The organism is Streptomyces sp. NPDC058678 (assembly GCF_042714835.1).
Lineage (GTDB): Bacteria > Actinomycetota > Actinomycetes > Streptomycetales > Streptomycetaceae > Streptomyces.
Window position 1 is genome coordinate 1 of the sequence record NZ_JBHXSG010000061.1, and the last position, 54314, is coordinate 54314.

The 54314-nt window shown below is 70.2% G+C and carries 67 protein-coding genes (1 of these 67 running past the window's edge); 44 read left to right on the plus strand and 23 right to left on the minus strand.

Annotated features, from left to right (window positions below; genetic code table 11):
- The first annotated feature begins 898 nt into the window (after positions 1–898).
- The 5 genes from ACFWWR_RS37915 (at position 899) to ACFWWR_RS37935 (ending at position 3509) form a co-directional block, all read left to right on the plus strand.
- Entirely contained in the window at positions 899–1516 is a 618-nt protein-coding gene (locus ACFWWR_RS37915; RefSeq protein WP_384168992.1) for a replication/maintenance protein RepL, read from the plus strand.
- Complete coding sequence (locus ACFWWR_RS37920; RefSeq protein WP_384168995.1) at positions 1510–1905, plus strand: hypothetical protein; 396 nt, start codon at positions 1510–1512, stop codon at positions 1903–1905. Before ACFWWR_RS37915 ends, ACFWWR_RS37920 begins: the two co-directional genes overlap by 7 nt.
- A gap of 242 nt (positions 1906–2147) precedes the next feature.
- Complete coding sequence (locus ACFWWR_RS37925) at positions 2148–2630, plus strand: hypothetical protein (protein WP_384168998.1); 483 nt, start codon at positions 2148–2150, stop codon at positions 2628–2630.
- Between the two features lie 110 nt (positions 2631–2740).
- Complete coding sequence (locus ACFWWR_RS37930; protein ID WP_384169001.1) at positions 2741–3088, plus strand: hypothetical protein; 348 nt, start codon at positions 2741–2743, stop codon at positions 3086–3088.
- A 46-nt stretch (positions 3089–3134) separates the two neighbouring features.
- Positions 3135–3509 (plus strand): hypothetical protein, encoded by a 375-nt coding sequence (locus ACFWWR_RS37935; protein WP_384169004.1) that lies wholly within the window; start codon positions 3135–3137, stop codon positions 3507–3509.
- Between the two features lie 235 nt (positions 3510–3744).
- Here ACFWWR_RS37935 and ACFWWR_RS37940 read toward each other — a convergent pair whose 3' ends face one another.
- Both ACFWWR_RS37940 and ACFWWR_RS37945 read right to left on the minus strand, forming a co-directional pair.
- A complete protein-coding gene (locus ACFWWR_RS37940) occupies positions 3745–4002 on the minus strand; it encodes a hypothetical protein (protein ID WP_384308238.1) in 258 nt (85 codons plus the stop codon).
- Positions 3992–4222, minus strand: a complete 231-nt coding sequence (locus ACFWWR_RS37945; protein ID WP_384169010.1) for a hypothetical protein — start codon at positions 4220–4222, stop codon at positions 3992–3994. The genes ACFWWR_RS37940 and ACFWWR_RS37945 overlap by 11 nt, the downstream gene beginning before the upstream one ends.
- Before the next feature lie 225 nt (positions 4223–4447).
- Here ACFWWR_RS37945 and ACFWWR_RS37950 point away from each other — a divergent pair, with 225 nt between their 5' ends.
- The gene (locus ACFWWR_RS37950; protein WP_384169013.1) at positions 4448–4864 is read left to right on the plus strand and encodes a hypothetical protein; all 417 of its coding nucleotides are present in this window, start codon (positions 4448–4450) and stop codon (positions 4862–4864) included.
- A 307-nt stretch (positions 4865–5171) separates the two neighbouring features.
- Here ACFWWR_RS37950 and ACFWWR_RS37955 read toward each other — a convergent pair whose 3' ends face one another.
- The 3 genes from ACFWWR_RS37955 to tpg (ACFWWR_RS37965) all read right to left on the minus strand — a co-directional run bounded on the left by ACFWWR_RS37955 (position 5172) and on the right by tpg (ACFWWR_RS37965) (position 6925).
- A complete protein-coding gene (locus ACFWWR_RS37955) occupies positions 5172–5438 on the minus strand; it encodes a hypothetical protein (protein ID WP_384169016.1) in 267 nt (88 codons plus the stop codon).
- Entirely contained in the window at positions 5435–6226 is a 792-nt protein-coding gene (locus ACFWWR_RS37960) for a hypothetical protein (RefSeq protein ID WP_384169019.1), read from the minus strand. The genes ACFWWR_RS37955 and ACFWWR_RS37960 overlap by 4 nt, the downstream gene beginning before the upstream one ends.
- A 102-nt stretch (positions 6227–6328) precedes the next feature.
- The gene (gene tpg / locus ACFWWR_RS37965) at positions 6329–6925 is read right to left on the minus strand and encodes a telomere-protecting terminal protein Tpg (protein ID WP_384169022.1); all 597 of its coding nucleotides are present in this window, start codon (positions 6923–6925) and stop codon (positions 6329–6331) included.
- A 158-nt stretch (positions 6926–7083) separates the two neighbouring features.
- Here tpg (ACFWWR_RS37965) and ACFWWR_RS37970 point away from each other — a divergent pair, with 158 nt between their 5' ends.
- From ACFWWR_RS37970 to ACFWWR_RS37980, 3 genes are all read left to right on the plus strand, one after another.
- On the plus strand, positions 7084–7563 hold the full coding sequence (locus ACFWWR_RS37970; RefSeq protein ID WP_384169025.1) for a hypothetical protein: 480 nt from the start codon (positions 7084–7086) through the stop codon (positions 7561–7563).
- 89 nt (positions 7564–7652) lie between these two features.
- Positions 7653–8144: a hypothetical protein gene (locus ACFWWR_RS37975; protein WP_384169027.1), complete on the plus strand. Its 492-nt coding sequence runs from the start codon at positions 7653–7655 to the stop codon at positions 8142–8144.
- A gap of 449 nt (positions 8145–8593) precedes the next feature.
- Entirely contained in the window at positions 8594–9193 is a 600-nt protein-coding gene (locus ACFWWR_RS37980) for a hypothetical protein (RefSeq protein ID WP_384169030.1), read from the plus strand.
- 69 nt (positions 9194–9262) lie between these two features.
- Here the strand turns inward: ACFWWR_RS37980 and ACFWWR_RS37985 are convergent, their stop codons facing one another.
- The 3 genes from ACFWWR_RS37985 to tap form a co-directional block, all read right to left on the minus strand.
- Positions 9263–9418 carry a hypothetical protein gene (locus ACFWWR_RS37985; RefSeq protein WP_319770710.1) on the minus strand — a complete coding sequence of 52 codons (156 nt, stop codon included), beginning with the start codon at positions 9416–9418 and terminating at the stop codon, positions 9263–9265.
- 565 nt (positions 9419–9983) lie between these two features.
- Positions 9984–10541 carry a telomere-protecting terminal protein Tpg gene (gene tpg / locus ACFWWR_RS37990; protein WP_384169033.1) on the minus strand — a complete coding sequence of 186 codons (558 nt, stop codon included), beginning with the start codon at positions 10539–10541 and terminating at the stop codon, positions 9984–9986.
- A 3-nt stretch (positions 10542–10544) separates the two neighbouring features.
- Positions 10545–12779: a telomere-associated protein Tap gene (gene tap, locus ACFWWR_RS37995; RefSeq protein WP_384169036.1), complete on the minus strand. Its 2235-nt coding sequence runs from the start codon at positions 12777–12779 to the stop codon at positions 10545–10547.
- 288 nt (positions 12780–13067) lie between these two features.
- Between tap and ACFWWR_RS38000 the strand changes: the two genes are divergently transcribed.
- Positions 13068–13508: a hypothetical protein gene (locus ACFWWR_RS38000; protein WP_384169039.1), complete on the plus strand. Its 441-nt coding sequence runs from the start codon at positions 13068–13070 to the stop codon at positions 13506–13508.
- A gap of 29 nt (positions 13509–13537) precedes the next feature.
- On the opposite strand, the gene ACFWWR_RS38005 is transcribed toward ACFWWR_RS38000, so the two are convergent.
- The 9 genes from ACFWWR_RS38005 to ACFWWR_RS38045 form a co-directional block, all read right to left on the minus strand.
- On the minus strand, positions 13538–14614 hold the full coding sequence (locus ACFWWR_RS38005) for a hypothetical protein (protein WP_384169042.1): 1077 nt from the start codon (positions 14612–14614) through the stop codon (positions 13538–13540).
- A 73-nt stretch (positions 14615–14687) separates the two neighbouring features.
- Entirely contained in the window at positions 14688–14915 is a 228-nt protein-coding gene (locus tag ACFWWR_RS38010; RefSeq protein WP_384169045.1) for a hypothetical protein, read from the minus strand.
- A gap of 735 nt (positions 14916–15650) precedes the next feature.
- On the minus strand, positions 15651–15992 hold the full coding sequence (locus tag ACFWWR_RS38015; protein WP_384169047.1) for a hypothetical protein: 342 nt from the start codon (positions 15990–15992) through the stop codon (positions 15651–15653).
- Between the two features lie 118 nt (positions 15993–16110).
- Positions 16111–16989 (minus strand): hypothetical protein, encoded by an 879-nt coding sequence (locus tag ACFWWR_RS38020; protein ID WP_384169050.1) that lies wholly within the window; start codon positions 16987–16989, stop codon positions 16111–16113.
- 106 nt (positions 16990–17095) lie between these two features.
- Entirely contained in the window at positions 17096–17929 is an 834-nt protein-coding gene (locus ACFWWR_RS38025) for a DUF721 domain-containing protein (RefSeq protein WP_384169053.1), read from the minus strand.
- A complete protein-coding gene (locus tag ACFWWR_RS38030; protein ID WP_384169056.1) occupies positions 17926–20160 on the minus strand; it encodes a hypothetical protein in 2235 nt (744 codons plus the stop codon). The genes ACFWWR_RS38025 and ACFWWR_RS38030 overlap by 4 nt, the downstream gene beginning before the upstream one ends.
- Before the next feature lie 838 nt (positions 20161–20998).
- Entirely contained in the window at positions 20999–21472 is a 474-nt protein-coding gene (locus ACFWWR_RS38035) for a helix-turn-helix transcriptional regulator (RefSeq protein ID WP_384169059.1), read from the minus strand.
- Positions 21469–22041, minus strand: coding sequence for a GNAT family N-acetyltransferase (locus ACFWWR_RS38040; protein ID WP_384169062.1), 573 nt, complete (start codon positions 22039–22041; stop codon positions 21469–21471). The genes ACFWWR_RS38035 and ACFWWR_RS38040 overlap by 4 nt, the downstream gene beginning before the upstream one ends.
- 8 nt (positions 22042–22049) lie before the next feature.
- Positions 22050–23372, minus strand: coding sequence for a hypothetical protein (locus ACFWWR_RS38045; RefSeq protein ID WP_384169065.1), 1323 nt, complete (start codon positions 23370–23372; stop codon positions 22050–22052).
- A 221-nt stretch (positions 23373–23593) separates the two neighbouring features.
- Here ACFWWR_RS38045 and ACFWWR_RS38050 point away from each other — a divergent pair, with 221 nt between their 5' ends.
- On the plus strand, positions 23594–23878 hold the full coding sequence (locus ACFWWR_RS38050; RefSeq protein ID WP_384169068.1) for a hypothetical protein: 285 nt from the start codon (positions 23594–23596) through the stop codon (positions 23876–23878).
- A 110-nt stretch (positions 23879–23988) separates the two neighbouring features.
- On the opposite strand, the gene ACFWWR_RS38055 is transcribed toward ACFWWR_RS38050, so the two are convergent.
- Positions 23989–25296 carry a GNAT family N-acetyltransferase gene (locus ACFWWR_RS38055; RefSeq protein WP_384169071.1) on the minus strand — a complete coding sequence of 436 codons (1308 nt, stop codon included), beginning with the start codon at positions 25294–25296 and terminating at the stop codon, positions 23989–23991.
- Positions 25297–25454: 158 nt separating this feature from the next.
- Here ACFWWR_RS38055 and ACFWWR_RS38060 point away from each other — a divergent pair, with 158 nt between their 5' ends.
- The 19 genes from ACFWWR_RS38060 (at position 25455) to ACFWWR_RS38150 (ending at position 38507) form a co-directional block, all read left to right on the plus strand.
- Positions 25455–25859, plus strand: a complete 405-nt coding sequence (locus ACFWWR_RS38060) for a hypothetical protein (RefSeq protein ID WP_384169074.1) — start codon at positions 25455–25457, stop codon at positions 25857–25859.
- Positions 25860–26569: 710 nt separating this feature from the next.
- The gene (locus ACFWWR_RS38065; RefSeq protein WP_384169077.1) at positions 26570–26815 is read left to right on the plus strand and encodes a hypothetical protein; all 246 of its coding nucleotides are present in this window, start codon (positions 26570–26572) and stop codon (positions 26813–26815) included.
- A gap of 471 nt (positions 26816–27286) precedes the next feature.
- The gene (locus tag ACFWWR_RS38070) at positions 27287–27493 is read left to right on the plus strand and encodes a hypothetical protein (protein WP_384169080.1); all 207 of its coding nucleotides are present in this window, start codon (positions 27287–27289) and stop codon (positions 27491–27493) included.
- A gap of 108 nt (positions 27494–27601) precedes the next feature.
- Complete coding sequence (locus tag ACFWWR_RS38075) at positions 27602–28063, plus strand: hypothetical protein (RefSeq protein WP_384169082.1); 462 nt, start codon at positions 27602–27604, stop codon at positions 28061–28063.
- Entirely contained in the window at positions 28063–30204 is a 2142-nt protein-coding gene (locus tag ACFWWR_RS38080; protein WP_384169086.1) for a hypothetical protein, read from the plus strand. Before ACFWWR_RS38075 ends, ACFWWR_RS38080 begins: the two co-directional genes overlap by 1 nt.
- Before the next feature lie 170 nt (positions 30205–30374).
- Positions 30375–31874 (plus strand): hypothetical protein, encoded by a 1500-nt coding sequence (locus ACFWWR_RS38085; protein WP_384169089.1) that lies wholly within the window; start codon positions 30375–30377, stop codon positions 31872–31874.
- Positions 31871–32053: a hypothetical protein gene (locus tag ACFWWR_RS38090; protein ID WP_093780598.1), complete on the plus strand. Its 183-nt coding sequence runs from the start codon at positions 31871–31873 to the stop codon at positions 32051–32053. The genes ACFWWR_RS38085 and ACFWWR_RS38090 overlap by 4 nt, the downstream gene beginning before the upstream one ends.
- A gap of 151 nt (positions 32054–32204) precedes the next feature.
- Positions 32205–32699, plus strand: a complete 495-nt coding sequence (locus tag ACFWWR_RS38095) for a hypothetical protein (RefSeq protein ID WP_384169092.1) — start codon at positions 32205–32207, stop codon at positions 32697–32699.
- Positions 32683–33144 (plus strand): RRQRL motif-containing zinc-binding protein, encoded by a 462-nt coding sequence (locus ACFWWR_RS38100; protein WP_384169095.1) that lies wholly within the window; start codon positions 32683–32685, stop codon positions 33142–33144. Before ACFWWR_RS38095 ends, ACFWWR_RS38100 begins: the two co-directional genes overlap by 17 nt.
- 113 nt (positions 33145–33257) lie before the next feature.
- Entirely contained in the window at positions 33258–33851 is a 594-nt protein-coding gene (locus ACFWWR_RS38105; protein ID WP_384169098.1) for a hypothetical protein, read from the plus strand.
- Positions 33852–33944: 93 nt separating this feature from the next.
- Entirely contained in the window at positions 33945–34409 is a 465-nt protein-coding gene (locus ACFWWR_RS38110; protein ID WP_384169101.1) for a Pycsar system effector family protein, read from the plus strand.
- Positions 34406–34537: a hypothetical protein gene (locus tag ACFWWR_RS38115; RefSeq protein ID WP_384169105.1), complete on the plus strand. Its 132-nt coding sequence runs from the start codon at positions 34406–34408 to the stop codon at positions 34535–34537. The genes ACFWWR_RS38110 and ACFWWR_RS38115 overlap by 4 nt, the downstream gene beginning before the upstream one ends.
- A 3-nt stretch (positions 34538–34540) precedes the next feature.
- Complete coding sequence (locus tag ACFWWR_RS38120) at positions 34541–35116, plus strand: hypothetical protein (RefSeq protein ID WP_384169108.1); 576 nt, start codon at positions 34541–34543, stop codon at positions 35114–35116.
- A 109-nt stretch (positions 35117–35225) separates the two neighbouring features.
- Positions 35226–35609 (plus strand): hypothetical protein, encoded by a 384-nt coding sequence (locus tag ACFWWR_RS38125; RefSeq protein WP_384169110.1) that lies wholly within the window; start codon positions 35226–35228, stop codon positions 35607–35609.
- A 96-nt stretch (positions 35610–35705) separates the two neighbouring features.
- Positions 35706–36392: a hypothetical protein gene (locus ACFWWR_RS38130; protein WP_384169113.1), complete on the plus strand. Its 687-nt coding sequence runs from the start codon at positions 35706–35708 to the stop codon at positions 36390–36392.
- A 95-nt stretch (positions 36393–36487) separates the two neighbouring features.
- Positions 36488–37054 carry a hypothetical protein gene (locus ACFWWR_RS38135; RefSeq protein WP_384169116.1) on the plus strand — a complete coding sequence of 189 codons (567 nt, stop codon included), beginning with the start codon at positions 36488–36490 and terminating at the stop codon, positions 37052–37054.
- A 49-nt stretch (positions 37055–37103) separates the two neighbouring features.
- Complete coding sequence (locus ACFWWR_RS38140; protein ID WP_384169119.1) at positions 37104–37445, plus strand: ParB N-terminal domain-containing protein; 342 nt, start codon at positions 37104–37106, stop codon at positions 37443–37445.
- Between the two features lie 42 nt (positions 37446–37487).
- On the plus strand, positions 37488–38057 hold the full coding sequence (locus tag ACFWWR_RS38145) for a hypothetical protein (protein WP_384169122.1): 570 nt from the start codon (positions 37488–37490) through the stop codon (positions 38055–38057).
- A gap of 36 nt (positions 38058–38093) precedes the next feature.
- On the plus strand, positions 38094–38507 hold the full coding sequence (locus ACFWWR_RS38150) for an NUDIX domain-containing protein (protein ID WP_384169125.1): 414 nt from the start codon (positions 38094–38096) through the stop codon (positions 38505–38507).
- Positions 38508–38749: 242 nt separating this feature from the next.
- On the opposite strand, the gene ACFWWR_RS38155 is transcribed toward ACFWWR_RS38150, so the two are convergent.
- Positions 38750–39292, minus strand: coding sequence for a hypothetical protein (locus tag ACFWWR_RS38155; protein ID WP_384169128.1), 543 nt, complete (start codon positions 39290–39292; stop codon positions 38750–38752).
- A gap of 76 nt (positions 39293–39368) precedes the next feature.
- On the opposite strand from ACFWWR_RS38155, the gene ACFWWR_RS38160 reads away from it, so the two are divergent.
- The 12 genes from ACFWWR_RS38160 to ACFWWR_RS38215 all read left to right on the plus strand — a co-directional run bounded on the left by ACFWWR_RS38160 (position 39369) and on the right by ACFWWR_RS38215 (position 45922).
- Positions 39369–39605 (plus strand): hypothetical protein, encoded by a 237-nt coding sequence (locus ACFWWR_RS38160; protein WP_384169131.1) that lies wholly within the window; start codon positions 39369–39371, stop codon positions 39603–39605.
- An 89-nt stretch (positions 39606–39694) separates the two neighbouring features.
- On the plus strand, positions 39695–40381 hold the full coding sequence (locus ACFWWR_RS38165) for a GGDEF domain-containing protein (protein WP_384169134.1): 687 nt from the start codon (positions 39695–39697) through the stop codon (positions 40379–40381).
- Complete coding sequence (locus ACFWWR_RS38170; RefSeq protein WP_384169137.1) at positions 40378–40824, plus strand: hypothetical protein; 447 nt, start codon at positions 40378–40380, stop codon at positions 40822–40824. The genes ACFWWR_RS38165 and ACFWWR_RS38170 overlap by 4 nt, the downstream gene beginning before the upstream one ends.
- Positions 40821–41378 carry a WhiB family transcriptional regulator gene (locus tag ACFWWR_RS38175; RefSeq protein WP_384169140.1) on the plus strand — a complete coding sequence of 186 codons (558 nt, stop codon included), beginning with the start codon at positions 40821–40823 and terminating at the stop codon, positions 41376–41378. Before ACFWWR_RS38170 ends, ACFWWR_RS38175 begins: the two co-directional genes overlap by 4 nt.
- A gap of 2 nt (positions 41379–41380) precedes the next feature.
- The gene (locus ACFWWR_RS38180) at positions 41381–42220 is read left to right on the plus strand and encodes a histone-like nucleoid-structuring protein Lsr2 (RefSeq protein WP_384169143.1); all 840 of its coding nucleotides are present in this window, start codon (positions 41381–41383) and stop codon (positions 42218–42220) included.
- 3 nt (positions 42221–42223) lie between these two features.
- Positions 42224–42715: a hypothetical protein gene (locus ACFWWR_RS38185; protein WP_384169146.1), complete on the plus strand. Its 492-nt coding sequence runs from the start codon at positions 42224–42226 to the stop codon at positions 42713–42715.
- Between the two features lie 10 nt (positions 42716–42725).
- Positions 42726–43187, plus strand: a complete 462-nt coding sequence (locus ACFWWR_RS38190) for a hypothetical protein (RefSeq protein ID WP_384169149.1) — start codon at positions 42726–42728, stop codon at positions 43185–43187.
- On the plus strand, positions 43187–43363 hold the full coding sequence (locus ACFWWR_RS38195) for a hypothetical protein (RefSeq protein ID WP_384169152.1): 177 nt from the start codon (positions 43187–43189) through the stop codon (positions 43361–43363). The genes ACFWWR_RS38190 and ACFWWR_RS38195 overlap by 1 nt, the downstream gene beginning before the upstream one ends.
- Positions 43360–43734 carry a hypothetical protein gene (locus ACFWWR_RS38200; protein WP_384169155.1) on the plus strand — a complete coding sequence of 125 codons (375 nt, stop codon included), beginning with the start codon at positions 43360–43362 and terminating at the stop codon, positions 43732–43734. The genes ACFWWR_RS38195 and ACFWWR_RS38200 overlap by 4 nt, the downstream gene beginning before the upstream one ends.
- Positions 43735–43738: 4 nt before the next feature.
- On the plus strand, positions 43739–44209 hold the full coding sequence (locus tag ACFWWR_RS38205; RefSeq protein ID WP_384169158.1) for a hypothetical protein: 471 nt from the start codon (positions 43739–43741) through the stop codon (positions 44207–44209).
- A 133-nt stretch (positions 44210–44342) separates the two neighbouring features.
- Positions 44343–44981, plus strand: a complete 639-nt coding sequence (locus ACFWWR_RS38210) for a plasmid partition protein (RefSeq protein WP_384169161.1) — start codon at positions 44343–44345, stop codon at positions 44979–44981.
- Positions 44978–45922 (plus strand): hypothetical protein, encoded by a 945-nt coding sequence (locus ACFWWR_RS38215; RefSeq protein WP_384169163.1) that lies wholly within the window; start codon positions 44978–44980, stop codon positions 45920–45922. Before ACFWWR_RS38210 ends, ACFWWR_RS38215 begins: the two co-directional genes overlap by 4 nt.
- A gap of 103 nt (positions 45923–46025) precedes the next feature.
- Here the strand turns inward: ACFWWR_RS38215 and ACFWWR_RS38220 are convergent, their stop codons facing one another.
- Both ACFWWR_RS38220 and ACFWWR_RS38225 read right to left on the minus strand, forming a co-directional pair.
- The gene (locus ACFWWR_RS38220) at positions 46026–46247 is read right to left on the minus strand and encodes a hypothetical protein (RefSeq protein WP_384169165.1); all 222 of its coding nucleotides are present in this window, start codon (positions 46245–46247) and stop codon (positions 46026–46028) included.
- Positions 46248–46276: 29 nt separating this feature from the next.
- A complete protein-coding gene (locus ACFWWR_RS38225) occupies positions 46277–46618 on the minus strand; it encodes a hypothetical protein (RefSeq protein ID WP_384169168.1) in 342 nt (113 codons plus the stop codon).
- 286 nt (positions 46619–46904) lie between these two features.
- Between ACFWWR_RS38225 and mobF the strand changes: the two genes are divergently transcribed.
- On the plus strand, positions 46905–48872 hold the full coding sequence (mobF, locus tag ACFWWR_RS38230; RefSeq protein ID WP_384169170.1) for a MobF family relaxase: 1968 nt from the start codon (positions 46905–46907) through the stop codon (positions 48870–48872).
- A gap of 410 nt (positions 48873–49282) precedes the next feature.
- On the opposite strand, the gene ACFWWR_RS38235 is transcribed toward mobF, so the two are convergent.
- Complete coding sequence (locus tag ACFWWR_RS38235; protein ID WP_384169173.1) at positions 49283–49717, minus strand: hypothetical protein; 435 nt, start codon at positions 49715–49717, stop codon at positions 49283–49285.
- Positions 49718–50534: 817 nt separating this feature from the next.
- On the opposite strand from ACFWWR_RS38235, the gene ACFWWR_RS38240 reads away from it, so the two are divergent.
- Positions 50535–51896, plus strand: a complete 1362-nt coding sequence (locus ACFWWR_RS38240; protein WP_384169176.1) for a replication-relaxation family protein — start codon at positions 50535–50537, stop codon at positions 51894–51896.
- Positions 51897–52047: 151 nt separating this feature from the next.
- Here the strand turns inward: ACFWWR_RS38240 and ACFWWR_RS38245 are convergent, their stop codons facing one another.
- Positions 52048–54314, minus strand: partial view of a Helicase associated domain protein gene (locus tag ACFWWR_RS38245; RefSeq protein WP_384169178.1) — the 3' portion only. It continues 250 nt past the right edge of the window; only the last 2267 of its 2517 coding nucleotides appear in the window; the start codon falls outside the window, past its right edge; its stop codon occupies positions 52048–52050.

The window sequence follows — 54314 nt, forward strand, 5'->3', positions numbered from 1 at the left end:
GCGCTCCAGCCACTCACGACGACCCGTCAACTCCCAGTGCGGGCAAGGCGTGCCACGCTCCGCGCGGCCCACCCACGGGGCTCACGCCACAAGCAACAGCAAGAGGAGGGGTGGTGACGGGCAGTCGGGAGAGTGAGGAGTCGAACAGAGGTCGGGGAGGGTGGGGATGGGACGACCGGGCGTGTGCTTCAAAGATGGAGGCTAGATTGAGACTGGAATGGTGCTGCACCACCTCCGACCAGGTAAAAGGGCCAGCCGAATGGTTCGGATATACAGTGGGTGATGAATGGAGAAAAGGGCGCGCTATTGATGGATGGCAGCCTCGGAATGCGGGTGAGGAAAACGGTGGGAAATGTGGACGGGTGCGGTCGCGGGTGATTAGCAGAAATGGGCCGGGTGGCGTTCGGGTGCGGGTGGTGATGAGAGATGCGCATGGCGGGGTATTGCCGATCGGAGCCGTCGGTAGCGGGGGGACCTGCGAGACCCCGGCAGATCGTGCCGCACCTCGCGCGCGCGTGCGCGTCTTACTGATAAAAGGGCACCACGCTGAAAGCCGTTCTGACCTGCGGTTTTGCGAGAGGCTATGTGTCAGGGCTAACACATCGACCTGCGGTTTTGTGCCTCCTCCGACACAGCCGCAGCGCATTTGGCCCCGGAAAGAGGTACAAAATGTGTTTGGCCTGGTCAGGCCCGGATTCGGCCGTCAGGCCGTGGAGGGCGGTGTGTCGGCGTCGACACCAGGGGGCCACGCCGACAGGGACAAAGGTCCCTCTGCACGGGGACAATCTCGGCTAGGGTCCTGGGCACCACACGAGATCGAGCAGCAGGAGCCAGAGTGCCCGGGGACGCGAGTCGCTCCACCAACAGGGGCCGGCGGTCGACGGACCGCGGTGAGCCCGTGACGTCGCCGCTGGCGGACAGCTTCGCCCAGGCGCTGGACCGTACGCCGCCGAAGCCTGGCCGGCCCGTGCGGTCCGCGAACGTCGAGTACACGTACCGGGCTCCCCACGACGCGTGGGGGCGCAGCGGGTACAGCATGGTCAGCAATGCCTTCCTCGCCGACGTCCTGGCCGTGCTGATCGCCCGGTACGGGATGTCGCCCGTGCAGTCGGCGGTCCTGCTGTTCTGCATGGGCCGCCAGGTCGAAGGCCGCCTGAAGATCACCCACATCAAGGTTGCCCGGCACCTCGGAGTTGAGCGCGCGAACGTCACCCGGGCGCTGGGCAGCCTGGAGAACTGGCACATGCTCCAGCGCCGCGCCAACTCGGTGATCGTGGTCAACCCGCTGATCTGCTTCAAGGGCAACGGCGACCTCCAGCAGGAGGCCCTGGAGCAGCTGCGGCGGGACACCAGGGCCGCGCTGAAGAAGCACTTCCCGGAGATGCGGGAAGATGTAGTGGCGCTGGAGAAGGCGGCGAGCGAGAGCTTCCCGGAGTTCACAGCCCCGGCCGCGCCGGCGCCGCGCACGCGGCAGCTGGCGTTCGGCGACAACGACGTGGAGGCAGAGGCATGCTGATCCAAGCTCACCTCGGGTTCGCGCAGCTGCACCGCCTGGAGCTCTCCAAGGCCGACTACGACCTGCTGAGCGCGATGATGGAGGTCCAGCGCCCCGGCGGCGAGGTGAACGCCTCACAGGCCGAACTGAGGGCGCGCGTGGGGCTCAGCAAGAACCGCACGTCCATCGCGATGAACCACCTGGTGGAGCGGAACGTCGTCCTGCGGCCTGAGGGCCGCTACCGCAGCTACTTCATCCACCCGTACTTCGCCGGGTACGCCTCCCAGGAGGAGATGGAGGACGCGCTGCGCGAGGCGACCGAGGCCATCAAGACCGGCGCCCTGGCCCCTCCGGCGCTCCCCGCCCCGCAGCGGCATCTGTCCGCCGTGCCCACACGTCGCAGCGCTTGACCGGCCGCCCGGCCGCCCGCCCGGCCGGGTGACACGACATCAGCGGCGCCGCACCCCTGTGAGAGGGGCGCGGCGCCGCTTTCGTGTGCGGGCCGCGTGTGTCAGATCCGGACGCACGGTTCCCACAGGCGGGAAACGCGCAGGTCACAGGCGCGAGAAAAGAATCATGAGCGGCCTCCTTCCCTGCGCTGTATGGATTCCAATACAGTATGGGAATCCATACAGCTCCGGGAGGATCCGCCGTGTTACCCACCCTCGTCACCGCCGCCCTCGCCATCGTCGCCACGCTGCTGGGCGCGATCGTCAGCGGCCGCTTCCAGGAGCGCGCCGCCGAACGCGGCGTCCGCGCCAGCCACGGCGAGGCGATCCGCCGTGACCGCCTGGAGGCCGTCACCTCCCTCGCCTGTGCCATCAGCGATCACCGCCGGGCGATGTGGATGCGCGGCGACGCCGTCCTCAAGCAGGCGGGCACCGAGCGGATCGAGGCCCTGCGCGGCGAGAGCCACATGACCCGGTCCGCCATCACCCGCCCGCTGGTCGCACTGCGAGTGCTCATCGAGGACCAGGCGGTGCGCGCCGCGGCTGACGAGATGGTCACCCTGACCTACGCGATGCGTGACGCGTACGCCACCGGCGAGCAGCTGACCGCCGCCCGCGAGGCCGCGAAGGTCGCCCACGACCAGTTCGTCGACGCCGCCGCCGGCTACCTCGCCCGGACCGCCTGACCACGCCGCACCCGCGTGCTCGGGGCCGTCGACTCGGAATGTCATCGCTCTCCGGCGGCCCCGGTCACCACAGCCTCTCCCTCGCATCCACGCACCAGATCGGAGTCCCCATGGAGCAGCAGTCGAAGGCCCTCGTCCGGATCAGCAGTGTCGAGACGTCGGCCGAACGGTCCGCCGGCACTTCCGGCGGCGAGGACCTGGCCGTGCTCGCCCCGGCCGCGGCCGCCGCGCTCAACCTGCTCGCCGACGCAGTCCGGCGCGGCGGTGCCGACCACGACGACATCGTCCAGGCCCTCAAGGCCGCCCGCGTCCACGAGGCGTTCGCCAGCGTCTTCGACGCCGCCTCCGAGCGCGTCATGGATGCCGTCGACGACCCGTACGACTTCGACGAGCGGCTCCACGCCGACAACCTCGCCGGGGCCGCGGGCGACGTCCGGCGCGCCTTCGACTGGCTCTAGACCCCGCCCCGCACCCGTCCCCGCCCGCCCTTGGGAAGGCCCACCGATGACCACCGAGCACACCGACCCCGTCCCCGACCTCACGATCCCGCTCGCCGTCGCCGACGCCCAGGCGCTGGGTGACGACCTCGGGCTGCTCTCCACGCAGCTCGGTGTCGCACTGCGCTGCCTCGCGCAGCTGCGCGCCGACGGAGCAAGCACTGAACACCTGGAGAGGGCCATCGTGGTCGTCACCGGCCTGATTGAGCGGCTGGAGGGCGTCCGGGACGCCGCAGTGCGCCAGCACGCCGCGCAGGGCGGCTCGTACGGCGCGCTGGCGAGCTCCATGGGCGTCACCCGGGCCACCGCGCAGTACCGCCGCGACGCCCTGGTGAAGAAGGACCCGAGCGCGATGGAGAAGTGGGCCACCGGCAGCAGCTGATCCCTTGCGGCGGCGCCGTGCAGCAGACCGACGACAGGTCGCTGCACGGCGCCGCCGCGTTGCAGCACGTGACCTGCTGCACGGGCAGCACCCGTGTGCCGCCTGGGCGCCGGCCTCGCAGGCCACCACCGTGCAGCCGCCGCCCACCGCCCTCGCGCTGCACCGTGCAGCGGGATGCAGCAGCGCCCCGGACCACTTGGTGGTCCGGGGCGCTGCATGGGTGCTCGGGAGGCTCCTACGCCTCAACGTACGCGACGATGGTGATCTGCCGAAGGGCCGTGACGTAGTAGATGACGCGGACCCCGTCGACGTCGTCGACGTAGTCGCGCAGCAGGGTGTCGGGCACCGGGGTGCCCAGCTCGGGGTTGACGCTGATCGCGACGATCGCGCGGTCCAGGCGGTGCGTCTCGCTCGCCGTGAGCTTCGCCAGCTGGCTCAGCGCGGGCTCCACCAGGACGACCTGGGACCGGCGGCGTGCGTGCTCAGGCGACACGGGGCTGCTCACCGGCAAGGCGCTCCAGGTGGGCGTCGCGGGCGTCCTCCCACAGCACGCCCGTCTCCGGGGACGGGTAGCCGTGGGCGGCGATGTCCTCCAGCACCGAGGCGAGGACGTCGACCTTCGCGCGCTGGTCGGCCGCGTACGCGCGGGCGGAAGCGGCGGCGTGCTCATCGAGGGGCTGGCGGTCGGGCACGAGGGCCGGCTGCTCGCTCATCCAGGGCTCCTGGGATGTCATCTGGCGTGTGTCACCACGGTATCGCCGGGGCGGGGCGCTCCGGGACGGTACGGGCGAAACCCACCCGATGACACAGATGACACAGCTGAACAGTGACACAGAAGGTCACGACGACCTGGGGAAACGGGGGGTTGATGACACAGGTCGGACTGTTCACGGCTGACTGTTCAGGCGCCGGGACACGGCCGGGAGCACGCTGGAGGTATGCGTACCAAGGACGTCCAGGTGGGGCAGACGTACCGCTGCGAGGTGCCGTTCGCGTTGCCGTACCGGCGGTACCGGCCGGAGACCATGGGCGACTCCTGGTGGCCGCTGAGCTGGCTGCGCGGCACGTACTTCCCGCTGTCCGTCACGGACGTCGACACCGAGGCCCGTACCGCCCAGGGCCTGCGGATGGGCTCCACCACCCGCGTCACGGTGGAGCTCACCGAGGACCAGGTCGAGGCCGCCGGCCTTCCGTCCGGCCACGGCTACCAGATCACCGGCATGCTGCTCGATGCCGAGGGCGAACCCGTGGAGCTCCCCCGGGTCGCCGCGCTCACCGTTCCGCTCCGATGGCTGCACCCCATGAACACGCCCGTCTCCGGCGGTCACCACGACGCCTCACTCCGGGGCTTCTGACCTGCCGGAGCATCGGTCGGACTTCGGTGACACGACTACGGTCCGTACTACTCACACGTGTGCGCGAGGCCAAATCTTGCGTGTCACGCTCCTCCTGCGAATCCCCGTGAGCCCTCTGGAGGGCCCTACGGCTCCAAGAAACGGACATACGGGGAGTTATTCGAGGCGGCGTGACACTTTTTCCGAGGGAGCGTGACAGCTGGTGTCACGCTCACGCTCCGTAAATGCGGCACCGCCGGGGAGCGCGTGATGGCCCTTCCGTCTCCAATCCAGCTGCCTCACAGGGGAGCTGAACTGGAGACGGTGATCAGGGCAGGGGCGGCGGCCAGACGTGCGGGCCGGTGCACTGCCCGCAGGTGGCGCAGCCGGCGCACTCCATGCAGAACTGCTTCGGGACGCGCGGGCACGAGCAGATCGGGTTGTGGTCGGGGTCGTCGTCGCCCTCGAACCAGGGCTCCCCGAGCGGCGGCGTGTAGTCGACGTGGACCTGGCCGTCGGCCGTCAGCTCTTCGTACCGGGTGCCGCAGCCCGTCGACTGCACCCATGTGGCGACCACGGGGCCGTCGGCGCTCACCGGCTGCTCCGGCCGCGGGCCTCGATCCACGCGGCGAGCGCGAGGACGGCGTCCGGGTCGGCCTGCGCCAGGCGCACCGCGTGGCCCGCGTCGAAGCCCTCCACCGTCCCGGCCCGCGCCATGGCCCGCAGCAGCGCGCTGTGCGCCCGCACCGACGCGGGGACAGCGTCCGGGTCCCGGGGAGGCGCCATGCCGTGGCCCTCCAAGATGAGGGACATCTCGTGGAACTCGCCGTACTCGTTCAGGTAGTCCAGGGCATGGCGGTCCTCGGGCTCGTGCAGCACGAGCGGACCTTCGGCGCCGTAATGCGTGCCGGTCGTACCGAGCAGGCCGGCCTTCTCCAGGGCCATCAGCAGGTGGGCACGCTCGGGCAGCCCGTTGGAGTGCAGCCACTCCTGGCGCTCCTGCTCCAGCTCCAGCTCCAGGTCCCGCAGTTCGTCTTCGGCGGCCGCCGCGGCTTCGGCAGCGAGCTCGTCCTGGACGACGGCGTCGGACTCCGGGTCGTACGTCCCGCCGGTGGTGGCGAGCAGCTGCGCGATGCGCTCCCACTCCCCGACTTCGGCGGGGCCGCGTTCGTCGCCGGCCAGGTCCTCGCGGTCGCGGTCGAGGTGCTGCTGCAACCGGGCGTCCTCGAGGGCGGCCGCGGCCTCGGTGGCGGTCATGCCGTTGGCGCGTCGGCGGACCGAGCTGCGGCCGACCTTCGCCCGGTCGACGGGCTGGCGGGGTGCGGCCGCGCCGGGCGTGGGGACGCGGGGACGGCGGCGGGACGGGGAAACAGGGGTGTTCACGCGGGCCTCTCCATGGTCACGGGAAAAGGACGGGGTATTGGTACGCCGCGCACGGGCGCGGTGTTCACAGACAGGTTTATCGCAGGCGTGAATTCCGTGGGGCTAAAACGCGATGTTGAGCCACTCCACGTCTGCGAATTTCACCTCCAGGCCCGCCCGGCCGCCACCGCCCTGACGGAAATAGGCGTCCGCGATGGCGTCCGCGAGCAGGTCGTGCAGATCATCGTCCGTCGCACCTGCCTCCCGTGCGGCCAGGATGGCCCTCGCGTGGGAGAGCGATACGGCGACGCTGATGTCCCGCACCCGGCCCGCGTCCGATGTGCCCTCGGGGCCGAATCCGAAGTAGGCCCGGCACGAGATGACGAGCCCGCCCGAGCTGGCCGCGTGCTGCCTCGCCTGTGTCTTGACCTGCGGTTGCCACTCCGACTCCGTCTCTTGAGTCAGGGCCTCCTGGAGGCGCTTGGTCGGCTTGGTGGAGGCACCCGAGAGGTAGCGCTGCACCGTCTTGCGGGAGACGCCCAGGCGCTCCGCCAGGCTCTTGGTGGAGCCCTTCTCCCGCTTGCGAAGGAATTTCATCTGGGCTCGCGGCGATTTCGGCGCGGGACGGGTGAACAGGGCGCGCTCCGCGCGGGCGAAGCCGTCCATGATCTTGGCGCGCGTCCGGGCCGCCTGCTCTGCCTTCTTCTCTGCGTCGGTCATGGAGGCAGTCCATAGCTGCGGGCCTGTGGACAGAGGCCGACGACGACGGGCCACTCCTGCAGCTGATCTGCACTCCTGCGGGTGACGCGCCCTGGTGGGCGCCGGTGCCGGGCCGCTACGTTCCCCGGGACCTGTTGATCGAGGGGGAGGGCCAAGGGATGAGCGAGCGCGGCGCGTTACGGGGTCTGCGGGTCTTGATGTGGGTGGTGATCGCCATCGAGGTGCCGGTGTACCTGGTGTGGCTGGTCCAGGTCGGCTACCTGACCGGGCAGGAGCTGTCCCGCGGTGACGTTGCGCGGTGGGCGCCGCCCGTGCTGCTGCCGCCGGCGGCCGTGCTGTTCTGCGTGATGGCGGGCTGGACGTGGTGGATGAGCGTGGTGGCCGGCACTCGTTCGTCGCTGCGGGAGCGGTGGATCGTCGCGTCGCTGGTGTTCGTCGCTGGCTTCTCGGTGTTCTGCGGGGTGGCCTCGGTCGACGACCCGTCGGTGTCGGTGGGCCTGCTGAGCGCTGCCGTGACCGGGCTCGGCATGATCGGGCTGTTCTTCATCCCGGCCGCCGCCTCCCGCCAGCTGCCGGACGTCATCCGCCGGCGCTCCCGCCGAACGGCAGCCGCCCCGGGTGAGGCGGACCCGCAGTAGCCCGGCCGTCCCGCCCGGCCTGGTCGGTCCGATTGCCCGGGGCGCCGCGGGGCGGGCATGCTGCGCGTTCCGGAGATGAAGGGGTGAGCGTGTCCGAAGACGACGACGCGACTGCGGCGGAAGTGTCGCTCAGGAAGGCCGTGGAGCAGCTGAGCGGCGACGGGGCGGGCGATGATGCCCAGGCCGCCCAGGAGGCCGTACAGGCGCTCCACGACGGCTCTGGGCAGGAGTGGACGCCCGAGCAGGAGAGGCAGATCCGGGCCATGGTGGAGCAGATCCGCAAGGTGCGGGATCTGAACCGGCCGGGCGGGGGCTGGTGGCGTCGGCGCCGGGAGTGGCGGGCCCGGGAACGCCTGGTCGACCTGATGATGGACGGCGGCCCGGAGCTGCTGAACGAGGCGGAACTGCGGCACTGGAAGAGCCACGCGATGGTGGAGCTGCTGCTGGAGTTCTCCGGCAGCGCGATGAAGAAGGACGACACGGTGGAGGCGCTCGCCCGGATGGAGACGCTGAACGCCGCGACGTACGAGGACTTGCAGCAGGCCCGGCAGAAGCTGGCCGAACGGAAGGCCGCCGGCTGATTCAGCGGCATATGAAGGGCCCCGAACCGGCGCGCGGTTCGGGGCCCACCTGTGTACGGCGCAAGCTACGGAGTCGAGAGCCAGTCCTGCCCGGGAATTTGGTCGGTGGCTGCAACAATGCACGCAGAGGCAGCGGATGCTGGTTGTGGGCCGGTCGTGCCTGCCTGTCGCCTGGCCATAGCCGGGTTGGACCTTGCGAGGTTCCATGTCCCTCAGCGAGTTCGTCGAGGTGTACTGCACCACCGGACAGCTGATCACCGTCATCCTCACCTTCCTCAACGGCCGCCGCGGTGGTGGTGACAGCTGAGACTGAACGCTTCCCGCTCCGTGCCGGTCGGCACCGAGCGGGAAGCACGACCCGTTCCGGATCGGCAACGGAAGCGTGCGGGTTGTGCGTCAGGTGGGCAACGGGCCGGACGCCGAAGCTGGCGCCCGTCCAGCCTGCGGCAATGGACAAGTTGATCGAGTTGGCCAGCACCCTCGCATCGGGGGCGTTCATCGCCGTCCTCGCGACGTGGCTGAACAACCGCTCCCGCAACCGCCAGGAGCAGCAGGCCGAGATCGGTGCCCTGCGGGTGCAGGCCGACGCGATGACGGTGGCGGTGATGGAACTGCAGGGCACAGCTGCCGCCAATCGGCTGCTGTGGGAGGGGCCGGCCGAGCGGGGCCGGACGTTCCTGTTGACGCTGCTCGCCTTCGCGGGCGGCGCCGCCCGGGCCCGCATCGCCGGCGGCACGGATGTGCAGAGCGGGCTGGTGGGCTTCGGGCAGGCAGCTGAGCTGCTGAGCCGGGAACGGGTGGCCAGCAAGCAGACCGTGGCCGCCGTGCGTGAGCCGCTCGCTCGAGCCGCTACCGCCGCCGCTCCGCTGATGCGCTGCTCCGACCCGGCCATCGTCACTGCCACCGAGCAGCTGCTGAACGCCCTGGCAGACGTGGAGAACACCGTGCGCCTGGAGGCAGCTCTGGAAGCGTTCGGGCAGGCTGTCCGCGCGGCCACCGCACCGCGCCCGTCCTGGTGGGCCCGGCGGCGCGGCGTCCCGGCGGGATGACGGCTGGCCCCTGGCTGCCCACGGTGCCGAGGCTGCGGGCCCGCAGGTGAGTGCGGGCCCGCAGCGTAGTCAGCGGCGGGTCTCCCACCACAGGATCAGCAGCGTCACGGCGCCACTGCCCAGCTTGTAGGCGACGCCCTGCAGGAAGTGATGGTGGACACCGTGTCCACGGCTCCCGCTCCATTTCCGCAGGTGAATGCGGATGGACGCCCGCCATCTGTCCACGGCACGTGGATGTTTGTCTCGTGAATTCACGCTAAGCTCCGTACTGGTGTTAGTTGCGTTTCGTTGCGTTGCAGCACCACGCAAGGAGCCCTCCCAACTCAGTGGCCTGGAAACCCGTTGGGAAGCAGGGCTCCTTTCGCGTTCTCGGAGTCTATCGACGGGTGATCGTGACGTTGTAACTCACGGCCCGAGCACAGCGCTTGACGACGTTTCCGATCTACAGTCTGGCTACACCCTGACTACGCTGTAGGCCCCAAAACCGCAGGTCAGAATCTACGTGATGTGATGCCCATCACTCTTTTCGGCAAGCACATCGCTTAAACCCGTTAAACCAACTCCTCGAAGCGGAATCACTGTCGCACGCGTGTTCATCCCGCTGTTCCTGTTCCGGCCAGTGAGGTTCGGTGAGGGGAAGTGAGTCTGGCCGAGGGAAAGTGAGTCTGGCCGAGGCGTAACGGGCTTGAACTCGTCCTTCGTCCGGGCCACCTGGTCCTCGCGGGAATGCATCAACGCCTCGCCCCCGGCAGCTTCAATGCCGTGGACGAGGCGTCTGCGCTGATTGCGCCTACAGCACGATCCGGATGTGCTCCACGTCGGTGAACTCCACGTCCAGGCCGGCCGCCCGGGTGTTGTTGCGCCGGAAGTACATCTGCGCGAGGCCGTCGGCCGCGATCTGGTGGAGCTGCTGCTCGTTGGCTCCCTGCTCCCGGGCGGTGAACAGGCGGTCGGCCCACTGGGGCGGCAGGGCCTGGGTGATGTCCCGTACGCGGGCGTCGTCGGTCGTTCCCCCGGCGGCTTCGAATCCGAACCGGGCGCGGGTGGAGACGACCAGCCCGCCCGTGGACGCCGCCTTCTTCCGCGCCTTCGCGCGGATCTGCGGCTGCCAGCGCTTCTTGACCTCGCGCTCCAGGCGGCCGCGGAGGTCCTGGCGGGGCCGCTTGAGCTTGCCCGAGACGTACCGCTCCACCGTGCGCTGGGAGATCCCGAGCGCCTGGGCGGCGGCCTTGGTGCCCTTGAGCTGCTTGACCAGGTACTTCATCTGCGCCTGGGCGCTCTGGGGGATGCGGCGTGTGAACGCCCCCTCCAGTGCGTGGTCCAGGCTCTCCCCGAGCGAGTCGACCATGGGTTACTCCCCTTCTCCGGCGCTCTGGTCGGTCTTGATGAGGTTGGAGATGTTGAAGACGCCGCCGCGTTCCTCGAACTGCGATTCCGCCCACAGGACGGTCTGGGTGCCCTGGTGCTTGACCATCCCGGGCGAGACGCCGAGCCGGAACGTGCCGGGGGCGGGCTTGCCTTCGTCGGTGAGCGGCAGGATGTCCAGCGGGGACGGGCCGGGCGAGGGGTAGACGATCGCGTCGGTGCCGATAGAGGTCGGGTACAGGTCGGCGGCGGCCGCCGTCTTCATCAGCTTGCGGTGCAGGCCCACGCGCTGGTTGGCCAGCACGGCGGCCCGGATGTCGGGGCGCCACGTCTCCCGCTTCAGCGCCGGGTACTCCTCGTAGTACGGGACCTGGCCCCGGCTGCGCTGGCGCAGCTTGCCGATGCCGCCCTTCGCGGTCGCCTTGATCGCGGTCTCCAACAGCGCCATCGTCGGGTCGACCTGCTTGCGCCGCGCCATCGCCTCCAGGAACTCACTCCCCCCGAGGTCGGTGGTGACGCCCATGTCGGCCATCGTCTCCACGTACGCGTCGCGCAGCCGCTTGTACCAGGAGTCCAGGTAGCGGCCGGTCTGGGTGCGCACGTACGCCTCGATCGGCGCGACGTCGAAGCCGAGCTCCACCGCGTAGGCGACGGTGGGCGTGGCGTACCAGGCCGGGCCCTCGGGCCGGTCGCCCTTCGGCGTGAACGGGCTGGGAAGCCGGTCGCCGTCGACGGTGCGGCCGTTGATGCGAACGCGGGACAGGTCGACGTGGCTGAGGTCGACCAGCCACGAGCCGGGCAGCGACGCGTCGAACTTCGGGTTGCCGGTCAGGTGGGTCGGCCCGTTCAGCCCGACGGTGAGTCCGTTCGCGGCCGCGGCGAACGACATGTTGATGTCGACCGCGATCAGGAACTGATTCGCGCACTCCTCATCGGTCAGCGGCCGGCACCAGTCGTAGGGCTCCTCCATCAGCATCTCTGCCGGGGTCCGCATGTGGTGCCGGGCGAACTTCCCCTCGAGGACCGGGTGTTCGTCGGGGACCTCGCACTCCACCACGTCGTACAGGGCGGTGAGCGCGTCGTCGTTGAAGGCCCGCTTGAACTCGCCGGTGGCCGGGTCCTTCTCCGCCCGGGTCGGCGGGCGCAGCGCGGTCATCAGCTCCAGGCCGGTGGTCGCCGTGCTGCCGCGCGGCGTCGTCACCCGCTCCGCGTACAAGCCGAGGTAGCGGGCGAGGTCGGCCGGGTGCATCGTCGGCAGCTGCGGGTCGTCCTTCTTGTCCCACTCCCTCGCGTCCAGCGCGTTCCACGGCAGGATGCACAGCTGAACGCAGCGGCGCTTTGAACCCTCCGGCTCGCGGAAGACACGGGCCCACGGCCCGAGGCCGCGCTGGGTGAGCTGGAGGCCGGCCTTGGCGATCTGCTTGACCACCTTGTGGCTGTCCGGCAGCCGGCTCGCGTGCCGCTCCTCCTCCGACAGGGCGGCGGGCAGGCCGTAGCGCTCCAGCGCGGACGCGGTGAGGACGAGGATCGGATCGGCGTCGCGACCGTTGCGGTGCAGCCGGGCCTGCCCGAGCCGGGCTTCGGCCAGCGTCCAGTCGACCAGCGCCGGGATCGACTTGGCGGGCACGTCCAGGACCAGGCCGCCGACGCAGTACGCCGACACCTGCCCGTCCTCACAGTCGATGACCGCGAGCGGGCCGTTCTCGAAGCGCGCGTCGACGACGGCCGCCGCCGTCGTCGTCGTCTTCTTCGCCACCGCCTTCTTCGCACCCGGGCGCCGCGACGACGCGGCGGGCCTGGCGGTGCTGCTCGCCCTCGGACGCGACGCCGCCTTGGCCGCCGGCGCTTCCGGCGCCGGAAGGTCAACCGGGACCTTCGGCGGGGGCACGTATCCCCCATCGCCGGTCTGCCCGATCGTCTCCGCGAAGTCCGGCATCGGCGGCGGCTTGTACGGGCCAGGAGTTGGGGCGGGGAACCGCACGGCGAGGCCCTCCAGGAGCCGGGCGTAGGCGGCGCGCTTCGGCGGCCGCGGCTCGGTCCGCCCGGCCTCCCAGTTCCCCACCGCCTCCCGACGGGCGTCCAGCGCCGTGGCGATCTGCGCCTGACTCAGTCCGGCGGCCTCACGCAGACGCTTGCGCTCCGCGGGGACCGGCAGATCGTCCTGCGCGACTTGCTCCAGCAGCGCATCAACGGCGCTGAACAGCTCGTTCTCAGTGGACACAGAGGTCACCTCCAATAGACAGCATACCCGATCGCGCGCTGATTCGCTCGCTCAATCGCGCATGGATCGCGCGCGTGATTGAAGTGCAACACGCGGGCGGGTAAGCGGCGCAACGGCTGTTCGCGCAGGTCAGGACTGAAACGCGGGGCGTTGCAGGCTTCTGTTGCACTGCGTGTTGCACGCTCGCCGACCCGGAGTGCCGAGCGCGGCATGGCGACGGCATAGAACCGGGGCCGCCGGCTGCCAGGCTGAGCAGGTCCGGCCCGCAAGGTAATGGGGAGCTCCACCGTGTCCGTCGCGTTCCGCATCAGGTGCTGCCTGTGCCGCAAGAACATCCCGCTCGCTGGGGACGTCATTGCCCTCGATGGCGAGTGGCAACGGCGTTACCCGGACATGCGCGGCACCCTCGCCTGCGAGCGGTGCGTCATCGACTACGGCTGGAACTGCTGCACCACCACCGAGGGCGGCTTCGTCGACGGGCACGTCGCCGCGCCCGACGGGGAAGTCGACGTCGACTCCTGGAGTCACCACCTCGAGCGCGGCACCCACCGCGCCCTGGTGCAGTGCCACCCCCGCTCCGGCCTCCTCCAGGGTGCCGAGGCGTACCTGCGCTGGCTCGCCGGGGACAAGTACACCCGGCCCGAGGTGGCCGCCCGCCTGGGCGAGGCCCTGGACGAGTTCGACGCCCAGCACAGCCGGACCGGCGCCCCGCAGTCGGCCACCGGCTGAGACCGCGGCTCCGGTCACGCGCCCGGGAACTACGAGGCGGTCGGCGTGGTGCGCTGGACGTGCAGGGGCGGCGGCAGCGGAAGCCGGAGCCCTGCCACCCCCCGGATGTTCAGTTCGCCGGCCTCTGCCCGGTGCAGCAGTTCGCCCGCGTTCTTCAGCGCCATGACGACCCGGGTGCGCAGGCGGGGGTGGAACGGCATGGCAAGCGGGACGAGGGCGGCGATGGCGGCCGGGTTCGGGATCGAGCTGTTGCGCAGCTCGCCGACGACCCGGTTGTAGGCGTAGCTGAGCTTGGGCGGCAGCTGAACGTGGGAGCGCTGCAGCGAGGACAGCAGCAGCGCCAGCATGTCCTCGTACGCGGTGCGCAGGGCGTTGATGCTGTCGTACGACACGATGTCGGCGGCGAACAGCCCGCGGCCGCGCTCGAGGCGTTCGAGGATGGCCTTGAGCATCTTCAGGTCGATGTCGCCGGCATACCGCAGGGGCCGCTCCACCCGGGCCAGCAGCTTGCCGCCTTCCACGCCTTCCCTCCAGGAGAAGCTGCTCAGGAGGTGGAACCACGCCTCCTGGCTCCGCAGGGAGTAGACGCCGCAGCCGATGAGGATCTGGTAGAGGATCTTCGCCTTCAGCGGGCGTGCTCCGCGCAGAACGGCCCCGTACGTGACATGGGAATAGCCGGGCGCTTGTTGGGCCAGGGTGCGGTGGCTGAGCCCGTTGAAGTCCAGCAGCGTCTTCAGGAGCTCGCGCAGCTCGGCTTCGTCGACGGCGTGCGGCGGGGTGAGGTTGCCGGTGCGCTCCCAGCGGCTCAGTGCCTCGCGGCACAGATCGCCCGAGAAGCCGGCGGCGGCCAGGCGCAGGTTCTCCCAGCGCGCACTCCAGCTCTCGGGATCGCCGCCGCAGGCCAGGATGTAGCCGTTGACGGTCGCCCAGGTGGGGAGCTTCTTGCCCGCGTGGGCGTTCGACAGCGTCGCGGTGGACAGCCCGCTGTGTTCGGCCATCAGCGCCAGCGGCGGGTCACCGGCCTCCTTGCGCAGCGCCTGGAGGTCGCGCGCGAAGGCCACCAGTGGGTCGTTGGTGTGGGGCAGTTGCTTCATGGGACGGGCCACGGCGTCCATCTCCTTCCCGAGCCCGGAACAGGACCGGGGCCCGTCGGTCAGACGGGCCCCGGCAGGGCATCGGTCAGAGCAGACGCTGACGCAGTTCGGCGGCCAGCAGACCGCCGGCCCCCAGGATGGCGAGAGCCTCCTCCAGCTTCATCCCGCGGGCGAGTAGGACGAACAGCGCGGCCAGGAGTATGACCAGCAGGAGTAAGGAGGCCAGCGGCGAGGACTTGGCGGTGCTCGCCGGGATGTGCGCGCACGGCCCGTTCTGCTCAGCAGGAACGGGCTCAGGAAGCAGGAACGACAAGGAAGTTGACTCCCAACAGGAGGCGGATGGTCAGCTAGCGGTCCGGAACTTGGTGCTCAAGTGCCTTGCAGGGCACGGGACTTGACTCACGCCAGTAGTTGCAGCCACAGGCGCCAGCGAATCCCACGTTACCCACGCTTACGCCTGACAATGCCGATTCAGTTCCCATTGGAGGCAGACCATAAATAAAGCGCCGACCTGTTATTTAAAGGTCGGAACGGAATTGTTCAAAGGATGGTTCGCCACCGGATTTAACAACCCGCGAATCTGCCTCATCAGTGCAGGTCAAGCGGGGTGGCGCTTGGACAGGGGAAAGTGTCTGCCTACAGCTCTTGGCCGGGACTCATTATCCCCCCATTCTTGAACTCGTTCCCACGTGCGCGACGCGCGCGGCCCGCGGGCCGCGCATGCGCGTACAAGAGAGGCGCAGGTCCAACGGTCCGGACACGCACCGCAGAACGCAGGAGGCCCCGTTGCAGCGGGGCACCTCCGCAAGGTGGCACGGCCAACAGGTCAGCCACTGGACTTCCTTCCGCCCGACGATGACGACTCTCGCGGGCCGAAGGGCGTACGGCAAGAGGGCAGGGCCCGGCGGGATCCGCCGGGCCCTGCTGCCATTAGCCCGTTCCGCACCCTTTCAGGTCGGCCTCACGCCCTCCAGGGCGATGTCCGGGGGCGCAACCTACGCCGTCCTGCCCAGCGGGGGCGTGGTCTCCCGGAGGTGATCAAATCGGACTACACACCGAGCTCGTAGTGGCTGACGCCGTCGAACACCGTCACGGTGCCGTCGCGGCCCACGGTTCCCCACGGCTGCTCCGACAGCGAGATGTTCTTGAAGGAGCCGCTGCAGCTCTCGCAGCAGTCGAACGAGTCCTGCCAGGCCGTTACGTCGGAATCCGTCGTCGGATTACGCATGGTGTGCCGGTCGTGGCCCTCGCAGTCCTCAGCCTGGCACGGCTCGCCGTGACCGCAGTCCGGTGTGCCACACGGGCACGGCTGGTCGCACTCCGCCGGCTCCCACTCCTGTGCCGCCATCGCACGCTGCTGCGGCGTCATGCCATTGGTGACCTTCGTCATGAGCACTCCCGTTCCTTTGCCCAACTCATCGTGCCACCAGCGGTGTTCACCCTCCAGACCGGTTGCGCCGCCCCGGCTCCTGTCGCCCACGCCGTTCCTGCAACCGGCTGGGGCGTGCTCAGCCGGGTCGATGCGGGGTGCCGAACTCCTGGTCGGTAAGAGTCCCGAGCACGGGCTGCGGAGCGACAGGAGCGGCGTAGGGGTCTCCGCAAAAGGGGCCAGCATCTATGTCAGGCGTGATCCAGGTACCGGTCCACCGCGGGTGGCGGTCGGTGATGGGGCTGCCGCACTGCGCGCAGAGCACCGCTGGGACGTCGTGTCGGCGCAGTAGGCGGGCGAGTTCGGCCCGCTGGAGCTCGGGGACGTGGTCGTAGTAGTCGAGCACGCCGGACATGGCCTGGGAGGTGTTCCAGGTAGCGGTTTCGACGGTGTCCTCCCAGGTGGTGTCCGGGCCGACCGCGTGGAGGAGACGCCATCCGAACACCGGCATGCCGGGCCCGTGCAATTCCGGCTCCTCGTGGAAGGACTGCGGAACAGAGGCGGTGTAGTCGGGGCGGACCTTGCGGATCTCGGCCTCCAGGACTGGCCGGAGCGCACTGTGAAGGTAGTGCAGGGCGGTGAGCACTCCGGCTACCATCCGGTCCCGGCCCTGCTCACCGGCCTGGTGCCAGGCGCACAGCAGAATTCCCTCAAGAGGGCCGCCGACGACGACGGCCTGTTCGACGACTGCGGTGCCATCGTCGGCCAGGAGGACACGGTGGCGCATCGTCGACCCGTCGATGCTGCCCGTCCACTCCACGCGCTCGCCGGCCTGCACGGCCTTCACCGCGTCTACGGGAGCGGGAAACCGTTCGCCGAGGTCTTCGAGCAAGTCGATGTCCCTCTCCGGGGCGTCGTCCCAATCCACCAGCTCCAAACGTGCGGGCTGGGCTGGAGCGGTCCGCACCGAGGCCCGTTTCTGGGGCGCCTTGCGGTCCTTCTTGCGCTTCTTCGGCATCCTCGTCAGTCTCCTTCACCGTCACGTGGCCTTCGATCCTTGCAGTCGACGGCGGCCCTCAAGGCCCCGATCACCCGACCCGGCGACAACAGCCCGCTGCTTCTGATCACGCCGTACGCTCCAACGTGACTGCCGCGCCCCCGGGGTGTCCCGCAGCGGTGCTGTCCTGCCGGGCTGCTCGCTCGGTACGGGCCCGGCGCAGCGCAAGGGTGCGGGTGGCCTCGGCTTCACGGCGGCGGTGGATGCGGCCCGCTTCGATCGGGGCCGGCTGGTCGTCCGAGGACACCTCCGGCTCCGGGAACGCGCGGCGGCTCAGCTCGCGCATCGCCCGGTTCTGGCGTTCAACTGCCTGCGCGATGCCCTGGTCCACCCGCCGCGCGGGCGCGACGGACTGGTGAGCGGCGAGCGCCTGGCGGTAGCCCTCGGACGCCAACTCGCGGGTTTTCACCGGACCGTTGGGCGCGGCCGCCGGGGCGACAGCGTCCGGTTCGGACACAGGCACCGACCCGGGTGCGAGGATCCGCAGGCCGCGCACGACCGTACGGCCCGCCGACTCGTTCGCCGCCTGGACGACGCGGGCCTGCTCCAGGCGCAGCTTGGTCGCCCAGGCCGCCGACTCCGGGCACACGGTGAGCCGGCCGGAGCTGGCGTCGTACCCGACCGCGGCGACGTGCCCGGCGAACTCGGGGGCGATGGCCTCCCACCGCTCCCGCAGCGAAGCGCCGGCGGCCGGGAGCTCCCACGCCCGCTCGTTCACCAGCATGCCGATCGCGGCACCGAGCCCCAGCGGCTCCCGCCCGCCGTGCCGCAGCACGGACGACGTGGTGCGCGGCTTCGCCTTCGCCGTACGGCCGTTGCCGCCGTTCTTCCGCGCCGTCTCCAGTGCGGCCCGCAACGCGACCCGGGCCAGGTCGACCCCCGACAGCTCGCCGCCGCTCATGACCGCTCCCAAGTGGTGTAGCCGAGGCTCAGGTGCCCGAGGCGGGACATCCGGGTCACCTGCGAGACGAACGCCCTCGTGAACAGCCGCTGCGCCGACACCTCGCCGTACCGGTCGATGTGGTCGACCACCAGCTGGTGGTCCTTCGCGGCGCGGTTGCGCCAGTCCAGGACCTGCTCGCGGGTCAGTTCCTCGAGGACCAGCGGCGCCTGGTCGACGACGTCGTCCTGCGGCTCCAGTGCGACGGCGGGTGCCGGGCGGGGAGCGGGCAGCACGACCGGGGCCGACGGCACGGCCGGCTCATCGATGGCGGGGCGCACGACCGCGGCTTCGGCACGGTCCTTGGCGGCCGCCGCCTTCCGGGCCCGGACTTGCTCCCAACGCTGCTCGCGGGCCCACGCCTGGACGGTCACGGTCTCGTGCAGCTGCCGCTCGGTCGCCGTACGGCGCTCCTCCGGCGAGGCGTACGGCATCGCGGCGTCGACGGCGGCCGCGACCGCATGGCGCCGTCCACGGCTATCGAACCGCCGGTCCTCGCACCGCGGGCACTCACGGCCCGAGTCGAGCAGCACGCCCTCGTCGCACAGCTTTTCGCCGCACTCCTGACGCTGGGGCAGAGCACGGCTGACCAGCCAGCCCACCGGGCTCGTGATCGGCGCGCCCAGACGCATCTGCTCCTCCAGGCGCCGGGTGAGGCGGTCAGCGAGGACCTGCGGCGCGTCGACGCGGCCCGCGAACCCCTCCACCAGGAGCAGCTCGGTACGAGTCGCGGACTCCACCAGCTTCCGGGCGCCCCGACGCTCCAGGCGCTCCCACACCAGCCTGACCGGCTCCAAGATCACCCGCAGGTCTTCCGGCGGCAGCGGCACCCGCCCCTGCTGCTGCCTGTTCTGACCCGCACCGTCCACGGCCCGCACCGAAGCGCCGGCCACCGACCCGCAGTCGCCCTCATCGCTGATCGACGGGGACTTCTCACGCTGTTCCCCGCGAAGCGGGCCACCGTCACCGTCGTCCAGCAGCAGCCGGCCAGCGGCAGCGGCTTCCGGGGCCTGGTCCTCGCACGTGCCCGCGCGCTCCGGCCGACCACCGGTCCCACCACGGCCTTCGCCGGAAAACCCACAAGAGAGCTCGAGAGACCCACCGGGAGTAACCCCAGAAGCGTGAGAGGCGTGAAGGTGTGCAGCAACGGCGAGGTCTGCCGTATCGGCCTCCTGGCCCTGCCCGGCACCCGAGACCCCAGTAACCGCAAGGGTCCCAGTGTCCTCGCCAGTCTCAAGATCTCCGGATGCAGTAGCAGCGAGGTCTGAAAACACGGCGTCGGCAGCCGCGCGGGCCTCCCGTACGAGCAGACCGTGCGCCTGGGCGACCGGCAGCAGCCGCACCCGGCTGCGCGCGTTCATCTGGGACGCCGTCTCGCGACGGTCCACCGTCACCGTGCCCCGCTCCTCCAGCCGAGCCAGGACCTTCGCCCCGCCCGACGGCGAGCAGCCCAGCAGTCGGCCGACCGTCGCCGCCGGACGGCCCCGCTCGGTGTCCACCGACCCCGGGCACAGCTTCAGCCAGCCCTTGGAGTTCGTCGACAGCACCATCAGCAGCAGCCCGAGCCGGTCCGTGGCCGCCCCGCGCCCCGTACGGTCCGCGAGCATCCCGGCCGGAGTCACCCGCCCGTCCTTGTGCGTCCAACCCGGCGCGAACAAGACCTCGATCAGCTTGAGCAGCACCGCCAGCTCCACCCGCGACAGCGCCAGGACGTGCCGCCGGTCCCCGGCCTGCTGCGCCCGGTACATCGGGATCACCCAGCACTCCAGGCCCGTCGCCCGCCCGGCCGCGCTGTTCGTCTCGTTCGACCCGAGCACGCCGCGGTCGCGCAGCTCCGGCAGCACCGTGTGCGCGACCCGGGACTTCCCCAGCCCGAGCCATCGGCCCAGCTCCGCAGTAGTGATCTCCGTGCTGTAGTCGGCAGCGACCCGGGCCTTCGCCAGCAGCACCACCGACGCCAGCCGCGTGGCGTCACACGCCCCGTCCAGCGCCGGGGCCGACACGAGCGCACGCACCGCCGCGAGCAGCCGCGTGCGCATCGTCTCCGTCAACTGGAGCGGGTTGCCCAGCTCCAGCGGAACGACCGGACCGGCCTGAGCCGGAACCGACCGAAGCCGAGAGCGCGGCGCCCCGCCGATGAACTCCGAGCGAGGGGGCACGAGCGGGGCGGCCCACGCCGCGACCGCGCTCACTGGACACCCCGCAGAGACGTCAGAACATGATCCATCCAGCGACCATGGACCAGATCACCTGTGGATAGATTCTGGTCAGCCGCGGATACCCCCGGCGTTCCCGCACGGCGGGCAACAATCTTGGAACCCGTCCCGCCACACGGGACGACACCCTCCCGGACGCCGCCGCCGACGAAGTTGTCGACGACCTCCGAGAGCGGGTGCACGAGCGGGGCGGCAGACACCGCGACCACGCTCATCGAGCAGCCCCTGAAAGAGCTGCTCTTGGAGCTTCCTACTGGAAGACCCTCTTCCTGTACGAAGCGGGTAAAGAGGGAGGACTCGGGCGACGATCCCGTCACACGGGAAGCCCGCCATGCCTGAACCGGTGTGAAACGGACAGGGTCAAGCTGACAGGGGGACACCACTTCGGGCACTATGAGAAACGACCTGCTCTCCATATAGCTGGACCGACCAGAGCCCTCGGGCCCGGACGAACCAGATGTGCGGATGGGTTGGGATCGCCCCCTTCGTGAGAAGCGGGCGGACACCGATCGGGTGGGGGGAGATTTCTCCTCCCCTCCCGGTCCTGCTGAACCGCGAAGCCCCTGTGGTGGGGGCCCGCGGGTAATGCGGATCGGTACTGCTACGGCTGTGGTGGCCGTGGTAAGCGGCCGGTGGTGGTGGCCCTGGTAAGGGGCCGGTGGAGATATGAGCGGCTCAATGAGCCGCGGCTCAGGACCAGCTGGAACTGGGACCTGAGCGACCGACACGGCGGTAAGCCGTTCGGTAGACGGGCCGCGCGAGGCCAGCGGATTGGTAGTCCGTTTCTTGGCGCGCGCGGCCGATGGCCACTAGGTCATCCCGACCCCCCTTCGGAGGCCGGCGTCGCGCTGCCCGCATCCAGCTCTGCGGCATCCGGGTATCGCTCCGCGAGCCTCTTGAGGAAGTGCTTGTAGACCGCGCGGTGAGGTCGCCGCGGGTGTGACTCCCCCAGCTCCCAGCGAGCCACCGCGAGGCGCTTCACGCCCACGGCCTCCGCAACTTCCAGCTGTGTGAGACCGGCAGCGAGACGCAGCTGCTGCCGCACGCGCGGCGGCGGTAGGACGTCATCGAGTAGGGCGTCCACCCGCTCCAAGGGGCTCGCGTCGGACATGGCCCAGCCTTTCAAGATCGATGAACTCCTGAAAGATACACGATGGGAGTGATCTTTGCCATCGCCGAACGATGCGCCGATAGTGTCGTGTTCAGATCGGGCCTCTTCGAGACGACAGCTGGCGGTCAGTGACGCTGCGACCGACCGCTGCTGTACGTGTGACTTCGCCCTCGTCATCGGCGCTTCTCCGGACCCAAGTCGCCATCACAGCTCCACTCGTGGGCGAGTGCGGAGAACAACACGCTGTCGCGCCACTGCCCGTTGGTGAACACGTGGTCCCGCAGCGTGCCTTCGCGGGTGAAACCGAGCTGCTGCGCGATGGCGATCGAGGCGGTGTTGTCCGGGCCGATCGCTGCGGTGATCCGGTGAAGACCGAGCTCCTTGAACCCGTACGTGACCAGAGTGCGGGCCGCGTCCGTGGCGTAGCCGTGGCCCCACTCCTTCGCTGCGATGGCGTAGCCCAGCTTCCCGGCCTGGACGCCGCTGAGCCCGATCCTGGCGAAGCCGATCACGTGGTCGTCGTCGCGCTTGGTCACCCCAAGGTAGAACTCGGTCCGCGGCTCCTGCCGAGCGCGCTCGAGCGTGCCCTCGATCATGGCGACGGCCTGGTCACGGTCACGGCTGTCGAAGCTGAGCCACGTCGTGACTTTGTCGTCACCGATGATCCCCAGGACGTCGTCGACGTCCTGCATGGAGAACTCCCGCAGCACGACGGTGCTGCCGGTGACGCGGATCGGATACGGCAACGGGACTCCTAACGGGGCAGGGACTTCAGGGGCGTACGGGTGAAGATCTCGATCTGCTCCTGCAGGTCGGCGCCGGCGTCGGCGAGCGGCGAGTCCCGCAGCGCGCGGTGTACCCGCTGCGTGCAGTTGATGATTCCGTTGATGCGCTGTTCGGGATCGAGCCCGAGGACCGGTGCAACGGCCTCTTCTGCGCCTTCCAGCTCGCCGCCCTGGATGCGCGCGATGGCCAAGGCGCTGTGGGAGCCGGCCTGGTCGCCGAAGGCCCACTCCGGTGACGAGTTGTCCGCATAGGCCGCAACGGCCCGCGTGGCATAGTCGCCTGCGGCTTCAGCCTGCGACGGCAACCACGACAGGGCTTCGGCCGCGTAGTAGATCTGCCGGGCGCGGCCGAAGCTGCACAGGCCCCCCAGCTCGTCGACCTCGTCCTCCTGGACGAGGTCCCACGCGTTCTCGGCTCGTTCGATCGCGGCCCGCGCCGCGTTCGCGTTACCGAGGGCTGCCCAGGCGCGGGCCTCGTTCATCGGCAGCCACACACTGGAGGTGTTGGTCGCAGCGAACTCGGCGCCGGACTGGGCGTACTTGACGGACTCGCGCGTGCGGCCAGCCCAGTACGAGACCAGGGACTGGATGCCACGGATCCACGCGCGCAGGCCGTTGTGGTCGGCGTTGTCCGCGCAGACGAACGCCGTCCGCGCCTGGGTCAGGGCCGCGTGCGGGTCGGCGAGGTCGTGCGAGGCTTTCGCGAGCAGTCCCCCGGTTACCCCGGCGAGGAAGTACAGCTGGCGCGCCTGAGAGGGGCGGCGCTGCTGTTCCAGCAGGGTGAAGACCGTGTCCTGCGTTGTGATCAGGTCGGGCAGCAGCTCCGACAGGGGCAGCTGGGGGTAGTCCGTCGCCAGACGCTGAACGTCCGCGTGTACCTGTTCCATGACGTCGGACGTCAGCTCCGTCTGACCTGCTGCAAGGGCGAAACTCTTAGCGCGTCGTGCTGCCATTTCAATCATCTCCCGGTCCGCAGTCGGCTGCCCTGTGGCCAGGACCAGCCCCGTGGATTCGTCCACCGCCGGTAAGGCTTCGCCGCCCCAAGGGGCGAGAAGCGCATCGAGCGGCTTGCCGAACATCTGTTGCAGAACACGGCGCATGACTGGGGTGGTGCTGGCCCGCTCTCCACTGGCCAGCCGCCGCAGGTGCCGAGTGCTGAGGGTGACGTCTTCACCCAGCTCTCCGGCGAGACGCCCGAAGTCACGGACGATCTCTTCGTACGTGCGCGGCTGCTGGCGCAGCAGGAACTCCAGCGTGGTGCGTGGATCCCCCTTGCGTGCGTTGCCGGCCACCGGTCCTCCCGAGTCACGAATACGTGCTCTGCAGCGCCAGTGTCGTGCTGCAACGACGGCTAGTCAGCAGAGCGAGAGCCCTTGTCCGGCTGCGGTCCTCTTCATGTCCCGGACTGGTCCGGTACGGGGCCGCTGCCGGACCTCGTTTGGTCATGCTCCCCCATCAGACGGTTGTGATCAGCAAATTCATTCGATCCAGCGGCGAGTTGAGGAGGGGCACCATGACCGACAACCGGCACCTGGTGACCGACGCGCACGGCCGCTCCACGGACTTCACGACCAACGCTCCCGTCACCGGCTGCCGCTGTGGCGGTCGCGGGCAACTGCCGAAGTCGCGGCACTGGGCCAAGGCGGCTGTAGCCATCGTGGCGATCCTGACGGCGGGCCTGGTCGTGGTGGCCCTGCTCCTGGTGGTCCGCGAAATCGTCATGGCGGTGGTCGGAAGCGGCGTCACGGGCTGGCTCCTCAAGGCCCTGTTCACGCCGTCTGACCGGCAGGAGCGCTAATGGCGATGGCCGGTACCCGAAGTCATGCAATCTCGGCGCTGCGGGTTGTTGATTCCGCTCCCCAGACGGACAACAACCCGCGGCGCCTGGATGGCACGAAGCCCAACCCATCAAGCGTCCCGGGTGTTCAGTTCGGGACCTGCCCCACGGACTTCACCAGCCGGGCGCTGGAAGAGAGCCCCGCTGCGCCGGCTCTCAGCTTCGACGGTCCGAACATGGCTGAAGTTGCGGGAGCCGTAGTAGCGATGCAGGCCGCCGTTGTCTTTCCAGGCGTCAAGGCGCAGCCATTGTTTGCCCTGGGCGGCAGCCTGCTGGCTTGCCCAGTCGAGCATTGCGGAGCCCAGCTCCTGGCCGCTGACGTCACGCCGCACAGCCATGCGGTGCACGTACAGCGCGGGCTCAGCTGCCTCCTCCGGGCTCCAGAAGTCTGCGTCCGCACGGTCGTCAACGGTGATAGTGGCGATGGGGACTCCGTCGTCCTCAACGATCCAGCATTCGTGAGCTGCGATGTTCTCCTCAATGCGTTCTTCGCGGGGCGGGTACTGCCACTGGTCGATGCCCTGGCTAGCCAGCCACGAGGCGGCGTGCTCCCAGAGCTCAATCACTGTGTCCAGGTCGTCTTCGCCAGCAGGTCGGATCGTTGGGTTGGATGCGAGCTGGGGCTTGCTGCGCTCGTACACCAAGACGTGCCGGTCGCCAGGCAAAACGTTGACGACGGTGCGGACCGGCTTGCCGTCCTGGGTGTATCCCGTGCACAGATGGACCGCGACGGGAGTGCCAGGACCGAGCTGGAGTCGGTCGGCTTCGTCAGGCGTCGGCATCCGGATGTGGATCTCGTCCAGGGCTCGGACCTGCTCGTGGCCCAGTTCAGCCAGGACGACGTTGGCGCCACGGGCGATGTCATCTGGGTTCATGATCTCGCTGTTCTGCACCAACGCGAGCGGGAAATGGGAGTCGTTCGTGTTGTACGGAACTCCGTCGATGATCCGGACGCGGCGTCGCACGGCCACCAATTCGCCCTCGTCCAGCTTCAGTCGCTCGCGGACATCACGCGACGGCGCGATGACGCTCACCTCGATGTGCTGGCTGGCCTCCCGGCCCTCCTGCGACATCTGGGTAATGAAGGCGTCCATCTCTGGGGACAAGGGACGTTTCCGGAACTCCCCTTGGGGCCGGTAGACCATAGGCCGGCGGCTGCGCACGAAGTATCCGCGGGGGCGATCGCTGATGATCAACCCCTCGTTGACGAGGACCTTGAGGCCCTGCACGGCGGTCGATCTGGTGGTGTCCCACCGGTCTGCGATCTCGGCTTCGGTTGGCAGTCGTGCGCCTGGCCCGAGGGTGCCGTCGGCGATTTCGGCGCGGATCCCGTCCGCGATGCGCTGGTAGAGGGCGCGCGCCCTGCCGCTGACTGCCATGGGAGATGTCTACCGCCCTAGTAATGAGTAGTCAATCTAGCCGATGTCGGTTTCGGGGCTTGACCTGCCGTCGCTCTCAGTGCAAGCATCAGCGCATCGGGCATTGAGTAGTCAATCTACTTCGCCTAGTCCATCGGTCCTGCCTGGAAGGAAAACCCGTGAACCTCACCAGCCGCCCCGCCGCCAGCCTCGCCACCGAGGACTTCGACATTGAGACCCAGGAGTTGCTGGCAGCGATCGAGGTGGAGCTGCCGGATTTCGGCGACGTCGACCTGGACGTCGCGTTCGGTACGCCGCTGGAGCTGCACGAGTTCGTGACCCCGGGCGAGCTGGCCCGCTGGGACGCCGCCTCCAGCCTGAAGAAGGGCCGGAAGGCCGCGCAGGACAAGGTCGCCCACGACTTCGCGGCGCGCAGGGCGGCTGCCGAGGACATCCTCGCGACGGATCCCTCGATCACCGAGCTGGTCCGTGAGCGCCTGGTCGACGCGCTCCTCCCCTACGCCGCGCAGCTGCGCATCGCGCCGTCGGTCGCCGCCACAGAGCCCCTGCCGCTCGCGGCCTAGCTCCAGCCGGGTCCTCACGGACCCGGCTCCCCCACCCGGAACCGCCCTCGGGCGGCGCCGGATGAGGGAGCCGGAACCTCGGTCCCCCAGCACAGACCGACCAGATCGCCGCAGGGCCACGCCAGGAGCGAGCCCCGGGACGAGACGGCGGAAACGCCCGGATGGACCCTCAACAGCCGTGATTGGCCGGGGGTTTTGAAGGAAGCGTCCGTACTTTGAGAACTCCATAGCGATCATGCGGGGCTGACGCGAGAGGCACGCCTGCTCTCCCCCTACGCACGGCACGCCGTTCCCGGTCACCGGGGACGGGGGGAAGGACCGGGAGCTGACCAGTTCGATGCACCACCGGCTGGATGGCAAGCGGATCGACCAGCGTGGCCCCAAGCATGTGGCGAGATGAGACAGATCGCCCCCGAGACAAGCCGGGTGAAGCCTTGTCCCCGCGGCCCGACCTTGCCCGTCGCACCCACCAATCCGGTGGCGTGAAGCCGCAGCTGAGGCGCCGTACCAACCACGGCGCGCGTCACAGCTCAACATGACGCACCGGGAACCGACCCGGCACCGCCTGCAGAAGGCAACAGGCGCGCTACCGCGCCCCTTTGAACCAGCAGCCCCGCGCTGCCCAGTCGCTCACCGCCCGCTTCGGCGGTCGGTGAGCGGTGGAGAGCGCGGAGGACACCCGCTCCACCACCCACCCGGCAGGAGAGCCCATGGATTCCCTGATCAACCACCAGTTCTTCGGCGCGACCCCGGCGACCCGCTACAACGTCGCCGGGCTGAGCTCGGAGGAGGCATACCGCCTGATCGGCGCGAACACGGTGGCCGGCTTCGAGCCGGTCGTGCACACCCGGACCGCGAAAGGCGAGCAGCTGCGCACCCGGGACGGCAACCGCCTCACCGTCGTCGCGCTGCACGGCACCAGCGTGATGAGCGCGCTCGAGTTCGTCCAGGTCTGACGGCTGCCTGATCCGCCCGCACCGGCCACGGCCGGAACGGGCGGTGACGGGGAGCCGGACAGCCCGTCCCGCACCACAAGGACGGCCCCGAGGATCGCACCCCCGAGGCCGTCAGGACCTGATGTGGAGGCCCGATGAACATCCTCACACGCAACCAGGCCGACGAGGCACTGCGCAGGGCGCAGGAGGCCGACCGCCGTAACGCTCAGGGCGGTGGTCAGCGATGACCGACGCCGAACGCGCGGAGCTCTCGCGGAAGAACGCGGAACAGAACCGGCAGTCGAGCGGATCGAACGCTGGCAAGAAGTGACCCTCTGACCCTGCCCCGCTTCCTGCGTTGCCCAGTCGCCACCGGCCCGCCCCGCGCGGTCCGGTGGCGGTGGAGAGCGAAGGAGCACCCGCTTCCCCAGCTCTGTTCGGCCCTCGCGGCTGGAGAGCACTTTCCCCGACTCCCCGTCCTTGGAGGACCTCGTGATTGCACTGCCCCTCTTCCTGCTCGCCGGCGGCTTCACCTACCTGTTCTGGCGCTCCGACATGCGAGCGGGCGTCCTGATCGCCGCGCTCGTGTGCGGCTACGCCCTGGCGACGTCGCCGCTCGCGAAAGCGATCGACGGCATCGGCACCGGCATCGGCGCCGCGATCTCCAGCGCCAACGACAGCACCGCCTCCAGCAAGTGACTCCTGCCGCTTGCCCGTGGCTCCGCACCGCGAGGTGCGGGCCCGCGGGGAGGTGACAGCCCCCGACCCGTCCGCACGACCCCCGACCTGGAAGGAACCCACCCCGACATGAGCGACAGCGACAGCGGCGAGAAGCTCGGCTCGAACCTCTCGGAGCTCATCAAGCAGCTGGAGAAGATCGAGTTCACGAGCGACCGCGACCTCTACCAGTACGCCCGGATCCTGCGGGCGATCGGCCTGGAGCTCCACATGCGGATCGGCATGGACGCGGACATGGTCGGCGCCATCCTCGCCCAGTACAAGGGCAAGTGGTGGACCTTCGGTGCCCAGTCCAAGATCCGCGCGAAGCTGGTGTCCGCCCACCTCAAGGGCGGCGCGTCCGCCGCGAAGGTCTTGGGCCTGAGCGGCGTCAAGATGTACGCCTCCTTCGTCCGCCACTTCATCCAGCCCGAGATCGAGGCTGAGCGGAAGGCGCGCGAGGGCAAGGGCTCGAAGAAGCCCGGATTCTCCATCGGTGACAAGCCCAAGGGCGCCGCCGGGCGTCCGGGCGAGGCCGGAAGGGCAGCGTGATGGCACGCCGTATCTCCGCACGAGCGAAGAAGATCGACACCCGTACCGAAGAGGAGCAGGAGTCCTCGAGGAAGGCATGGGTCACCTACGGCGGGCCGTGGGGCATCAACATCGGCGGCTGCATCGTCGCTGAGACCGCCCACGTGCTGCTCGCCACCACCCCGGCCTCCCTGGCGCTCGCCGCGCTCGGTCTGGCCGGCACCGGCGCGGCCCTGGCCAAGCTGATCAACCACATGGACGTCAAGGCCAAGCGCGACAAGGACGTCCGCTACCTCCACCAGGTCAACGCCGTCGCCACCACGGCCGGGGTCACCCTCGGCACCGTGGTGGGCCTGGAGTCCGGCGCCACGATGGGCGCCTGGATGCTCGCCGGGTCCGGCCTGTGCATCGCCAACCACCTCTGGTCGGCGCTGCACAAGAAGGGCGCGGGAGAGAAGGCCGACGGCAAGTGGGCCAAGCTCGAATCCGAGATCGGCCTGGCCAAGCACGAGCTCCAGGAGGCCAAGTCCAACGGCAAGGGCACGGTCGTCGCCAAGATCGAGGCGAAGGACGGGGCTACAGCGGACGAGTTCGCCCGCCGTATCCCCGCCATGACCTCCGCGCTCAAGCTCGGACAGGGCCGCATCACCCACACCGTCGATGACGACGACGCCTCCTTGATCACCATGCGGGTCCAGGTCGCCGACCTCCTCAAGGAGGGCTTCGCCTGGCCCGGCCCGAGCGCGTTCGGCGCCGGGTTCGGCGACCTGCCGATCAACCTCGGACGGTACGAGGACGGCGAGACGCTCAAGCTCAACCTGCCCGGCATCCTCAACGACCCGCAGGAGGTCAAGGGCGGCGAGAACGTCGAGCACTGCGTCGCCCAGGGCGTCAACGGCGCGGGCAAGACGGTCGGCAACTCGATCATCGTGACCGAGGCCGCCACCCGCACCGAGGTGTCCGTCATCGTCATCAACTGCTCGAAGTTCATGCAGGACTACGGGCACGTCCGGCACGCCGCCGACATGGTGATCACCAACGAGAAGGACGCCCGCCGGTTCTTCAAGCAGATGCACACGGTCATCAAGGCCCGCGGCGAGTACCTCGCGGCCAAGGGCCTGGCCAAGTGGAAGCCGGGCTGCGGCCTGAACTTCCTGCTGATCATCGGTGAGGAGGCCGCCGACTTCGCCGACGGCGAGGCGTACAGCAAGGTGCTGCGCACCCTGCGCTCCACCGGCGGCTGGTTCCTCTCCTCCATCCAGCGCGCCACGCACGACCAGATGGACACCACGGCGCGCTCCAACCACCCCGCCGGTATGGCCTACGGCCTGTCCGACGGGGCGGAAGCCCAGTACGTCCTGCCGCCCGAGGCGATCGACGCCGGCGCCTTCCCCGGCTGGGCGAACAGGAAGCCCGGCTACCTGTACGCGGCCGGGATGGGCATCGACCAAGACCGCTGGGCGGTCACCGCCCGCACCTACAACGCCGACCGCCCCACCCTGGCGGCCGCCGTCACCGCGGGCATGAACGTGCGCACCCCCATGGACGAGACGACCGCGACCGCGTTCGGCGCGCTGTGGGCCAACCGCACCTTCTACACCACCCCGCTCCTGGAGGGCGACGTCGACGGAGCCGGCGCCTTCCCCCAGCAGCCGGCCGCCCCCGCCGCCCCGGCGGCGGACACGGCCTCCGAGTACGACGCCGACGAGGACGAGGAGGACGAGGACGTGGAGATCGACCCGGACCTGCTCGCGAAGGAGACCGAGGACTTGGACGAGGAACTGCGGCAGATCCTGGCCGCCGACCCCGAGCCCGGCGCGTACGACCACCTCAGCGTCGAGAAGGAGATCGAGGCCCCGGCCGACGACGCCCCGGTCTTCCAGCTGCCCGGCGCGGTGGCCGACGAGGACAAGCTCTCCCCCGAAGACACCAGGGACGCCATCTTTGCGCGCCTGGATTCCTGGGTGCGCGAAGGCAAAGACAGCTTCGAGCCCAAGGAGCTCAACGACCTGTGGATGCGGGTCAACAAGAAGGGCGCCCGCGACTGGTGGAACCGCCTGAAGAAGCAGCTCCTGGACGACGGCGTCATCGTCAAGGACGAGTCGGAGGAGGGCTACGGATCGTACGACCTGATCCGCTCCCCGCTCGAAAACGGCAACTGAGAGTCACCATTCCCGGGAGGGGCCGCACAGCGCACACCGCACTGTGCGGCCCCTCCCTCCCCCTAGGAACTTTCCAGTGTGCAGGCCCGCACACAGATGATTGATCCCGGTTTGCACCCTGTGCAGTGTGCGCCGCACACTCCCCCCGCACATTACGGAAGGTAGTCAGAATGAGCGCCCCGACCGTGCCCCGGCCGAAGCAGGCCGGGGCCCCCAGAAGCCCCGCGCCCGTCAGTGCGGAGGACGCCAGCAAGGCCCGGAAGTCCATCGCCAAGCTGGACGAGGTCCTGGCCATGGTCACCAAGGCGCTGCTCACCCTCGGGGGCGGCGCTTTGATCTTCACTTGTGTGAATGTGACCCTGTTCGGCATCTCCCACGAGATCCCCTGGTACATCGCCTGGATGCTGGACCCGCTGGCCAGCCTCGCCCTGATCACCGTCCTGTACGTCGACGGTGTCCTCGCAGAGCACGGCGGTGACTACAAGCCCGGCGGCTGGCCGTTCCTGCTGCGCTGGACCGCCGGCCTGTCGACCTGGGTCATGAACTGCTGGACGTCGCTCTACCCGGACGGCCACTTCCACGCCATCCCGCAGAAGCCGGACGCCGGCGGAATCCTGCTCCACTCCGTCGCCCCGGCCCTGCTGATCCTGCTCGCGGAAGCCGCCACCGGCTACCGCAAGTACGCGACCAGGAGGCGCGGCGAACTGACCGCGATCATCGCGCAGTTCGAGAGCGCGAAGGCCACGGAACGCGAGGCCGCCGAAAAGCGAGCCCGCGAGAAGGAAGAACGCGAGGCCGCCGCCAAGCGCGAGGAGGCAGAACGCGAGGCCGCCGCGAAGCGTCAGGAGGCAGAACGCGAGGTCGCCCGGCGCGAACGCGAGGAAAACGCGAGGCTCGAAAACGAGCGGCGGCAGGCAGAAATCGAGGCAGCCTCTCGCACCCGCCGCGAAGAAATCGAGGCAGAACGCGAGCGGCTCGCACTGACCGAGCGCACCGCAGAAATCGAGGCGACGCGGCGCAAGACCGAGGCTGAGATCGAGGACCGCCGCCGCCGCGAGGAGTGGGAGCGGGAGCAGGCCGAACGGGACCGGGAGGCCGCTCGCCAGGCCGAGATCGTCAAGGCCGAAGCCCAGGCAGAGGCGTTGCGCAAGGAAGCCGAAGCCCAGGCAGAGGCGCTCCGCAAGGAAGCCGAAGCCGCCGCTGAGGCCGAACGGATCAAGGCCGAAGCCGAAGCCCGCGCCCTGGAGGAAGCCGAGAAGCTCAAGCGGCAGCGCGCCCTGGAGCGGGCCGCCACCAAGGCTCGCGGAACCTCGGAAAGTGGAGTCGCCCGCGCCTCGATTTCTGCGGGCCGCGCCTCGGAAAGTGGGGTCGCGCTCAGCGCGGTGCCCGCCCTGACCGCCTCGGAAAACGGCGGTCGCGTTCCTCGCGAAGTGCGCGAGAAGCAGCGGGACGAAGCCGAGCGGTACATCGCGAAGTGCTCGCTGTCCGGCATCGCGCCGGACCTGGAGCGCCTCGGAAACCAGTACGGCAAGGGCGAGACGTGGGTCGGAGACCGCGTCCGCGCCGCGAAGAAGCGCCTCGCGGAAGAGGACGGATTCGAGGAGTCGGTCATCGCCGACGCCCTGGACGTCTTCGAGGACGACGACAGCGACAGCGCCGGTGCGGCATGACTCACCGGCCCGAAGAAGAGGAAGAGGACACCGTGGACACGGACTTCGAGTTCGACTTCACCCACCTGGGCACCGAGCCGGTCGCCCTGCTCCCCAAGGCCGGCCCCGGGCACCCGCCGACGATCCTGCTGCGCCGGGACGAGCTGCTGCCCACGCGGTGGCGCCAGCTCACCGACTGAAGCGCACACCCACTGAGCTTCGACGGCTCCACTGGCCTCCGGGGATGAAGAAAGCACCCCCGGAGGCCGGTGAAGAGGCCGAAGCCTCCACGGGCGAATCTCACGCCAAATGACACCGCCCGAGCTCCCCAAGCAGAGGAGAGACCCCATCATGCCGTCTTACGGCGAGCAGCCCCAGCCCACCTACTACCCGACGCCGCTGCCGCCCCAGTACGGGCAGGCGCCCGCCCCCGCGTACGGCCAGCACGTCGTCCCGCTCCCCCAGAACACGGTCGTCTACCCGCCGACCGTCGGCATCGACGGCGTCGTCGTGGTGCCCGGACCCAACGGCCAGCACGTCGCCTACTACACCGCGCCGCCCGCCCCGGCCCCGCAGCCCTACGTCTCCCCGCTCCTGGTGAAGGCCGCGCTGGTCGCGTTCATCGTGGGTGTCGGCGGCGTCGGCATCTACTTCCTGGCCGCCGCGCTGATGGAACTCGTCAAGGCGCTCGTGCTCCTGGGCGTCGTCGTCGTGGGCGGCTTCGTCCTCATCAAGATGCTCGCCACCGGCCCCGGTCCCGGCCGGTCGATCAACGTCAACGCCCGCGGCCGCGCCAAGGTCCAGGTCCACACCGGCCGCGGACACAACCGTGGCCGTCGCCGTTGAACCTGCGTCCCCGCCGGCCGTCCGGGACGTCGACGTCTACGCCACCGAGTCCGGCACGCTCCCCGTCTACCGATGGAGGCAGGCACCGAAAGGGCTCGTCACCCGGCGGCAGCTCAGGGAGCGACGCTTACGGCCCGGCGGCCAGGACCCGGTCGCCGTCATCGAATGCCGGGGCGGCAAGCGCAAGGCGTGGCTGTACGAGATCGACAAGGCCAAGCCGATACGGCCCATGACCCTTGCCAAGGAGTACGCCCTCGACAAGGCGATGGCCGCCCGGCAGACCTGCCCCGAGTGCGGCCGCCGTTACTTCCACTGCCTACGTCTCCGCACGATCGGCAGCTGCGAGGAGTGCTACGACGGCACGCCAGCCTCCCCCGGCTCCTACATCGCCCCACCCACCGCCTCGCCCGAGCACGACCGCGAGGGCGGTCTGGCGGCTGCCTGATCCACCCGCCCCGGCCGATGCCGGGCCGGGTGGTGACGGGGAGCCAGCCAGCCCGGCCACCAACCTTCCGCACACCGCCCGTGTCTGTCGACCACCACGAAGGAGACCTCCCGGTGCCTGAACCCACCGAGCCCCGCGAGCCCGAGCCGACCATCCCGCCGCTGGACACCATCGACGACAGTCAGCGCGTCCCGCCGCCCCGGAGGCCGGCCCCGCCCCGGCCGCGCCCGATCAAGGCCGCCGACGACATCCCGCCCGGCGCCATCGCCGCCTTCGGGGTCGTCGGCATGGTCGTCCTTCTGCTCGTCCTCAAGTGGGGCATCCCCAAGGGCATCGACTGGTACCACCATCAGGACTGGGCGTGGTTCACGCAGTGGACCGCCACCGTCGCCGACCCCGTCCACGCCTACCTGACCGTGCACACGGTCGGCCTGCCGCTGACGGCGACCAGTGCGTTCGTCATCTGGCAGGGCGTCGGCATCGCCTCGCTGGTCCTGTCCTGGCTCACCGGCGCTGTCGGTGCCCGGCTGACCTGGATGGCACACGGGGCCTGCTCGGTCCTCATGGTGTGGGACGCCTCGCCCGCCGCCGGTCGCCCCGTCGCCGCGGCCCTCGCGGTCCTGGCCTGGACGATCGGCAGCCTCTTCGCCCTGCGCGGCCTGTCCCTTCGCCCGCTGCTTCACATCCACAACCACCCGGCTCGCTGACCGGACTGGCGGCTGCCTGATCTACCCGGCCCGCGCTCTGCGGGCCGGGTGGTGACGGGGAGTCGGACAGCCCGGCCCGGATGGGAGTCGCACGTGACCACCGCCCCTGTCTTCACCACCGACAAGAACCTGGACGCCGCCTGCGCCTCGGTCACCCACGAGATCGGACGTACGGACAGCAAGGCGTCGCTGTTGCTCGCCTTCGACGGCGCGGTCCTCGCCGGTCTGGCCAGCGTCGCCGACAAGGACCTGCCGCTGTTCACGAAGGCCACCGGCGGCCTGGCCGTACTCGCCCTGGCCGTCGCCGCCGTCTTACTCCTCCTGGTCGTCAGACCCAACCTGGGCGGTGGCCACATCGTCCGCGAGGGCCTCCCGTGCTGGGCGCAGATGGAGGAGAGCGAACTCCGGGAGGTGATGGGCGAGGACACCCGCCCCGCCCGCGTCAAGGCGCTGTCGCTCCTGGCGGTCGGCAAGTTCCAGCGCCTGGCCCTCGCGGTCGACGTCATCCTCGCCGCGCTCGCCCTGCTGACCCTCGCCGCGACCGGGGTGCTGGTGTGAGCACCGCCGCCAGCTTCTTCATCACCTACGCCAGCATCGCCGGCGCGCTCGCTGCCCCGTTCGTGATCGCCGCCGCCCGCCGCACCGTCGCCCGCATCCACGCCCAGGCCGACCAGAAGGAGCAGTAACCCATGGCACCCACCCTCTTCTCCCGCACCCGCAACGCCACCGAGCCGGAGTACACCCCCGAGCCGTGGCCGGAGATCGGCGAGACCTGGAAGCCCGAGGGCGTGATCGTCTCCCAGCGCTTCCTCGGACTGGCCGGTGCCGTCGTCCTCGTCTACACCGCCGACGCCGGGGTCAACGGCACCTACTACGCGGTCGCCTGCCTGGGCTGCTCGTTCCGCACCCGCTCCAAGACGGACCGTGACAACTACATCGCCTCCGAGCAGGCGGGCGGGGAGATCGCCAACGCCCACGCCGCCCAGTGCCGGGCGCTGCCCCGCGACCTGCCGACCCGCCCCGACGACGACGCCGCCCGCGAGATCGTGCGACGGCGGCTGAACTCGGAGCGCCGCTCGGACCACGACGAAACGGTCTACCTCACCAGCTTCCACCTGGACCGCCTCGCCCTCCAGCGCTCCACCGAGTGGATCGAGGAGGAACTGCAGCGCCTCGCGGACGAGCAGCCGGAGTTCCTGACCGCCAAGCCGCGCACCTACGGAACCGGCACCGAGTTCACCATCCTCCGCTTCCCCAAGAGCTGACCGGACGCTCTCCGTACCGGCCCCGCCCGTCGCACGTCGGCGGCCGGGGCCGGGCGGTGTCCGCCCGGTCAGCCGAGACCGGACGACCGGCCCTCCCCCGGAGGTCACCGTGTCCCTCGCCCGCCGCTCCCTCATGGAAGTCGCCGCCGCCCGCTTCGGATGGCGCCGCGCCTACGGCGACACCACACAGGTCGACGCGCTGCTCACCGAGCAGACCGAGACCGCGTACACCCAGGCCGCCGACCACGCGCAGCTGGCGACCGCCAAGAACACCGACGTCCTCGCCGTGCAGCCCGGTGTCCTGGACGTTCGCGGCCGCGTCCTCGCCAACGTCCTTTACCTCGAGGGCGTCCTGATCGGCGCCCGCAACCGCGGCCTGCCCCCGGAGCTCATCGAGCGCCTGGAGGACGCCGTTGACCACGGCCACGAGCTGACCGTGCTGCTCGCGGACACCGTCCGCACCACCGCCGCCGCCCACGCGGCCGGCCACTGAGCGCCCGGGGCGGCCGCAGGCATCGAACCCGGCCGCCCCGGAGCAACGCCCCCTCCCCTCCCAGAGCGCACTGACAGAAGAAGGAGCCCCATCATCATGACCGCAACCCTGCGCCAGACGGCCAACACCGTCGCCAGCTCGATGATCGAAGGCGCCAGCATGGCGTCCGCGCTGATCGGCGGCGCGGCCGGCGCCTACCTCGGCTACCAGCTCGTCCCCGCCGACTGGTCCGACGGGGCCCGCATCGCGTTCGCCGGGGCGGTCGCCGTCGTCGGTGCCGTCGCCATCGACGGGCTCGCCGAACTCGTCCTCGCCCCGATGCGCCGGCTGATGTACAAGAACCGCAGCACGGCGAGCGCGAGCAGCGGCCGCGGATCGGCCCCGGCCCCGGCCAACACCCTGGACCAGGGCCTCGCACAGGTCGCCACGGCGACCGAGGACGACGCCGCCAACCGCGCCGCCAGCGCCTCGATCCGTATCGACCACGGCGACAACTTCCTGCGGGACGTGGACCGGTGGCGCGGCTACGAGGACGGCGAGGCCAGCTTCTACCTCGCCCCCAGCGTCTGGCTCCACCACCGCAGCGAGAAGGACAAGTACGGCTACGGCGAGCCGCTCTTCACGCTGCTGACCGGCGACGGCGATGAGCCGGTGGTCATCACCGGCCTGGAGCAGATCCGCCACCAGCTCGCCGCCCGCGCCGCCGGCCTTCCCGCCGCCCCGGTCACGGCCGACGACAACGAGGTCCTGGACGACGACCTCACCGGCGTCCACGCGGTCTGACGGACTGCCCGTTCCGCCCCGGCCCTTCCCGGCCGGGGCGGTGCGGTGGCCAATCAGCCCACCCCTTGATCCCCACCGAGAGGACCGCATCGACCATGCCCGCGACCAAGAACAGGCCCTCACAGCTCAGCGTGCTGCGCTACGGCGCGTTCGTCTCCCGCACCGCCGAACAGCGCGTCACCTCCTACGCGCCGACCGTCCGCAACCTGGTCCACGACCACTTCGGCCGCCGCCCGCTGGGCGCGGTCACGATCATCCTGACCAAGCCGCGCCTGCTGCTCTCCCTCGCCAACGAGGCGCAGGGCGAGGCCGCCGGCGTCCCCGAGAACGTGTGGAAGACCGGCGTCCAGCAGGCCATCATCGGCAAGCCCCACGACTTCCGCGTCGCCACCGTGATCGCCCCCAAGGGCGCGATGTGGATGCTGCTCAGCGCCCCGAAGATGCGCGACCCCAAGCAGCTCAAGCTGAGCCTGCTGCGCGGCTTCGTCGAGGTCGACCAGCTCATCCGCTCCGGCGCCCGCGAGAACCGCATCGCCTGGGTCCGCCACGAGATGAACGTGGCGCCGCTCAGCAAGCGGCAGCAGAACAAGCTCAAGGCACAGATCCTCGCCGACGGAGCCGAAGCCGAACGCATCACCACGGACCTCGCCCGCCGCCTGTGACCAGCACGCCGACCCCCGCACCGGCCACCTACGCCGGAAGGAGCCCGGCATGAAGTACCGCGGGCGCATGCGGGCGTCGCTGCTCAACGACCGGCAGATCATGCCCACCGACTTCCGGCGGTGGGCCGACTGCCGCCGCCAGTTCGCCCAGGGCAAGGACCGCAAGAAGGTCGACGAGCTCAAGGCGTCCATCGAGGAGGACGGCCTCGAGGAGCCGATCCTCCTGTGCATCAACGAGCGGTGGCGCGACATCTACGTGTCCGACGGACACCACCGTGCCATCGCCGTCCTCGAGCTGGAGCTGCCCCGCTTCCCCTTCCACTGGCACTGGATCCGGTATGGCGTCCACATCGAGCACGAGCCCTTCCCCTACGAGCTGCTGGAGCGCTGACGCAGCTCGGTCCCCTTCACCCACCACCGCACGGAGGACCTGGTGCCCCGCACCCTCACCCAGCTCCCGGCCGAACGTCTCACGGCCCTCGTCACCGGCATCCTCGGCACCGACTGGACGCCGCCCACCGACCCCGAGTGGCCCGTGGTCTTCACCAACGAGGCCGTCGACCGGCAGCTCACCGTCTACCCGGACCGGCTCAACCACCGACTCGTGTTCATCGCGGCGTCGACCGACGACCCCGACGACTTCGCCCGCCAGCGCTTCGCGAAGTACACCCCCGACCTGACCGGCCACGACACCATCGACGGCTGGCTCGCCGACGGCGACCTGGACGCCGTCGCCGACGCCCTGGCCCTCATCCTGGAGCGGCTGGTCGAACTCCCCCTTCCCGAGCGGGCCGCGCACGCCAACCCGCTGCAGACCGAGCGCGAGCGTCTGGCCAAGCACGCCCAGGAGCTCGCCGCGCACGCCTCCCACTTCGCCGCCGGCCTCATCTGGTCCCAGCCCGTCGCCGACGACGCCCAGCGGCTTGTCACCCTCGCCCAGGGCCTCGCGCACATCGCCACCCGCGTGGACGAGCTGCGCGGCTACAAGAACCCCCGCCGCTGACCCGACCACCCCGCCATTCGAGACCAGGAGCACCTGATGATCACCGACACCACCGACGAGACGATTCGCTACACCGCCGACGTCGTCCTGCTCGCCGCTGGCCACGTCCTGCTGATCGAGCGGGGCTGGGACCCGTTCAAGGGCCGGTGGGCTCTGCCCGGCGGCCACGTGGACATGGGGGAGACCAGCCTGGACGCCTCCGTGCGCGAGCTGGAGGAGGAGACCGGCATCACCGTCCCGGCCATCGACCTCCGGCAGGTGGGCGCCTACGACGCCCCCGGCCGTGACCCGCGCGGCCGGTACGTCAGCGTTGCCTACACGGCCACCCTGTCCTCGCTGGTCCAGCCGACGGCGGGGGACGACGCCACCGCCGCCCGCTGGTGGCGCCTGGACGCGCTCCCGGACCTCGCGTTCGACCACGCCGAGATCCTTGCGGGCGCCACCAGCTGACCCGTCCCGCGCAGACGCGGCGTTTCTCCGTGCCGCCCCGGCCTTCCCGGCCGGGGCGGTCGCGGTGTTCCGCCACGACCAGCGATGAAAGGGAGATGGGCCGTCATGCGGCTTCGCTACTTCGAGGTTGACGTCCCGATACACCACACCACCAACCGCCAGCTGCACGGTGTTGTGACTGAGCGCTTCAACTGGCCACTCTGGCGCTCAGTGCCGAGCGCACCTGTACCACTGCGTCGGAATCACGGGTTCATCTGTCGGTCGATGAGCCATCGCGCCTGAGCTACATCACCACTGCTCACGGTCAGGCTGCCTCTGGCAGCCGTGTAGAAGCGATCCCGGCCTTCGTCAGCGCGCCGTACGGCAACGACCCAGTCGAAGTCATCGTCGGCGATGCCGCGTGCCGCCCGTTCTAGCTGCAGCACCGCCCAGCGCCACTCACGTGCTGCGGCCACTGTGTCAGCGTCCCCGAGCAGAAGCACCCCCTCCCACGCCTTGGTCCGCTGGATGTCCGCTTGGGCAATCAGCTCAAGGCCAGTGGTCCGATCAATCGGATGTGCCCGCGATGAGGGTCGTGACGAGGCCGTCAGGCGATGCGCGAGTAAGTGGACCTCCTTGAGTGCGCGACCGAACTCGGAGTATGCATCCAAACGTCGCTCATCCCACCGCACCGACAAGGCCCGTTCCCACTGCGCTCTGTCGTTGAGACGTGCCGTGAGCAATGTCCCGAGGACACCGACGATGACACCTATGAGTGCAGGCAGCTGGTTCAGAAAGGCAGTCACCCTCAGAGCGTGCCCATCCCAGCGCCCGGCCAAGTGGCAGGCTCAGAGTGGCCAACTGGAGCGCTCAGTCACAGGTGTGCATGTCTTCACCGGCGAGGCGTCGTCCAAGAGCGAGGCCCTGCGCATCGCGCACGAGGTGTACGACGCGGCGCTCGCCGCGCACACGGCCGGACTGGAGATCCCCGGCAAGCAGGCCGGGGGCTGGGGAGCGCGGGGGCTTCGGCCCGACTGGGCGCTCGACTGGCAGGCCGCGAAGGCCGGCCCCTGGAACAACCCCTACAGCTGGCTCAGCTCCAAGCACCTCGAGCTGTAGGTCCGCCCCGGGACAGGCGACACAGGCGTGGAAACCAACCGCCTGCCCCGGGCCACCCATCCCGTACAAGACGAGAGGGAGTCACCAGTATGACCTCCATCGCACGCGTACAGGCCCGTCCCGGGCAACGCGCGCTCCTCATCACCACCCTCGCGGTCCCGCTCACCGGCTGGACCGTCCACGCGGTGACCCTGCACCGCCAACTCGCCAGTGCCCAGCGCGACAAGCTCACCGGCGCCCTGCGCCGCGAGTCCTTCGAGCCCCGGATGCAGCGGTTCATCAACCGCCACCGCGACCAGGCCATGGTCCTCGTCTGCGACGTCGACCACTTCAAGCAGTTCAACGACCAGTACGGCCACGCTGTGGGAGACCGCGTCCTGGCAGAAACGGCCGCCCGGATCAGCCAGTGGGCGGGCAGCCGCGGCATCGTCGGACGGCTCGGAGGAGACGGCGGTGACGAGTTCATCGTCGCCACCCAGGCCCCCGCCGACCGGCGCACGCTCCTCCTCCAGCAGCTCATGCAGGCACTGAGCGCACCCATCACCACCGACGACGGCCGCCTGGTCGACGTCGCGGTCTCCGTCGGCGCGGCGACGCCCGACGCGATCGGCACCCGCGACCGGTCGACGCTGATGCGGGCTGCGGACGACGCGATGTTCAAGGGGAAGCACGGAGGCGTCGCCATCCAGGCCGGGCCCGAGCACGCTCTCGCCGAGAGTGTCAACGGACGCCGCGCCGGCCGCATCGGCACCCACGCGGTGGCGAGGGCTGCATGAGCCAGACCCGCGTCGACTGGATCCGGGGCATCACGGTCCGCCAGCCCTGGGCGACCTGCCTCCTCACCGGCGACAAGACGATCGAAAACCGGCCCTCCCCGGGCTGGCCGCTGGGTCTGTATCTCCTGCACGCCGGACTGGCCGTGGAGCGGGCCGCGCTGCGCCTGCCGCTGGTCGCCACCACGATCCGCGGCCGCCAGCTGGAGCGGGGCGCGGTCATCGGCATCGCCCGCCTCGCCGACGTCCACCCGGACGACGGGCGCTGCACCCCGTGGGCCGAACCCGGCAGCCCGTTCCACCTGGTCTTCACCGACGTCCAGGAGCTCGCCCTCCCGATCCCCATCCCGGCGGGCGCGCTCGGACCGTGGAAGCCCAGCGAGGACCTCGTGGACCAGGTCCGCCTCCAGCTCCCCGACCTGCACGCCCCGGAGGGAACCTCATGAACGGCAACCGAACCGGCGTCCCCAACGCGCCGGCCATCATCGCGGCCGACGACCGCATCCCCTTCCCCCACACCGAGCAGACCCTGCGCTGCCGTACGAACCCCGCCCTGTTCGAGATCGAGGACATCCACACCGGCGACGACCGCAACGCCCGGGAGAAGGCGCTCGTCAAGGCCAAACACGCCTGCTCCGGGTGCCCGATCGTCACCGGCTGCCTGAAGTGGTCGCTCGCCAACCCCAGCCTGACGAAGACCGGGGTGTGGGCGGCGACCACCGCCCGTGACCGCAAGCAGCTGCGCAAGCAGCTCACCGCGCGGCTCGGTGACGACTGGGTCGGCGTGGTGGCCGAACAGGACCGCCGCCGACGTGAGCGGCAGCGCACGGCGCGCGTCGTGCCGCCGACCGTCCGCGAACAGGCCCTGGCCCGGCTGGAGCTGGAGCTCATCCCCACCCGGCCCGCCCCGTACAACCGCTGGAAGGAACCGATCACCCCCCAGCAGGCGGCGGCCAACTGGCGCGTGCTGGGGCTGGTCGCCAGCGGCAAGGCGGCGTAGCCGTGTTCACCGACTGGACCGAAGCCCTCGAGGCCGAAGGGCTGCCCCTCAACCCGAACCCGCAGCAGCAGCTCGCAGCCGCGGCCCGGGTCACCGCCCGCAGCTCCCGCGACAAGGACGACATGACGTTGCTCCTGGACGTCCTCGGGCTGCCCACCGACGAATCCACTCTCACCGCCCTGCTCCCCCTCCTCCCGGAAACCGGAGACGCACCCACCATGACGAACACCCCCGCCGCCCCGGCCCTGTCCGCGCACGAGGCCATGGCGATCTCGATGCACAACAACGGCGACAGCGAGCAGGCGATCTGCGAGGCCACCGGCCTGAGCGAGACCGAGCTCAGCGACCTCATCGCGGACCAGGTCCTCGGACTGCCCCGCGCGGCCGCCGACTCCCCGGCCATCGACGTCCCGGTCGTCCCGCTGGCCGTCTCCACCGAGGTCCAGGAGCTGCTCGCCTGGGCGGCCGCGCACCCGGCCGCCTCGGTCCGCAGCCGCGCCGCCCGCATCACCGCAGACCTGTCCGAGCTGTCCGAGCGCCGCGACAGTGAGGCCGCGCAGCGCGAGGCCGAAGAGAAGGTCGCCAAGGCCAAGGCCGAACTGGAGCGGGCGCAGGAGGAACTGCGCACCGTGAAGGCCGGCACCCGCACCACCACGGCCGCCACCGCGCCCACCCCGATCCGCACGGGCCTGGGCAGCGGCCGCACCCGGGAGGAGCTCGCCGCCATCAGGACGTGGGCGCGCGCCAACGGCCACCAGGTCGCCGACGCGGGTATCGTGCCCAAGCGGGTCCTTCAGGCGTACGACGCCGCCCACCAGGCTCCGGTCCGCAAGGCCGGCTGATCCATGGCCGCCGACGACGCGATAGCCCTGGACGGCTTCTTGGACGAAGAGACCGTTCCCGGCGACCTGCACGGATCGACGGCGCGGTTCCGCCTCACCGTCTCCCCGACGGACGAGCGCACGGACGAGATGATCCTGCCGTGCAGCGTCGCCGACTCGAAGCTCGCGCACGCGGTCATCCACGACCTGGAGCCCGGCGACAAGCTCCGCGTCACCGGCTACCTCCGGCTGCCCCGCACGCCGGACGAGCCGATGTGGCTGATCGTGACCACGCTCGCCGTGCTGGAGACCGCACCGCAGATGGCCGCCCCGGCCGCCATCGCCACGGCCGTCATCGAGCGGTACGGGCCGTACGTCTGCTGGTTCGACGCCGACACCACCGAGGTGGAGGTGTTCACCGAGGACGGCAGGTGGGTCGGCACCGCGCCCGAGCCGAACGACCTGGGCGAGCTGCTCGAAGCCTTCGAGCACCGCCAGGCCGCCGGCGGCGAGTAGCGGAGCCGCTGTGCCCATCCGTCCCGAGAACCTGCACCGGTACCCGCGCGACTGGAACGAGATCAGCGCGCGGATCCGGTTCGAGCGGGCAAACGGCCGCTGCGAGTGCACGGGCCACTGCGGCCTGGCGCACCCGGGCGGCCGCTGCCCGGCCGTCCACGAGCAGATCCACCCCGACACCGGCTCCGTGGTCGGCCTCACCACCGCCCACCTCAACCACACCCCCGAAGACGTGCGAGACGAGAACCTGCTCGCCGCCTGCCAGCTGTGCCACCTGCGCATCGACCACGGCCACCACCGGATCACCCGCTCGATCACCCTCGCCGCCCGCGCGGCCGCCGCCGGACAGCTCGGCATCCTCGCCGACGCCGACCTCGAACGCATCGAGCCGCCCACCCCGCCCCGGCCGTCCACGCCCCGCACAGCACGCCCCGCACTCCAGCTCTCCTTCACCGACCAGGAGGCATCCTGATGCCCGACCAGTCCACGCGCACCGTCCTCGAGCGCTTCCCCGCCGGCGGCCCCCGCGGCTCCTGGCCCGCAGACGAGTACGCCGCCCAGCAGCAGGCCAACGGACAGCCCGCCCGGGTCGTCATGGACCTGCGCTCCGACAGCTTCCTCGTCATCACCGACAGCCCCGCCGCGTGAGCGCCCGCTTCCGACGCTGCGGACACGGCACCGGCCCTCTCCACCCCGGCGACCACAAGGCCGTCGCAGAGTTCACCGCCATGCTCACCGCCAGACAGAAGCCGACCCCGTGGACCGGTCGCGGCGACGTCGCCGTACGGATCACCCCCGACGCCCACGCCCTGGAGCGCGGGCGTCCCACCGAAGGGCAGCAGCCCGACGCCGACCCCGTCGCCCTGGTCCTCATCCACCCCGACACCGAGACCGCCCTCACCGGCACGCTCCACTGCGCCAGATCCCGGATCCACGGCGCATGGATCGACCCGTACCGGCTCCTCACCCACGCCCTCGCCGGACAGACCATCAACCCCGACCTCACCTTGGAGGCATGACTCCGTGCAGCAGATCCGCCGCACCGCCGCCCTGGCCGCCACCGCCCTGACCGTCGTCCTCACGCTCACCGCGTGCGGCGCGTCAACACAGTCCCCGTCCCATCACGACAGCCGCATGAAGAAGGCCGCGGGCATCGGCTCCCTGTCCATCATCTGCAACAAGGACGTCTGGGAGACCACTCGCCCGGACGGGCTGAAGAAGGTCGCAGCCACCCCCGCCGACGGCTCGCGCGGACAGCGCGGCATGGTCAGCGTCACGCTCACCGGCGCCCAGCTCGTCACGTACCTCGATCAACTGGACCAGGACGCCCACCCCGGCTGGATGGGCCCCGACCTCCCCGACCAGCAGGCCATCTCCGGCCGGGTCTACGACGCACTCGCCCCCGCCATCGACAAGGCCACCACGGCGCGCTCCACCGCCGACCCCGCCCCCGAGATACTCATCGACGACACCCTCGCCACCAAGGCACCCTGACCACGAAGCGGCCCCCGCCCCCGGACTTCAATCCGGGAGCGGGGGCCGCTTTTTGCGTTTCTGGGAGTCACCTGAACAGGTAAATGCCAGTCGGGGGTGCTTGGGGAGGGCCCCGGGTCGGTACGCTCACGCCATGTTCTTCATCGCCAATGTCAGCCCTCGCAGTACGGGCAAGACCACGAATTCCGCGTGGCTGAGCCACGCCCTGCACGAGCGCGGACGTAAGGTGATCGGCTTCGACGCGGACGACTCGCGGCAGTTCAGCCGCTGGCAGGCAGCGGGCCCCTACCCGTTCGTCGTCCAGCAGGCCGCCACCCCCGCCTTCCACCTGAACGTGCCGCAGATGATCCCGGCCGGGTTCGAGGAAGGCGTCGGCATCGTGGACGTAGGACACCTCGAAGACCACAAGGCAGTCGGTACCTCTGTGCTGCGTCTCGCTGACCTCGCCGTCATCAACCTGCCGCCCTCGATGAACGACGTCGAACGTATGGAGGAGCTCCCGACCAAGGAGTTCATCAACGACGTCGCGCCGCTTCGGGTGGACAGCAAGTCGCCGGCCACTTGGGTCCTCCTATGCAAGGCACCGACCGGCGTCAACGAGATCAAGCAGGTGCGCGAGTACCTCGAGGAAGAGGGCTACAACGTGTTCACCACGGTGGTGCCTTCCGTGGTGAAGTACATGCGCACCCACGAAGGCAGCGAAATCCAGGCCAAGGGGTCGGTGTTCGACGAGCTGGTCACCGAGATGGAAGAGCGGAACCTGCTGCCGTGAGCAAGCCCAACCCCTTCAAGGACCGACAGGCGCGCAAGGCTGCGGGGGTAGTCGTCCCCGGCCAGCAGGGCGCCGATCCCGCCGCGCCTGCCAGCACAGGATCTGGCCCGGCCGCCATCCCCTTCGCGCAGGGGCGGCCGGAGAAGATGATGACGCTCGCCGACCTGCCCGAGCCCATCGAGACGCCGGACGCGACGGGCGACCTCAGCGAGGAAGAGGAGCAGATCCTCGCGCTCTGCATGCGCGGAGTCCAGCAGTTCGAGGATGCCTGGTGGGTTATGGGCAAGTCCATGGCCAACATCAACAACCGTCGCCTGTACCGCAAGACGCACGCCAATTTCGAGAGCTTCGCCCAAGACGTCTTCAAGAAGTCCCGCCCCATCGCCTACGAAGAGATGACCGCGTACGCGATCGGTGAGCTGCTGTCTGCACGTGCAGACAGAGTGTTCGAAGAGAATTCGAACGGAGTGTCTGCACGTGCAGACACTCCCAGCATCGGGAAGAAGGCGGCCGGTGCCCTCAACCCGATCACCAAGGACTACGGCGCAGAGACCTCGGTCGCTGTCCATGAAACGATCAAGGACGCCACCGGCAAGACCGTCACCGTCAAGGCGATCACCGGCATCGTTCAGCAGCTCCCCCGCAAGGAAGAGCGAGAGCTGACGCAGGACGAGCTGACGGCCCTGGTCCGGGAAGTCGCAGCCAACACGTCTCGGGCCGACCAGGAGAAGCCAAAGACTGAGGGGCAGCCCTCCGCCCTGGACACCCTCCGCAGCGCCGTAACGCAGCTGGAAGCCGCACACCGAGCCCTGGCCCCGGCCAACATCAAGAAGGCGCTCGAACAGAACGCGGACGAGACCGCCAAGGTCCTGGCATCAGCCAAGACCACCGCAGACAAGGCCGTCGCGAGGATCAACGCCGCTCTCCCCCGAGAGACGTGAGCTGGGCGATCAAGCGAGCAGAGGGCCGGTTTCCCAAGTCTGGGAAACCGGCCCTCTGCCGTATTGGTGCCGCAGGGCCGTCAGGAGTCGGGCGGCCGCTCGGTCACTCCTGGAACTCCTTGCTCTTCACGCCGTAGAACGTGGGCTTCGCGGGGCGGACCGTGGACTGTTCCAGAGTGTCGGCGAGCGGGGCGAACGTCTCGCTGCGCCGGACGACGTTGAGGAACTTGCCCAGCGCCTCCTTGTCCTCCCATAGCTCAGACACGGTGCTGAAGATCAACGACTTCAGCTGCTCCAACTCGGTCCCGGCCTCGTTCGCTGCCACGCTGTGTCCCCTCCTGGTCATCGGAACGATCAGCCAACCAACCGGCGACCCGGGCCCGCAAGATGGCCTTCGGCCAGGGGCCGGTCCAGGATGCTGTGGGTCCCGATCCGGTGCCACACGATGTGACGGGCCCCGGCGACCACCTCCCGGCCGTACGACCACGTCGCGCGCCCGTCCGGCGCCCAGGTGAGTTCGTAGACGCCCGGGGCGCAGCGGACGCCCTTGATCCGTAACCCGGGGCGGAACTGGCGGCCGGGACGCAGGTCGGGCACGAAGGCGTCCAGGACGACGCGGCGGAAGCGCCGGCGCTGGGCGGGGGTGAGGTGCTGGAGGTCGGCGGTGAAGCGGGGGAGGGTCTCGAAGGTGGGCACGGTGGTCTCCTCCGGGCAGCACGACGAAGCCCCCGGCGGGTGCTGGGGGCTGCTGTAGGCGGCGCTCGTTGGTGGTGCGCGTTCCTTGGTGCGCGGTGGTGCTTGTTGGGTGTCGTCCGGGTCGTGATGTGAGGGCTGCCGGAGAGCGATGACATTTGCGTCCGGCCCGGGGCCGCTTCCCGCGTGACGGGCACCTGAGAAGAAAGTTCGGCCGCTGCTCCCGCCTGGCGGGACGTACCGCTGATCGGCCTTTTCTTGCAGGTCAGAGCCGTGTGGCGTGGTCTCCATGACAGTGGAAATCAAGGTGATCCGAGCCGGTCAGATGTACCGCTACTACCTGCGCCAGACCGTTGTCGGCGACGGCCGCCGCCCACCGCGCACGCCGCTGCGCGAGGCCCAGGAGCAAGCCGGCGTCCCGGCAGGGCGATGGATGGGCCGCGGCCTGGCCGTGCTCGGTCTGACGCCGGGGCAGGAGGTCACCGAGGCGCAGCTGCGGAACCTGTTCGGTGAGCGGGGCCGGCACCCGTACGCGGACCAGATCGAGGCCGACCGGCTCGCCAAGGGCGACTCCCCGAAGAAGGCGTTCAAGGCCGGCGCCCTCGGACGCCGGGTGATGGTCACGGGTGTCGACTTCGTGTTCCGGCCGCAGCCGACGATCTACCTGTTGTGGGCGCTGGGGGATGAGGAGACCCGGCGGGTGATCGAGGCTGCGCACGAGCGGGCGATCGAGCGGGTGCTGGAGTGGATCGAGGACGAGGTGGCGGTGATCCGGTACGGGAAGGACGGCATCTACCGGGTGCGGCCGCCCGGCGGTCTGGTCGCCGCCCGCTTCCGCCACTACGAGGCGCGGTCGGGGATGCCACTGCTCCATGACCATCTGATGCTGTCGGTGAAGGGGCAGCGTCTGGACGGGAAGTGGGGGTCGATCCACACCCTGGCCCTGCACGAGAACACCGTGGCCGCCTCCGCGCTCTACAACGAGCTCGTGGCCGCGGAGGTCTGCGAGGTGCTGGGGCTGGCGACCGAGCCGCGCACCGTCACCCCGGGGCGCCGGCCTGTGATGGAGATTGCCGGGGTGCCGCATGAGCTGATCCGCTGGACCTCCCGGCGCAGCGACCAGATCGCTGCCTGCCTCGAGGACCTGGAGCACGAGTACGTCACCGCCGTCGACGACAACGGCGAGCTGAAGTTCCTGCCCGTGGTCTCCGAACGGGCCCGCGCCAAGCTGAACCAGATGGCCGCCCGCAAGACCCGCCCGCCCAAGCAGAAGACCCAGCCGCTCGCGCAGCTGCGCGCGTGGTGGAAGACGAGCGCGATCCTCACCTCCGGGGTGGCCGTCGACATCATCAACTCCCTCCTCGAGTACGCCCGTGCCGCGGCTGCCGTGATCCGGGCCCGGGTCGCCGCCGTGGTCGACGTCGCCCTGGCGGCCGTCGACGTCACCGCGACGGTGTTCGTGATGAACGAAGGTGGCCGCTTCCACCGCCGGCACCTGCTCGCCGAAGCCCGCCGCCACCTCGCCCTCGTCCTGCGCGGCCGCCGCCGCGACCCCGGCCTGGACGACCGGATCGTGGCCGCCGCCATCTCCACGTACTGCCTGGACATCAGCGAGCCGAAGACCGTGCGCGGCCTGGAGGCCGGCTACCGCCTCTACACCGCCCGGTGGGACCTGTCCGACCTCCCCGCCCGGCGCAGCCCACCAACCCCCGCACCCGGCCCGGACCGGCAACCCCCGGCCGATCCCGGCGAGCCTGCTGCGCCCCGGCCCCCGGGCCAGGACGCGGGGGAGTGGGAAATCCCCCGCATCCCGCTGCAGTACGACCGGGCCGTCCTCGCCGGTGCGGTGGTGCGGGAGCAGCTGCGCACCACCACCGCCACCGCTGTGCGGGGCCGGGCGTACGACGTCGTCGCGCACCAGCAGGCGGCGATGCCCGAGCAGCTGCTCGCGCCCGCGGCCGCAGACCCCGAGCACGACGACCAGGAGCCGGAGGCCGGACGCCGGGAGGCGATCGACCTGACGGCGCTGCGGTCCTTGAGGGAGTCCCGCACGGACGTGGAAGCTCTCGATCTCACTGCCGAACGGCTGCGCCACCTCCAGGACACGTTCGCCAAAGCGGCCGACGACTCCCGCGCCCGCGCGGACCGCTACGCCGAACAGGACGATGCCGACGCGCACCCGGTGCGCCAGGACGACCAGCGGGCGCACCGCCCGCAGGAGCCCGGACCGCACCGCGGCCGGGAGGCCGGCCACTGAGTGGACCCGATGCCGCGCACCCGATGCCGTGGTGCGCACCGGCGATGCTCGGCATCCACTCCACCGAGTGGAGTCCACCGGCAGGAGTGGAGGACACCGTGCGGGAGCGCGCGACATCCACGGGAACGATGCCGCGCATCCACTCGGTGCGCGCCCGTCGCGTTTCTCCTTGACCTCGGCTCAGGTCAAGGAGAAACGCGACGCCCTCAACCGGCCCGCTCCACCGCACCGACCCCACCCGATGCGCACCACTCCCGCGCCGCCGACCGCACCGGTGCGCACCGCCCACCGAGTGGATGCGCACCGGATGGACGGTGGAGCGCATCGTGGTGCGCACCGGATGGACTCGGTGCGCACCGGATGGGTGCGCACCACCGCACCGGTGCGCACCCACCCGCACGGTGGTGCGGTCACCGGTGCAGAGCCACCACGGTCTCCACCACCGCACGGGCCCGCTCCACCTGTTCATCGCGCAGCGCCTGCAGAGCCCGGACGACGTCCGTCGGTGCGTCGGCGAGGACCTGGCCGACGAAGTGCGCGATGGTGCGGGCGATCCCCGGCGCGGCAGCCGCGGGGGCGTGCGTGGCCCATTCCCTGATCGCCATCAGGTAGATGACGCCGACCTCGTCCAGGACGAAGGAGTCGGCGCAGGGATCGGTGTCGTCGGACAACGCGGTCACGGGGAAGACGATCAGTTCCGCGATGCCAGGCAGCAGTCCCGGCAATTGCTCCACCTCGGGCGCGAGCTGCGCGGCCTGGACGTCGTCTCCGGCCTCCACCGCCAGGACGTAGTCGAAGCCGAGCTGGACCAGGTGCGGGGGCAGCGAGGGAACGATGGGGGACACAGGCAGCTCCTGACGTACGGTCGCCGTGCCGATCACGGCGACGTCCCAGCAGGGTCAGCCCGCCAGCCTGTGGACAGAGGACGGAGAACTCTCCCCGTCTCCAAAGCGGTGCGAACTGGTGCCGCATGGGTTGAAACGGGCCCCTTGTCGAGTCTGGTCGGGCCGACCACGCACCCCTTGTCGAGTCATGGTCGGGCCGACCATGACCCCTTGTCCGATTCGGCGGGGGCCGCCAGGAGCGGGTGTTTCTCCTAGACCGACCTCGCTACCGGCCGCCAACAGGTCGAGGACAAGGGGTGGTTGTTCACGATGGCCGCCACGCGCCCGCAGGAGGGGCATGCAGCGGCCACCGAGCCATCGGGCGGCTCTCTCCCTCGCGCGGGCACGCCACCGGCCTCACAGGGCCGGTGGAGGACGCCAACGCACAAGGGAGAGACCGGATGATGACCGACCACAGGCGCCCGCCGTACCCTGACCGCACCGCCGAACGGCCAGCGCCGGGAGGGCTGGTCGGCCGGGCAAGCCGCTGCTGCCTCCTGCCGCCGGCGCTTGCGATCCCACTGCCGTACCCACTTCCGTGCCCGGCACGAGCGCTGACCGCATTTGCCCAGCCCACCATGGCTTTTCGGGGCGGCGGCGCGTCGTCACAACCCTCTTCTCTCCTCCTCTCACTGACCAAGCCCTGGGAAATAGGTGGGGGTGGGATGTCAGTGGTGGAGGCGATCATCGGGTTCAGGGCGCGCCTGGTGCCCTCTGCGGCCGGGCGGGGCCGGCGCCCGGCCGGTGGCCGGTCGCGACGAACGGGAGGGCGGGGCTGATGGCGAAGCGCAAGACGAACGAAGCGGGATCGTCCACCGGACTGCGCGCCGATGTGCTGCGCGCGCTCGGGGTGCTCAAGGCCGCGACGGCGGATCAGATCCAGCGGCTGTCCTCACCGCACCTGACATACCGGCACACCACGAAGAAGACGGCGGCTGCGCGGAAGGAGGCGCGCACCGCCTCCCATCGCGGCGCGCTCAACGACCTGCGCAGGCACGGACTGTCCGTCGACGGCGGCCGCACCCGAGGGGGAGAGGAGGTGCGCCTGCTCACCAAGGACGGGCTGGCTGCCGCCGGACTCGAGTTGGACCGGGGTCCGGAGGAGATGGGCGGCATGCCCAAGAGCGCGGGCCGCTCGGGTGCCTCGCACGCGATGACAGTCAACGAGACGGTGATCGCGATGATTCGCCCGAAGCCCGACCTGGACCTGGTGGCCGGTGAGCCGGCCGAAGCCGTCGCGGCCGCCCAGGCTGCCGTTGACGCGCCCGACGGGATCGGCACCATCACCTCCTACGCCACCGAGGTCGCCCTCCCGTCGACCGGCACGTGGAAGAACCCCGGCGTGGGAGGCGCGTGGGCCGACATCGTCCTCATCGCCCCAGAGGCCGGGCTGCCGCTGCTGTTCATCGAGGCCGACAACTGCACCGAGGAAGCCCCCATCATCGCGGCCAAGTTCGACAAGTACCTGCGCCACTTCCACCGCAAGGCGAAGGACACCGACGGCCACGAGAAACCGATGTGGCGCACCCGATGGTCCGCGCCCGATCTCCAGTGGGGCGACGCGACGCACCCGCCGGTCCTGCTCGTCTTCAACCAAGTCGGCAAGCGGTCCGCGCTGAAGCAGATGGAACGGGTCGCCGACCTCACCCGCGAACACTGGCAGGGCCAGTGGGCCGAAGGCGGCTTCCGCATCTACAACGGGAAGATGCCGATCGTGGCGACCACCCTGGAGCTGCTGCGCGAGCACGGCCCGGCCGGGCCCGCGTTCCAGCGCTTCGGCCGCGAGGGCTACCAGAACCTCTGGGACGCGATCGGCAACCCCCGCCGGGATGCCTTCCTCGCTCGCCGCGCCGAAGCCGGGCGGCGCCAAGTCGCGCAGGAAGCAGCCGAACGCGAGGCTCAGCGCCCGATCTGCGGGGACTGCGGGACCAAGTTCACCGACGACCGGTGGAAGGCCAGCACCACCGTCGACTGGGGCCGTGAGGACAGCCACCCGCACCTGTGCGACGACTGCAAGGCCCGGGCGCTCGAAGCGGAGCGGCAGGCCGAACAAGCCGAACGCGAGCGCCAGGAGCGCCAGGAGGCGGAAGCGGCGCAGGACTCGAAGGCCGGCGGCTGGCTCGGACGCTGGCGCAGCTGACCTGGGCAAGCCTGACGGCAGCGCGGGGGCTTGCCCAGGGCCGCCTAGGCAAGCCCCCGCTGTCGGTGGCGGCTGCGAGGCTGAAGGGCATGGACAGCGACGATGAGCAGCTGCTGCGCGAGGGCGGCGACTGCGGTGACGACGATGACCATCACGACCACCGCATCCCAATCGCGGACAGCTGCTCCATCCGCTCCGGCGTCAGCGTCGTGGCCCTGCTCCGCTGATTGCCGATCCAGGCACCCAGCTTGTGCTCTCGCTCCTCCTGGTCGTCGCCGACGATCCGCTCGACGTGCTTCCTCGGGACCTGAAGGTGGCCCTCGCGCTCGTAGAACTGCTTGGCGGCCTCGTAGTTCATCGCCCACTTGTCGGCCTGCGTACGGCGGGGGGGCGGCTTCTCGTCCTCGGTCGCGGGCTCGATCCCGAGGACCTGCTCACACATCCACTGCTGCACGGTCGTGAGCTGGTCCCACCCGAGCCTCACCGACGTCACCCACCGCCCCAGATCCTCGCCCTGGCGCAGGACTTCGCCTGCCGTGGTGGGCAGCGCCTCGCCCGCGTCCAGGTGGAGCCGGACCAGGTGAAAGCACCGCTGCCACGTGACCGGCCAGCTCGGGCACCAGGACGCGTCGATCTCCTCCAGCTGCTCGCGCCGCTCGTCCGACAGCGCTCCGGCCGACGACTCCACGGGCAGGCCCTCGGCACGCCGCCGTTCGTTCTCGGCAGCCTTCCGGGCGGCGGCCCGCGCGTTCTTCAACCAGATGCCCACCGCCGCCCCTTGGAAGGTGGCGTCCAGCGGGGCCAGGATGTGCCCGTGTTCGGCGGCCCATCCGCGCGCAGCGGCCAGGCCCTCCTCCCACGCGACGTCGAAGTGGGACCAGATCATGCCGAGCTTCTCCAGCTGGGCGACGCGGTCCTCGTCCATGTCGCCGCGGGAGTAGAACCGGCGCGCGTCGGCGGTCCACTGCCCCAGGGGGAATGAAGCAAGTGAGGCCGGCCACCCTGCCGCCTCCGCTTCCTCCCCGGCCGGGACGCGGAACGTGAAGGGCACCTTCAGGTCGCCGTGCTCGCGGGCGTAGATGACGGCGGCCTCAACCCCGCGCCGCCAGTGCTCGTGCTCCGGGTTGAGGACCCGCAGGTTGATGAAGGCCGCGAGGGCGGCCGGGTCGCGCGGCGTGGAGAACTTCAGCAGCGCCTTGGCCGGGGCACTGACGCCCCCGGAGCCCTCGCCGCTCCCGCCCGTGCTCTTCCCGCTGTCGTCCTTGCTGACGGGCTTGTAGCGGCTCGGTGCCTGCTGCTCCGCGAGGGTCTCCACGATCCGCGCGTCGTGCGCCCGCAGCGCCTCCAAGAGCTTGGCGAGCCCACCGAACGCCCGGGACGTGAGCATGTTGTCCGCCGTCTCGCCCGGCCCGAGCAGCACCGGCACCACGAGCGAGGCCATCTTGCCCTCGCCCGGCTGCATCCGCAGCGCCCGGCCCACCGCCTGGACCAGGTCCGGCATCGAGCCGCGCACATCCGCCCAGTACACGGAGTCACAGTTTTTGGTGTCGACCCCCTCGCCCAAAACTTTCACCGAGCACAGGAAGCACTTCTCCACCACGGTGCCGTCCGTGGCGATCCCGGCGGCGAACTCGCCCAGCAGACGCCGCCGGTGGAGCGGCTTGTGGTCCCCGCACAGCCAGTCCGCCCAGATCGTGGCCGGGTACAGCTCCGGGTCGCTGGCGTGCAGCTGCGCGGCGACGTCGGGAAGGCCGGCCGCGAACGCCTCAGCCTCCTTCACGACGTGGTGGAACACGAGCGTGCGGCGGAAGCCCTCCTCAGCGGACGCCTTCACCAGGGCGGTCTGCAGAGCTGCGAGCCGGGCCCCGCGCACCTCAGCCGAGCGGCCCTCCGCGCCCAGCAGCTGCGCGGCCTGGAGCGCGGTGTCGGTGACGTCCACGCATACAACCTGGTAGGGGGCACAGATTCCCCTGTCGATCGCCTCCGAGAGCGTCAAAGTGAACGCCCTGCTGCCGAAGGGGCCGTCCGGGTCGTCGTCCATGCTCGCGACCAGCTCGCCCGGGGCGCCGGCCTCGTCCTCGTCCCCGAGCTGCCACAGCCGCGGCGTGGCCGTCATGTACAGACGGCGCAGGGACGGGATCTTCTGGTTGTCGTGCACGACCGCCCACGGCTTCCCGATCCGGCCGGAAACCCGGTGCGCCTCGTCCACGACGATCAGGTCCCAACCCGAAAGGCCGGCGGCGTGTGCCCGCTCCAGCGTGCCCAGACCGAGGCTGGCGTACGTGGCGTACACGGTCACCTTGTCCAGGCCCCGCGTCCACTCCACCAGCTCCTCCACGTCCGTGGTGTTGGGGAAGGACACCTCCTCACCCCGCAGCGAGGACACCCCGATCATCGGCCCCCTGCGGCCCCCCTCAC

What these genes read in the sequence shown, in the direction of transcription:
- ACFWWR_RS37920 (WP_384168995.1), top strand. Translation starts at nt 1,510, where the DNA reads ATGCTGATCCAAGCTCACCTCGGGTTCGCGCAGCTGCACCGCCTGGAG.
- ACFWWR_RS37930 (WP_384169001.1), top strand. Translation starts at nt 2,741, where the DNA reads ATGGAGCAGCAGTCGAAGGCCCTCGTCCGGATCAGCAGTGTCGAGACG.
- ACFWWR_RS37935 (WP_384169004.1), top strand. Translation starts at nt 3,135, where the DNA reads ATGACCACCGAGCACACCGACCCCGTCCCCGACCTCACGATCCCGCTC.
- ACFWWR_RS37945 (WP_384169010.1), bottom strand. Translation starts at nt 4,222, where the DNA reads ATGAGCGAGCAGCCGGCCCTCGTGCCCGACCGCCAGCCCCTCGATGAG.
- ACFWWR_RS37950 (WP_384169013.1), top strand. Translation starts at nt 4,448, where the DNA reads ATGCGTACCAAGGACGTCCAGGTGGGGCAGACGTACCGCTGCGAGGTG.
- tpg (WP_384169022.1), bottom strand. Translation starts at nt 6,925, where the DNA reads ATGACCGACGCAGAGAAGAAGGCAGAGCAGGCGGCCCGGACGCGCGCC.
- ACFWWR_RS37970 (WP_384169025.1), top strand. Translation starts at nt 7,084, where the DNA reads ATGAGCGAGCGCGGCGCGTTACGGGGTCTGCGGGTCTTGATGTGGGTG.
- ACFWWR_RS37980 (WP_384169030.1), top strand. Translation starts at nt 8,594, where the DNA reads ATGGACAAGTTGATCGAGTTGGCCAGCACCCTCGCATCGGGGGCGTTC.
- tpg (WP_384169033.1), bottom strand. Translation starts at nt 10,541, where the DNA reads ATGGTCGACTCGCTCGGGGAGAGCCTGGACCACGCACTGGAGGGGGCG.
- ACFWWR_RS38015 (WP_384169047.1), bottom strand. Translation starts at nt 15,992, where the DNA reads ATGACGAAGGTCACCAATGGCATGACGCCGCAGCAGCGTGCGATGGCG.
- ACFWWR_RS38020 (WP_384169050.1), bottom strand. Translation starts at nt 16,989, where the DNA reads ATGCCGAAGAAGCGCAAGAAGGACCGCAAGGCGCCCCAGAAACGGGCC.
- ACFWWR_RS38025 (WP_384169053.1), bottom strand. Translation starts at nt 17,929, where the DNA reads ATGAGCGGCGGCGAGCTGTCGGGGGTCGACCTGGCCCGGGTCGCGTTG.
- ACFWWR_RS38035 (WP_384169059.1), bottom strand. Translation starts at nt 21,472, where the DNA reads ATGACGAGGGCGAAGTCACACGTACAGCAGCGGTCGGTCGCAGCGTCA.
- ACFWWR_RS38050 (WP_384169068.1), top strand. Translation starts at nt 23,594, where the DNA reads ATGACCGACAACCGGCACCTGGTGACCGACGCGCACGGCCGCTCCACG.
- ACFWWR_RS38055 (WP_384169071.1), bottom strand. Translation starts at nt 25,296, where the DNA reads ATGGCAGTCAGCGGCAGGGCGCGCGCCCTCTACCAGCGCATCGCGGAC.
- ACFWWR_RS38065 (WP_384169077.1), top strand. Translation starts at nt 26,570, where the DNA reads ATGGATTCCCTGATCAACCACCAGTTCTTCGGCGCGACCCCGGCGACC.
- ACFWWR_RS38075 (WP_384169082.1), top strand. Translation starts at nt 27,602, where the DNA reads ATGAGCGACAGCGACAGCGGCGAGAAGCTCGGCTCGAACCTCTCGGAG.
- ACFWWR_RS38080 (WP_384169086.1), top strand. Translation starts at nt 28,063, where the DNA reads ATGGCACGCCGTATCTCCGCACGAGCGAAGAAGATCGACACCCGTACC.
- ACFWWR_RS38085 (WP_384169089.1), top strand. Translation starts at nt 30,375, where the DNA reads ATGAGCGCCCCGACCGTGCCCCGGCCGAAGCAGGCCGGGGCCCCCAGA.
- ACFWWR_RS38090 (WP_093780598.1), top strand. Translation starts at nt 31,871, where the DNA reads ATGACTCACCGGCCCGAAGAAGAGGAAGAGGACACCGTGGACACGGAC.
- ACFWWR_RS38095 (WP_384169092.1), top strand. Translation starts at nt 32,205, where the DNA reads ATGCCGTCTTACGGCGAGCAGCCCCAGCCCACCTACTACCCGACGCCG.
- ACFWWR_RS38120 (WP_384169108.1), top strand. Translation starts at nt 34,541, where the DNA reads ATGGCACCCACCCTCTTCTCCCGCACCCGCAACGCCACCGAGCCGGAG.
- ACFWWR_RS38130 (WP_384169113.1), top strand. Translation starts at nt 35,706, where the DNA reads ATGACCGCAACCCTGCGCCAGACGGCCAACACCGTCGCCAGCTCGATG.
- ACFWWR_RS38135 (WP_384169116.1), top strand. Translation starts at nt 36,488, where the DNA reads ATGCCCGCGACCAAGAACAGGCCCTCACAGCTCAGCGTGCTGCGCTAC.
- ACFWWR_RS38140 (WP_384169119.1), top strand. Translation starts at nt 37,104, where the DNA reads ATGAAGTACCGCGGGCGCATGCGGGCGTCGCTGCTCAACGACCGGCAG.
- ACFWWR_RS38150 (WP_384169125.1), top strand. Translation starts at nt 38,094, where the DNA reads ATGATCACCGACACCACCGACGAGACGATTCGCTACACCGCCGACGTC.
- ACFWWR_RS38165 (WP_384169134.1), top strand. Translation starts at nt 39,695, where the DNA reads ATGACCTCCATCGCACGCGTACAGGCCCGTCCCGGGCAACGCGCGCTC.
- ACFWWR_RS38170 (WP_384169137.1), top strand. Translation starts at nt 40,378, where the DNA reads ATGAGCCAGACCCGCGTCGACTGGATCCGGGGCATCACGGTCCGCCAG.
- ACFWWR_RS38175 (WP_384169140.1), top strand. Translation starts at nt 40,821, where the DNA reads ATGAACGGCAACCGAACCGGCGTCCCCAACGCGCCGGCCATCATCGCG.
- ACFWWR_RS38185 (WP_384169146.1), top strand. Translation starts at nt 42,224, where the DNA reads ATGGCCGCCGACGACGCGATAGCCCTGGACGGCTTCTTGGACGAAGAG.
- ACFWWR_RS38195 (WP_384169152.1), top strand. Translation starts at nt 43,187, where the DNA reads ATGCCCGACCAGTCCACGCGCACCGTCCTCGAGCGCTTCCCCGCCGGC.
- ACFWWR_RS38210 (WP_384169161.1), top strand. Translation starts at nt 44,343, where the DNA reads ATGTTCTTCATCGCCAATGTCAGCCCTCGCAGTACGGGCAAGACCACG.
- mobF (WP_384169170.1), top strand. Translation starts at nt 46,905, where the DNA reads ATGACAGTGGAAATCAAGGTGATCCGAGCCGGTCAGATGTACCGCTAC.
- ACFWWR_RS38240 (WP_384169176.1), top strand. Translation starts at nt 50,535, where the DNA reads ATGGCGAAGCGCAAGACGAACGAAGCGGGATCGTCCACCGGACTGCGC.